Consider the following 43,268-nt stretch of genomic DNA (forward strand, 5'->3'; position numbering starts at 1 on the left):
AGGAGCAGCAGTGCTTGGTACTACAGCCCTTGTTGGTGCAACAGTTGCAGCTGGGTCTGCAGCAAGTTCTTCATCAGCTGCTAATCAAGCTGCCTATAGCGCAGAACAATCAGCTGATGCTGCAAACCGTGCTGCTGATAGCGCTCAACAATATAGAAATGCTAACAACAACCAAGGTGGAAACGGAATGGTTGGAAGTGACGATGAAAATGAAGAAGATGGTCAATATAATGAGTAAAAGCATTATATTGTAAGTATTAAAAGAGGCGCACCTGATTGGTGCGCCTCTTTTTTTAACCATTTGCCCAACCTCATAATCTTAAGTATGCTCAATAATAACAACCACTATAAAAGAAAGGAAACCTGCACATGCAGCCCCTGACATCAGATATTGAGTCAAAGAGAGAAAAGACTGATCATATATTTTCGGGAAACATACTTATTTTATGGGCGTATGACATTGGCGAAGATATTAACCTACAAAAAATTGAAGAATCACACAATATCATCAAAATGCCACTACAACTGCCAAAACACTTTAAGCAGTACAATGTTCCCCTTGCAATTGAACTTCCACATCCGCACAATCATTCATACTGTATTAGCAGTAAAATACACAGCTTTGGCGCAATTTCTTTAACATATAAAATTCCATTCACCGATACGCTGGAAAATCTTCGCGTCAATTGCAATGCACTTGCTAACAAATATCAACAGCAAAGTGCCCTTGATGCAAAAGCAATTTATAAAAAAATAGAGCCTTTTATTGTTCAACCAAAATTTTTCCAGACAAGTGCATCATACGTTATTATTCAAGTAGATCCACAACCAACAATTCTTGATTTAACGCAACTACAAAAAGAATACGGCAGCACTATCGCTTCAACACTCAGGTTCGAAACGGAAATACTTTCAGAGTTTCAAAAAAATGAAATCTTAGATTCTGCTATTGGTTATTTCCGTGGTAGTTTAATTGTTATCGATATTGATGCAGCATTTGTGTACGAAGAAGATTATGATGATATTATTGATTTGTTTGAATTTGCAAACATTCAACAACTTGAATTACGCTTTTTTGACCGCCTTCTTGATCAACAAATCAACACCATTTACGAACGCAAAGAAACCAACTTATCATGGGGTGCATATTTACCGTTCTTTGGTACATTCTTTAGTGATCCGGTTGGGCAACTACGAAAATTAAAAGCAGATATTTCCGTAATTACCGAACGCTTAGAAAGCAGCATAAAGATTGCAGGCGAACCGTACTATTCCGAAATACACAATCTTCTTGTAGAAAAGCTTGATTTGAAAAACTGGCATGATGGAATTGATAGAAAATTACGAATTGTAGAAGATGTGCAAACAGTGTTTCAACAAAAAATTGATACAACGCGAGAAGATCTTTTTTCTGTACTAATTATTATTTTAATTTTTGTTGAACTTATGTTTGGTATTCTAAGTTATTTAAAAGGGTAGGATTAAAGGGCGGATGTACATCTGCCCTTTTTTAAATCAATTTTTATTGTGTAAGCTTACTACACACAAAAAGCACCGCTGCTGCGATTGCTGCAGCAAAAATAGATTGACGATATTTATACATCTTTCGATAAATATGAGTCAGTAAAAGTTGATAATAAGATTTTTCAACTCCATCACTAATGAGTGCAGCAGATGGATTCAAGATTTCTTTAATTGCTGAAGGATATGGAAACTCATCTTTTATTCCATTACTCTTGAAGCGCTCATTCAAAGCAACCATTATCTCTAATAACGGTTTACTAGCCGGAGAAAAATCTTGGTGCGTTAATTCATACATTGCCCTATTCATAGTATCGTCAACAAGAGTAACCAAATACGGATCACAACGAAGCACATTACTTCTTATTTCTACACCTTTACAAGCACCCAAAGCTCTTATTGTTCCATTTGCCTTTTTCGTCCAACGGTCCAAAGAAAAAGTATCCACATACATATATAGATCTTCCCCCTGCTCTGTGGAACCAATAATTAAGCATACTTTGCTTGGCGCCTTCAACATTAGTGCGTATATCATGACGTATCAACATATAACGCATTACGTTAGAAAGATTACTTCTGTTATCAACTTGCAAAAGCACGGTTTTTGATTCTTTTTGTTCTTTTAACAATGGAATTGTAGCCGCCATTGCAGGCGAAATTTGGCTGTAATACTGGTTAGCTTGCGGAACATACTTGGTCATTACAGAAAACTTATTGCTGCCATATTTACCCTGACCTACTATTCGGATTTCAGGAATTTTTGGTGTGTAGATAGCGGCTGTATTCCCGCGTTCAGAACTGATAGCATTTGGTGCAAGCGCCAATAAACCTATCATCAAAATTATTTTTTTCATCTTGTTCCGCTTTCAAATTAACACCATATAAAAACAATTTACTTACTTTGCAACACTCACGGTAGCTGGACGGATAACTTTATCGTGCATAGTGTATCCTTTTTGCAAAACCTGAACAATTTCGCCAGATTTATGCGTATCGGATTCAACTTGCATCAACGCTTCATGATATTTAGGATTAAACGTAGAAAGATCAGTAATTGCTTGCACGCCAAATTTTACGAGTAGTTTTTCGAGCGACTGGTAAATCATCGTAAACCCAGCAAGTAATGCTTGAGCTTCTGCCGATTCACGCTTTTTTTCTTGTTCAAGTGCACGTTCAAAGTTATCTATAACCGTCAAAAGATCTAAAACGATACGTTTTTGGGCTTCATTTGCCCAATCTGCTCTTTCAGAGCTCACGCGTTTTTTATAATTCTCAAAATCCGCTGTCAGCGTTAGATATTTATCTGTCCATTCTGCGATTGTTGCGTTCGCCTTTTCTAGTGCTTCTTTTTCACTCAGCACAGGTTCGTGAGAACTTTCTGCTGCTTGCTCGTTACTATCGCCACCAAAACCGAAAAATTTCTTAAATTTATCATTGTCATTCATAATAACAAATCCCCCTTACTTACAATATTCCAAAAAATAACACATACGTTTAGTATAACAAATACTCAAAGTGGAGCAATCCATCTTAAAAAAGGATCCTTTTTGTGGTAAGTTTTTATAATATGATAAAAATCATTAAATTAAATTTTTTGCCCATTCCCGCGCTCACTTTAACCCAATCATCGCTTTGCTCGGTATTGGGTACCCGGCTGAAAAGTAACGGAAGCTGGGTTAAAAGGATCAGAGCGCGCTTGATCCTTCAACAAGTTCAGGATGAGCGCGCAAAAAAATGAAGCTGGATAACAGAAAGACATAATTGTATGAAATATAAAATTCACCTTACTGTCGCTATTGTAGCAACGACTCAGTTGCTGTTTGCGCTCGATAATCCTCATTTTTATCGCGCCACAAACATGTTCCTAGAACCACGTCTGGAACATGACTATCTTACTACATTCAATGCAACCCTTGGTGGAGGATCCTCAACAAAAGGCCGATCCGCGCACAATACGATTGTTCCCCTCTTTGATATCTATGGCACGCAATCATTTCAAGATTTAAATGTAAATACTCTTTTTCAGGATCCCAATAACCAGTACAATCAGCTTCTTGCGCAACTTAACATGCTGCCTGTACGAACAAATTTTGCAACGCTCTCAATAGATGGGCACTTTAAGATAATAGAATCCAACCTTTCTTGTGCACAAAACTTATCTAAAGGGTTATTTTTATTCTTCCATTTGCCTGTCAGAAGATTACAAATCAAAGATATCACTTTCACTGATCTTTCTCCCGATGATGACATAGTTCCCAATAAAAATACTCCCGTATGGCAACAAGTACTCCAGGAGCTCAGACCTCTTTTGGCAAACTATGGAATTAATGTATACCCAACAACAAGCGCTGGTGTTGGAGATTTAACTTCATGGCTTGGCTGGACCCATAATTATCAAGAAACCAACACATTGGATTTTATAGATTTCACCCTTATGGCCGGCTTTCTTGCTCCTACTGGCAAACAACGCAACGAAAATAAGCTGTTTTCACTACCAACTGGTTATAACGGTCATTGGGGATTTCCTCTCTGCACCACTGCATCAATAGGATTTTATGAATGGGTCACCATTGGCGGGTATCTTAATACACTCTTTTTTATTAATAAAAGCCGAGCAATGCGCATTAAAACAGATTGTGAACAAAGCGGTATCATAAAACTCGCATGCGCACGTGTTTCAGATCACCGGGGCCCACTCATCAATACAGGTTTTTATTGTAAAGCTGACCATGTTGGTCATGGCGTATCGGCGACTGCTGCATATTCGTTTGCATCGCAACAAAAAAGCCACCTGACGCCCTCAAACCCTGTCCTGTTTGATCGCAATACTATGAACTCAGATCCGATGCTTGCTGGATGGAATATGCACACGCTTAACTTTTTACTGGAATATGACTTTGCCAAAGAGGATTCTACCGTTGGTAATCGCATTGGTCTTTTTTATAATCTTCAAGTTGCAGGAGCGCGGGTGTTTAATACCAATGTTGTTGGTGGTACGTATGGTATTGATATTACATGGTCTTTGTAGCTCAACTTAAGATTTTAAATTAAGAATAATTAATCCCCAACTTAGCGTTGGGGATTATCTGAATCTTAAAAAGATCATACATTGAAAATTATAAACTAGATAACAACTTTTGAATTGACACAACCATCTCACCAGCACACACAACAAAATCTTGCGTTTTTGGTGTAATAACAACCATTGCAAGCAAACGCTGCAATGTATGCAACACAGTTATAAAATAAGCAATATCTTCTGAAACATGTGCATTCCCTTCGTAAATCATACGATTGACACAAAATTGTGCAAAAGCTAATTTTCCTAATAAAAGGTCACACGATATCAAAGTATCGTCACCATTTTTATTAAAAACATCTGCCAATTCGTGCCAAACTTGTAACGACGCTTCAAGTCCTTTTTGATACCATGTCATGGGAAACAGTGAATCGAACGAGAGATTAACTTGATAAGCCTTGAGAACAGACGAAGTGGAGCATAGAATGAAAAAATTCATTAGCATAATATTTACATAACCATTATCTCTATGTTTTTTCATCATCATCCCCCCTTATAAACCCACCTTTTCTACCCTCATTGTTACAAAAAGTAAATACCTGTGTCAATAGATATTCAGATAGAATTTAATCTTGTCAACATAAAACCCCGCTTTTTACAGCGGGGCAATAATTTTAACCCAATGGGTTATAGTTAGAAAGGAAGATTGTCTTCAAATGGAGGCTCATCTTGAAAATCAATCTCTCCTGTTGATGGAGCAGGTTCTTCTTTTTTAACATTCTTTGCCGCTTTAACTCGTGTTTGAGCTTTTTCTAATTGCGCAAGCAAATCACGTTCAACGGGATTGTTTGGATTAAGTTGTGGTGAAGAAGAGTCTTCTTCTAACGATGCACCGAATGAAGTTTCAGCAGAAGCACCGTTCGATAAAAACACAACGCGCTCTGCAACGATAGAATGTTTATTACGTTTTTGTCCTGCTTGATCATCCCATGAATCTAACTTTAAACGACCTTCAACAAGAACAGGACGACCTTTTTGTAAATACTGGCGACAACTTTCAGCTTGTGCACCCCACACATCAACATCAATGTAACACACTTCTTGTACCATGCTACCTGTTTGTTTATTTTTGAATTGGCGGTTTGTTGCCAATCCAAGACGACATACAGCTTGTCCAGAAGCAAGATTACGATATTCAGGATCTCTCGTTAAATTACCGATCAAGATAACACGATTAAATGCTGCCATTTTTCGCCCTTTCAGCTACGCTAAGATGTATAAAATTTTTTACATAAATCAAAATATGATGGCGCAAGACACAACGTTTTGCAATGCCATCATATTTTGATAATAACAGAAAAATATCTTTTGCTAAGCGCTATTTTTTCTGAATTATTCCTAAAAAGGAATATTTTTTAAACATATCTTCAACAATTGCACGTTTTGCTGCAACATTAAATTCTTTTGATTCAATTCTTTCAAGATCATGTATAAAATCTGCTCGTATATTATTTTTTTGTGTTAATTCTTTTTCTGCTCGTTTTTTTAAGTTATAAAGTAAATATATCATCTTACCATATTGTTCATCAGTAAGTTGCTTTGATTGATCAACAAAAAGAGAATTAACATCAACTAACGCTCTTCGTATTGGACCAAATACAGGTGCAGTAAGTTTCTGGTAACCACTATATGCAAGCCAACCAGTAAATATTGCTGGCGTAAGGAGAACAAGCTTGCCCACAGCAGCATATTGTTTTTGCTGAGCAGAAATAAAATTTAAAACAAATCTTTGAATATCATCAAGTGACTGTGCACCAAATAATTGTGCAAAAAGCACTATTCCCTTTCCGTACTCACCAAGACCGGAGAAATATGATAACACTCTGTGCGGATACAGTTGTTCTTTATTTTTTACTACTTCTAAAAACTTTAAATACCCCGAATAATCACCTTTATCCAAACCCATAGCAATTTCATTTGCTTGATCTTCACCAATGCCATATGTAGCACTATTATCACGTACAAAGTTTTTTGTTAACTCTAATACAGCGTCATGTGTCCCCGCTGCAGCTGGTACTATTGTTGTAGAATCAACTTTACTAATCTGCCCTGGATAAAAAATGTCTTCTCCAATAGCTTTTACTGGACTAATAAAATACTCATTAATGTTTGTTGTGGCAAAATTAAAAGAACTGCTCAATTGACCAATAAGACCCCTATTGTAACCGTAATTCAAAGCAAACATTAATGCCCCATATTTCAACCAATTGCGTGCATAATGCGATGGAATTACAGTTTCTGTGATATCTGCTAAAAGATCATTTTTGAATTGACCCACTTTTTCAAGTTTCGCCTTTAACGCATTAACTCGCGCAACAAATGGCGAACTACCACCTGCTGCTTTTACATCTGTTTTTATGCGCGGTAACACATCAAGCAGCTTATCTATCCACTCATAACCTTTTGTATAATCGGTCAAGAAAATATCTTTATATCCTTGAGTAAACAGATTTCCTAACTCCGAAAGTTGTCCCAAAAGAACATACAACTCCCCTTGATGACTTTTGAGTAGATCAAGATTATTTTCTATCTCTTCTTCCTGCTTTGGACCCATAACCCATTTAAAAGGGCTTTTACTCACAAAATATTTCCACTGATGATCTCTTTGGTATTGCCAATATGTTATGCGATTATCAATTTCTAACAACGCTTCTAATATCTGAGTACGCGCACTATCGTACAACACCTTAGCGCATTTGCTTAACAGATCACTTTGCTCTCTCTCATATGCTTGCAGAGCGGGAGTATCTTTTGGCACATTGGCAATAATTTTGCGTATATGCACAAGAGCTTCTTGTGATGTTTTAACCTGAACTTGCCTTGATACAACATTTCTTGTCGCTTGAGCAGCAAAAATATTTTTTGACACCTGAATGGCGGCTACAGAAAAAATTATTGTAGAAAATAGCAATAATCTTTTGGTAAGTACTTTCACAATTCCCCCTTTTACATAAAAATTAATCTGTCTGTGAAAGTATAATCAATCCGTTGTGCAACAAGCTAGATTATGGATTATAAAAAAAGACCTGATGTACATATAACACATACATCAAGCCTCTTTTTGTGATTTACAATTGTTTAAACTGCTACACGTCCTAAGAAAGCGTATTTATTAAACATATTCTCAACAATACCACGCTTAGTCTGAGCAGAATATTGCTTTGATTCAAGCTTTGCCACATCGAACAAAAAATCATTAGATAAAGGATCTTTCAAATACGTTGATTTATGTCGCAGCTTACAAATCAGATACACCAACTTACCATAATCGTGATCATCAAGATGAGTAGCTGATTCTATTAACAGCGAATTAACGTCAGCTAATGCAATCCGTATTGGCGAATAATTGCGCGCTGTTGCCCATTGATATGCCTTAGTAACACCAAAGCATGCCCCTGCTAATGGAGTAAACGCTGCCAACTTTACTGTCCAAAAATTATTTTTCAGTAGATCGTTCGCAATTTTTCCAACATCTGCAAACAAGAACCCAATCTGCTGCAACAAAGGTAGGATACCTTCATCGATCAGTTCCGGATATTTTTGTAATAATTTAAGCACCGTATCAAGCATCAAAAGAATATTAGCTATTCCTAAATCAACTTTTTCATCATAATAGTAGACACCTGTGTTCTCAATCAATGCACCCAGTTTATCAAACTTATCAAGCGCTATATCTTGCATTATTTCTTCTTTATTTACTTTAAAATTCTTAGCTTCCATTCTTGTGAGAACGCGCTCCAATAACTCTGTCGAATACGACTTCAAAGACTGAATTTTTGGATCTGTTAACTCTGCTACCCGTGCTTCTATAATGCCAGAAAATTTCTCTATCTTAGCAATCTTATCTTCAATATTAGCAGCTGAACTTTCTGAGTTAGTTTCAAAAAAAACCTTCCATAAATCAGTCATTGGATCTATTACTACGCTTTTTCCAATCCATTGAATCGAATTTTTCGTTTTTTCAAAAGCTGCAGGTAAAATTGTAGGATTGTGCACGTGATAATGTAATGTGTATCCTATAATTGTTGTTAATGTTGTATACAACATCCAATTACGAATAAAGTGATTTGGTTTTTTTGCTGCCGCAAGTGATGTCATGCAATCATGCTTTAATTTAGTTACCTGTTTAAATTTTAACTCTAATTTGCCTGCAATATCATCAAATCGTGTTCCGTCAGAACTATAATCTTGAGTTTTAATACACGATAAAATTTCAAACAGCCCTTCAATCCACGCATAACAATCATTGTACGTTGTTCCGCTTTCGGTAAACATATGAATATGCCCGGTCAAAGAACCCAATAATGTATACAACTCTCTTTGCTTGCGTTCCAGCCTGATTATATTATGAGCAATCTCTTTTTCTTGATCTTTACCCACTATCCATTTTACTGGTGATTTGCTGAAAAAATATTTTATCTGATGATTTTGTTGATACCGCCAATACACAATAAGATTATCAATCTCGTGCAGTGCGTTTAAAATCTGATTACGTGCATCATTAAAAAAAACCTGCACGCAGGTTAATAAAAGAGCGCTACACATTTGTTCGTACTTTTTATACGCTTCACCTTCAACATTGGTATCTTGTTTGACCATTGCTTGATGAGCAGAGCGAAGACGCGCAAGTAATGTAACAGCAGAGAATTTTCCATAATTTTTAAACAGGTAGCGCAATTCCTTTTTATACGAAGCATTTTCATCGGTATTTCGTTGCGCATTTTGAAAGCAGTGAACGTCCGTATGTTTTACGTACCGCGCTACCGCTTGTTTAAATTCAAGAGGAGATTTATGTACGGTTGGCTTTTTGATTATTTTGTTTGCCTGATCTTGCGCAACATTTAGAAAAATATTTCCCTGTATTGTTGTGGTGCACAAAGAAAAGCTGAACAGCGCAAAAACTGATAATTTCTGTAATAATATATTCACTATGATTTCCCTAACCATTACCGATATTACTTACCCCGCTCGCCCTGAGTGCCCCAAAGGGGTGTATCGAAGGGTGCGACATAAAAAAAATTATCTTTATCCTCTTTCCGCTTAACCCTTCGATACACCACTATCGTGGCACTCAGGGCGAGCGGACCAAGACAATCATTCAATCAAAGAAAGTTATTGGATAAAACTTGAACTTCACCTCTAATTATACCAGAAAAAGTGAATTGCTGAAACAGGGGGTGTTTATTCAAACTGAAAACTTATACAACCTATGACTGTAAGGCAGCCACAAGATCATTGATCCGCTGTAGTATTTTCAGTATCTCATCAATAGAACGCTCTATCTCTTCTTTTATTTTCATTTTTTTTTCATAACAATCTGTCCGCTCAACCTTACCCAAACAGTTCTTTTCACCACAGGCATACTCATTTACCCGCGTTATAGCACTTTGTATAATCAAAAAAACGGTTTTAGAAAGATCAAGTAAAACTCCAGACATATCGGTACCTCGAGCAACAAGATCACCATCGAGTTCTGCATCTTGCTGCTTGGAAACATAGACTCTTTTTGTCTTTGGCTTAATAAACTCTTGTCCCACCGAGCAAGCAGTGCACACGCCAATGACCACTGCCAATAAACCAACGTATTTATTTTTCATTGCTTACTATTTTTTCGTATTAATTATACGCCAACCAATGCGCACATATTGTCCAAATGATGCCCCAATAAAGAATATCATAACCCCAAGCATTACATAATATGTTTTGATGGGTAACCAACAGAAGAAATAGCACGCAAAAAGCCACATAATAAAAATCATCTGAATACAAGTAGTTGTTTTTCCCAAAAATGTTGGCTGCACGTCAAGATGACCGCGTAATCGATAAATAATAAGAGCGCCGCCAATCTGTATCACCTCTTTACTCACCACAAACAATACAAACCAATACGGTATCGAAAATAACGGTGTAGAAATAAATGCTAAGGTGAAAAAACAGGATATGAGTAATAATTTATCTGCTACAGGATCAAGACAGGCACCAAGAAATGTTTTTTCATTAAGTAGTCGCGCCAAAAGACCATCTATAACATCGGTCAAACAGGCAAATACAAAGAAGAAAAACGCCATTCCCCACCAGCCTGTAATCATAGCGCCAATAATAACCGGCACCACAACTATCCGTGCTAGGGTAAAAAGCGTTGGAATAGTTATACGTTTTTCAGCATTAGGCAAACGACTCAATATATTCAACGTAAATTTGCGAAGATTAATTTTTTTCATACAGACATCACACTACTACCAAGACACACATCACCATCGTAAAATACTGCGTACTGACCCGCAGCAATGCCCTGATCTCTTTCAGAAATCTGCACTACTACTTTACCTTCTTCATTGTAATTGACGGTACATTCATACCGTTGTGCACCATGACGTAATTTAACAAAAAGATTTTTCTTATCAGAAGGTACGCCAGATAACCAATGAATTCTTTCAACAATAAAGAAATCTCGCCGCTTTTCAGCATCATAATAATTGCGAGAAATGTAAATTATATTTTTATCAACATCCTTTGCAACAACATACCATGGCCCACCTCCAAGCCCAAGGCCCTGCCGCTGACCAATGGTATAAAACCAAAATCCATCATGGTTACCCATGACTTTTCCTGTTTCACTTTCAACCATCAGCCCTTTTTGTGTACCAAGGTGATGTTTAATAAAATCTGCAAACTTAAATTTACCTAAAAAGCAAATTCCCTGACTATCTTTGCGGTCTTTGTTTGGCAAGTTGAACTCATGCGCCAAGGCACGCAGCTCACTTTTTTGTAAATGACCAATCGGGAACATAGCGCGTTTGAGCTGTTCTTGGCTCAGGTGAGAAAGAAAATACGTTTGATCTTTGATAGGATCTGGTGACTGGAATAATTCAATCACATTGTCTTTTTCGCGGACCTGGGCATAATGCCCAGAAGCAACTTTTTCAAAGCTTGGATCTATTTTATCAAAAAAAAGGCCAAATTTAATTCGCTGGTTACACAAAATATCAGGATTTGGCGTACGTCCTTCTTTAACTTCTGCAACGGTATATGCTACCACTTCGTCTTTATACTCTTTTTGCAGAGAAACCACTTCTAGTGGAACATCGAGTTGTTCACATACCTGTTTGACGAATGCTAAATCTTGTTCCCACGGACAATCGCCCAAGTACGAAAGTTCGTCTTCCAACCAAATTTTAAGATAAAAAGCGGTTACATCGTGCCCTTGGTTTTTCAGCAATTGTAGCGCAACAGAACTGTCTACACCACCTGAAACAAGGACAGCAACCTTCATTTTCTTCATTTTTTTATACCCCATTTCTTATACCCCATACTACATTTCATTACGTATGGGGACCCCAATCAAGAACTTACACTTGGATCCCACGTTGTTTCATAAGGGCGTCCAATCGGAAGGCAGTGTAGATTGGACTATAAATAGCTAATGTAACACATGCTATATTTCAGATATTATCTCTTTTTAGAATACCATTTTTAGGAAAAAATTATAGAACATACCCATTTCGTGGTAAAAAATGCCATGATTTTACCCTAAGATAAAAGGATCAAAATGTTTTTACTCATTCTTTTCGCGTTTCTTGCAGGCTTTGTCACTATTCTTTCTCCATGCATACTGTCTATTGCTCCCATTCTTCTTACTGCAGGGGCAAATCATAACCACCACAAACCATTGGGAATTATCACTGGATTAATCATAAGCTTTTCATTTTTTACCCTTGCACTCAGCGCAATTGTACAAGCGACCGGTATATCGCCTGATATTTTTCGCTACATCGCATTGTGTGTCATTATTTTCTTCGGCCTGACCATGATTGTTCCATCTTTTGAAAATGCATTTATTGCTGTTACCGGACAGATAGCACGTCTAGGCAGCATTGTACAAACATTCTCAATTAACATAAAAAAAGAGTTTGTGAGCGGATTTGTTCTCGGCATTGCACTCGGTTTATTATGGACACCATGCGCAGGACCTATTTTAGCAACAATTACAGCTCTTGCAGCTACTGAAGGTATTACTCTCGCCACAATTTTTATAACACTTGCATATACCATTGGTGCCGCAATACCAATGTTACTTATCTGTTTTGGTGGCTCAAAAATTCTACGCTCAGCAAGTGCTATAGAACCCTATACCCATGCCGTACGAAAAATATTTGGCGTTATTGTTATTGCAAGCGCTTTGGCAATTGTCTTTCACGTCGACGTAATGGTACAGGAAAAAATTGCACGTTGGTTCCCAACAATTACCATTGAACAAAGCAAAATAATAGAAGAAGAACTAAACATGCTCAGACAATCCAAAGGAATTGCAACAATGTCAGATGCTCCCGAATTTGTAGGTATCACTGAATGGCTTAACTCAGAACCATTAACACTTGTACAACTACGTGGCAAAGTTGTCCTTATCGATTTTTGGACATACACCTGTATTAATTGCATTCGCACCTTGCCACACGTAACACAATGGTACAGATCTTACAAAGATTATGGTTTTGAAATTATTGGAGTCCACACACCAGAATTTGCATTCGAAAAAAGTACAAAAAATGTAGAAGATGCCATAAAAAGATTCAACATTACATACCCTGTTGCTCTTGATAATGATTACCAAACCTGGCGAGCTTATGATAACCACTACTGGCCAGCACATTATCTTATCAATCAAAACGGTATAATTGTAAAAAAACATTTTGGTGAAGGTGGTTATGTAGAAATGGAAGATGCAATACGTGCACTGCTCAATATGCCACCATGCAGAAAAACAAAAGAATGTCCTTCTGACAAACTACTTACTCCTGAAACGTATCTTGGGTTTGCACGCGGCGGTAGTTATCACCCATCTCTACGTATACAGCAAAACATTCCGACCACATATCAAACTCTAGGCATGCTTGGCGATGACCAAATCGGTCTGAGAGGAAACTGGACAGTTACGCCTGACTTACTACAAAGCAATGCCGATAACAATGTTTTAGAGTTGAATTTTATTGCAAATCACGTCTACCTTGTTATGAAGGCTGATAAACCAACACAACTTACGGTTTTGCTTGATGGAAAACCAATTCCGGAAAAATACCGTACACGCGATATGAATGATGTAGGGGAAATTGTGGTACATGAACCACGCATGTATGAGCTTGTTAATCTACAAGATGATTATGGACGCCATACACTCACACTCCAATGCCAAGAAGGTGTTACAGCATATGTGTTTACTTTTGGTGGAGAAAACGAAGAGCAAAAACATTAATCAATACTATAGCCTTAGTATTCAGATTTTGCTTCTTCTGTTCCTGGTTTATGTTCTACAGGAGCATACATGGTACATATCTTCATATCTCTAGGACCAGTATTTTTAAAATTGTGCTCAACTCCCGATGGAACAAATACCATGTGATACGGAAATACTTCAGAAGTAACATCATTAAGAATTGCAATTCCTTGACCATCCACAAAAAAAAGGATTTGATCTACACGATGTATTTCTTTTCCAATCTCTTGTCCAGGAGATACACTCATGAGTACTATTTGACTATGATTCCCGGTAAAAATTTCTTTTCTAAAAAACGTATTATTGAGTGTCAACTCAACAATGTCTTCATTAAAAAAATATTTTGGTGCTTTCATATATATTTTCCTCAATTTTGAATTACACAAAAACAATTCTCATTTACGATAAATTGAGCAACCTCAAAATAGCAATAAATCAATTCTTAATGATTTATTTTCAAAAAACCTTAACTTTTGCTAAGCTCGAATCACCTTTTAAATCGTAACAAGCTACTATTACACGAAAGATATTATTATGAATCTTTTTGCAGGTAATTCCCTCTGGCAACTTGTGGTGCAAGCGGACACCGTAAGTAAATGTGTTTTATTATTATTACTGTGCTTATCCGTCCTTTGTTGGGCAGTGTTTATTGGCAAACTTGCGCTACTCTACGCAAAAGAACGACAATTGAAAAACATAAATAACAAAGTACAAAAAGCAAAAACTCTTTCCGATCTTGCCGAAATTTCTACCGCTGCAAGCAAAACAGCGCCCGGTTATTTTATTGCTAAAAATCTTTCATTTGTAAAAGAATTAACACAACATACTTTTGCTCAAAAACTTGGTATTCATGAATGGGAACTTTTAGAGAGAAATATCGATAACACTATTGAAACACTGGTTCTCCATAATGAAGAATATATTCCAATTCTATCATCATGCGCAGCAGTTGGACCATTAGTAGGTCTTTTTGGTACCGTATGGGGATTGGTGCATTCTTTTATGCGCATTAGTGAAACACAAGTTGCCGATATCGCAACCATTGCACCTGGTATGGCAGAAGCATTAATTACTACCCTCGCAGGATTAATTGTTGCAATACCAGCACTTGTTATGTTCAACTATTTACACGTAAAAACACGCGCACTCGAACACAATCTTATCGTTCTGGCTGATCGAGTCACATTTATCTTGCAACAACTACGTGAAAGGTAATGATATGCGCCGCACTAACAGACGTTTGCGAAAGCAAAAAACTGGCCTCCATGATATCTCCATGACACCATTAATTGACGTAGTGCTCACGCTACTCATTATTTTTATGATGGCAACACCCATACTACAAAATGCAATCAAAGTAACATTGCCGCGTGGAAACGCAAAAGAAGATGCTGCACAACAATCAAATGAACTGATTGTTTCTATTGATAAACAAGGCGATTTTTATATTAACAATACAAAAGTTGCAAAAACAGAACTGATTGCGGAAATAAAAAAAGCCGTTGGTAATGATCACGAAAAAACAGTGTATGTAAAAGCAGATACAGCAATATCCTACGGAACAGTAATTGAATTGGTTGATGACATTAAATTTGTTGGCGGTATAAAATATGTGGCTCTTGCAACGCAAAAACATTCACAAAAAACATCTTCTGTGGCTTAAAATTGTTGGCTTTTGCCTTGCATTGCACCTTATTTTTTTGTTGTGGATATTTTGTGTGCATCAAGATAACACCTACATGCATACACTTTCTATAAACAAAAATGTAGATTATTCTGCGCCAATTATGTTTGTGCCTCTCGGCACACCTACGGTTACAAAAGTTGCAATAAAGCAACCTCCTATTACTCAACCCTACTCCGCTCCTCTTTCGTATAAAGCTTCCTCCTCCGCCAAGGCTTCGGCGGACAAGTCAGAGGACTCTCGTAAAGCGACGAAGGGCACACCCGCTGTAAAAGCGGATGTGAAAAAAACAGTAATCACAACAACCACTCCAATACCTAAAGCAATACCTGCGGTGAAACAACCAACTACAACAACTGTTGCAACAAACGTGAAAAAAATAGAAGAGAAAATAACGGTAGTACCAAAAACATCTCCCGTTATTGAGAAAAAAAATCTCGCTATCGCAAAACCAGAACCAAAGCAACCAGAAAAGATTGCAATAGCACAAGCAGATAAAAAAGATATATCCTTCGATATACCCCTACGGGGCACTCAGGACGAGCGGAAAGAAAAAGAAAGTGAAAAAAAAACAGAAGCAAAACCCCTTGCAAAAGCACTTGATATTCAGCAATCAGTTGTGCCAACACAACCAACAAAAGAAATATCCTTCGACAAGCTCAGGATGAACGGGCGAGGACATGCTGTGCATGTGCCAGAAAACGCACGTATTTCCAATAATTTTCGAGAAGTTGAAGCACTACGCCGCGGAGCACAACTTCAAAAAGAATTGGTACACAAATGGCAACCGCCAATAGGGGTATCGCCAGAATGTACGTGCGAAATATCTTTTTTTGTGAATAAAAAGGGAATAGTAGAAAACTTAAAAATGGTAAAAAGTTCAGGCGTCATTATGTTTGATATTTCGGCACGCCAAGCATTATTTTCAATGAAAATGCCGCAATGGACACACGGAAAACCACTCATAATTAGTTTTAAACAGTGAAGTTAATTTTAGGAAATTGTATTCTCCACCCGTTCGTCCTGACCCTTCGATACTTTTTGAAGACAAAACACTCAGGGCGAGCGGAAGAAATGAATCATCCACCGCTCGTCCTGAGTGTTCTTCGTAGCCTTGGCGAAGAAGAATGTATCGAAGGATGCGGAAAAAAACAAAACCACAAACCAGGAAAATCTCATGAAAAAATTATACTTCCTCACCTTCATCACAACATTTATCCACGCAGACAATATTGAATTATCTATTTCCGGCGCACAACAAGCACAAATGCCAATTGCCATCCTAGTCCTTGATGAAACAAACAATGAATTAAGCGCAATAGCCAACATTATAAAAAAAGATTTACAATTCACCGATCAATTTGCACCATGCATCAAAAAATATAATACTCATTTATCAAAAAAAGAGCTGAGTAAAAAAGTACAGCAATTAGCACACGCAGGCACTCCGCTTGCACTCTGCATTAACGCTCAATCTTCGCACGTGATTGAATGGAGATTATATGACACAATGCAATGCACCATGTTACAAGGCAAAAAATACAAAAAAAAGGGTACCGTTGCTCGCGGATGGGCACATGCGATTGCTGATGGAACATGGAAAACATTAACCGGAAATGATGGGTTTTTTTCTTCTAAATTAGCGTACTGCAAAGATTTACGCGGCCCTAACGGTCAGAAAACAAGCAAAATTTACATTGCAGATTTTGATGGAAGTAACGAAGAACTACTTGTTGACCTTCCAACAATTGCCATTGCTCCCCGCTGGCACACAAAAAAACCTCAACTTTCTTACTCCGAATATACAGACACCAATGTTTGTCTTATGTCTACCTCTCTCAAAAAAGAGAAAAAGATTATATCAGCGCTTGAGGGGATCAATATGCTTGCCTCATTTGCGCAAAACGGTAACGATTATGTCTATTGTGCGTCACGCGGAAATGGTAGCTGTCAAATCTACCTCAACAAAGATAATAATTTAAAACGATGTACCAGAAATACCGGTAACAACACATCACCCATTTTTATAGATGCAGAACGCATCGGCTTGTGCTCTGATTTTCAAAAAGGAAATCCTCAAATTTATATTGGCAACATTACAACCGGACACTTACAACGAATTACTAAAGGCGGCTATTGTACCTCACCTGCTTACTGCCCTATAACAAATAAAATGTCTTATCATAAGATGATTCAAGGTACCATGCAAATAATGATGTATGATTTCAGTTCCAAAAGCCATACACAATTGACTGATGATCCGGGTAACAAACATGAAGCAAGCTTGTCGCCTGATGGAACATATCTGCTTTTCAGCCATGAAGTTGCTTGTGATAAAAGTCGCTTGGCTACCCTTAATTTGTTAACGAACAAAAGAAAATATCTGACAAGCGCACACGATTACTGCAGTTATCCACACTGGTCCCCTTGTTATCAAACGTTTCCTGTGGTGACATAAACAAATTAATTTAAAATCGACAAGTTTTATGGTTATGCTACAATAAAAGTATCAAAAAGAGACCTTTTTATTGTGTAATGTGCTTATAAACCTCAAAAAGTAGATGATATTGTATGAAAAAACCTAAAAACAATAACTCGTGGATCCCTAGCCCAAAAAATATAAAGAATGGACTCATTGCAATTATTATGATTGCAGGAATCCTTCTTATTCTTCATAAGCTGACAGAACTGGGAAGAAACGTTCAAGTTATCTCCTATTCAGCATTCTTGGAAAAAGTAGATCAGGATCTTGTCAAAAAAGTATATGTTTCAGGACAAGATGTTGAAGGTATTCTTGCCGATGGCAGCCGCTTTGAAACCGTCATTGGTAATAATGCGAGCGATTGGGACCGTCTGCGCACACATGGCGTAGAATTTTCAGTCATCTCTCCAAGTAATCAACTGGGAATTTGGTATCTATTTCTTTTTTCATGCCTCTTTGTTGCAATATGGGCAATCTGGTACTTTGTTCGCTCTCGCAATGCTGGCAGCAATGGCGGTGGCGGCAATATTTTTACCATGGGGAAAAGTGGCGCTCGCATGTTTCTACCATCGAGTATCAAAGAAAATTTTAATTCCGTTGCAGGAGCAGATGAGGCAAAAGAAGAACTTGCCGATGTCATTGATTTCCTTAAAAACCCAGCAAAATACCAACGCCTTGGCGCTAAAATAACCCGTGGCGTACTGCTTATTGGTGAACCAGGCAACGGTAAAACATTATTAGCACGCGCTGTTGCGGGTGAAGCTAACTGTCCTTTTTTCAGCATAAGTGGTTCAAACTTTATTGAAGTTTTTGTGGGTGTGGGTGCCGCACGTGTTCGTGATCTTTTTGCACAAGCACGTAAACATGCACCAAGCATTATATTTATTGATGAAATTGACGCAGTTGGTCGCCATCGTGGGAGCGGTATGGGTGGTGGCAATGATGAACGCGAACAAACACTCAACCAGCTTCTTGCTGAAATGGATGGCTTTGAAGTTTCTCCCTCTCCTATCATTGTAATTGCTGCAACAAATAGAGTTGATGTTTTGGACAAAGCATTATTACGTCCAGGACGTTTTGATCGTCGCGTTATTGTACCATACCCAGATTTAAAAAGCCGCGAAGCCATTTTGGCGGTACACACAAAAAACATAGTTGCGGAAGAAGAACTTAATCTGAGAAAAATTGCGCAGGGAACACCAGGATTTTCTGGTGCAGACCTGGAAAACTTGGTCAACGAGGCAACAATCATTGCATCAAAAGAAGAAAAAGATATGGTAACAATGCACGATTTTGATCAAGCACGCGACAAAATTATGCTTGGTAAAGAAACAAAAACCATCATGCTTACGCCTGAAGATAAAAAGCTCATAGCGTATCACGAAGCAGGACACGCTCTTGTGCGTCTTTTATTACCAGAGACATCTGATCCATTGCACAAAGTTACTATTATTCCTCGTGGCTCTGCGTTAGGCGTGACGCACTTTTTGCCAGAACGTGAAAAATATATTACCACCAAAGAAGAAATGGAAGCTACAGTTATGTCGGCACTTGGTGGTAGAGTTGCAGAAGAGATCGTCTTCAATTCACTGACAACCGGCGCATATAGCGACTTCCAGAATGCAAATAGGGTTGTACGTAACATGGTGTGCCACTATGGCATGTCGCCAGAGCTTGGCACCATTATTTATAGCCAGCAACATGGGGAATTTGAATATTCTCAAAAAACGGCTGAAAAAATTGATGCGGAAGTTCAACGATTGACGGCATTGTATCACGACCAAACGCGCACATTGCTGGAAGCAAACCGTGACAAGCTTGAGCTGCTCGCCAATGCATTGATCGAAAAAGAGACCTTGCATGCAGAGGAAATTTATGAGTTACTGGCCATAACTCCCCGCCAAGCTCATAAATTTGTGTAAACGTTCTTGTAAATTTTTATCTTTTTGTTATGTTAAAAGTAAGTAAATAGGCTTTAAGGAAGGTACGCATCATGTCTAGAATCTGTTCAGTGTGCTCAAAGGGCCCACAGGTAGCAAATTTAGTAAGTAACGCAAACAACAGAGTAAAACGCTGGGTATACCCAAACGTTCATACCGTACGCTACACTTTAACTGGTGACGCGGACAATCATGTTCATCGTTCAAAAGTCTGCACAAAATGTGTAAAAGCAGGCAAAATTAAAAAAGTTCTCTAATATTAATCAGGGTTAATCGATTATGCCAAATATTAAATCAGCAAAAAAACGCGTTCTTCAAACAGAAAAACGCCAACTTCGCAACCAAGCAAGAAAATCTTCCCTCAAAACAGCAATCAAAAAAGTTGTTGTTGCACTTGAGCTGAATGATGTTGAAGCTTCAAAAGCATTATTAGTTGCAGCAGAAAGCAAAATTGCTCGCGCAAAAGGCAAAGGCCTTCTGCATCCAAATACCGCCGCTCGCAAAATCAGCAGATTAGCTAAAAAAGTTGCTGCGGCAACAAGAACAGCGTAAAAAGCTGACTTCTTTTTTAACCCCACGCTCTATTCGCGGCCTTCGTAGCTTTATGCGAAGTAGGCTCATTATGCATGGGGACCCCTTCAAAAGAAGTATTTTTTTGTTCACGATATGCAATACCCCATTTGTAGAAAAATTACAAATGGGGTATACTATTTAGTAGCATTCCTATTTTTATATAATTCCGGATAAATATGAACAAATTTTTCCTGAGCATAGCATTCCTCATCACAACTACACATGCACTGTCCAATGATGCAGTCAGCTCACCCACTACATTGACACCCGTTGAACGTGATCGTTTAAGAGCTCTTTATACCGTTGCAGCAATGATTCCTTTATTTGAAAAAGAAGGCGATATAGATTTTGACTATTTCTTGGATGTCTTGGAAAAGCATGTAAAAATCATAGAACATAAAATTCGTACAAAGAAAAGTGGGTGGTCTTCTAAGTCTTTGAAAATAAGCCTTGCTGTAACAGGAATATTAACTACTGGGTTGAGTTGTTTAACCTATCCCATTTGGCATAGCCTTTCAACAGGTAAGTTTTACAATGCAACCATTCCATATTCTATGATCGCACAATTACCATCACTAAAGTTCACGCGATCTGAAAAAAAGAAATTGGACCTTATTGATGTAAAAAAAATAACAATTTTATGTGAGAACATATATGAGCAATACTTTTGGAAATCTGAAATTAATGCATTATCTCCTTCTGCTGCAAAAAATCTAGAATATCTTGCCCGTAAAACAGCATTAAATCAGGCAAAGACTCTGATTGGTGCTGCAGCCGTTCTGCTCTTACTGGTGGTTGCTACCATCGCATACCCCCAAATTTATAAAGCTCTTTATTATACGGAACATCTTGCAAAACGCTTAGAAGGCGATAGACACCTCTCTAAGCTCCTACGAGAAGAACGAAACAATCGTCGTTTGCTAGCTATAAGAGCTCTGCGTAACCCATGAACTATATTGATATGAAGAAAATTTTATTATTCCTAGTCCTGATATCCGCTTCATATCTATTTTCCGGAAATGAAAATAAAAAGCTTCCTGTCGTGAGTGGTACTGATTACCAATTATTGAACAACCTACGCAAAGAATATGAACGAGATTCATCATTGTATAAAACATATAATAGCTTTTGGCTTGATCAATATTTAAGAGCTCTCGAAAAGCAGATACAAATACTAAATAATAAAATGCTTCCAGAAAACAGCTGGGAGGAAAAGAGAAATATTGTAATGGCTGGACTCATTCCAATTGCAATCAGCGCAGCTCTTATTTCTCATGCCATCTACAAATGTTATCAACGACATTCTAAGTTTATATTCAGAAAAATTTTTGATAGCCCAGCTATCCTATCCGTGGCATACATTCCACTTGGCTGCTATATTTTTCATATGGCATTCTGCTATGAAGAAACCACGAACGAAAAATTAAAAAAAGATAAACAAATCTACGATCTTCTTAAAGAAGAAGAAAAACGGCGATGCAAATGAAGAAAATTTTACTTTACCTCACCGTACTAACCTTTGTAATCTCTCTATCGTCTAATAATTTTGATTCTGCATCAATACAACGCAATATATCGTGGCAAGATGTTCAACGGTTACAAGAAGCAGCCCGCGCACGTGATATACTGACCTCGGAAGAACGTTTGTGCTTTAATTGTCTGTGTCAAAATTATAAAGATGATCCGTTATTCTATAAAACAAAAGATATCGATTTTATTAACTATGCTTTAGAAAATCTATCCAAGCATATTCGAATATTGGAAAACGACTCTCGCCCTGAAAATATCCACAAGGAAAAAATAGCTTTTACAATAGCGGGTCTTATTCCCGCCATGCTGTTAATGTACATGGGCGGTTTTGATGCTACATTTTACCTATGCAGAAAACACTGGGAACTGATATCAGGTAAGTTCGAGGATATTTATATTCCCTCCAAACTATTTGAAGGCCTCTCATCTGAAAAGTTTTCATTGAAAGAAAAACGATATTTAAAGCGTTTCAGTGTTGAAAAAATAGTATCATGGGACTATGGTATATGGCATTATAACAACTCAACAGATAAAGATAGAGAGAAGACCGCTACAAAATTGTCCCATCGCAATAAAGAAAAACTTAAATATTCTGCCTTACGCTATGAAGTCAACCAACACAAAACCCAGTTAAAATCAGACCTTCTTTGTCCTATCATCATATTGCTGGGGGCTATTGCATGCGGATTGCCAGCTTTTTACTCCACACTCTATTGTGCAGAAACTACGGCAGAAAAATTAAAACTGGCCAGAAAGCTCTATAAATTGTTCAAAGAAGAAAAAGAACACCGCTTTTCTTTTTCTCAAAAATCTATATAATTATTAATTGTAATAATATTGATTTTAAATACGAATCAACCAATGGTACTAAAAATGAAAAAATTACTCCTTTTTGTCGTCATATTGTTTTCTTACGTTGGATCAAATAACGCCTTTAGTGACCGGTGGAATATAGATCACAATAGCCTTAACCCCAAACCCAAAGATGGCGTAACTGTTTATTACAACCCTGATAAGATTAATATGACACAAACGACTATTTTGCCGGACCCAACACACCCTATGCCAATAAGCCTTCCTTATGGCTACTCTCTCCCGGTAACACTTGACCCAAAAAAACCAATTCCTGTAACATTTGATAAAGAAACCCCTATCCCTGTCACTCTTGACCTTGGAGAAGGCGTAGGAGAAATGATAGAAAAATTTAATGAAAATTTTGAAGAAAACATAGCTCCTCAGCTAAAACAAACCTTTCAAATGCTTATTGGATCGCTCCTTAATGCCGAAAATGCTATTAGATTTGGGACGCCCATTGCTTTATTTGGTATTGTGGGAATATCTGGATTTTATGGCGCACGCGTTTTTTGGAAAGTACTAGAAAAAAATTTCCTTTCTCCTCGTCCTCAAATTTTACAACCAGGATCAAAATACGGCTGGATAGATCGCTGGAAGCGTTCGCGAGCGGGTTATACAACACCATCAATGATTTTTGACGAGTTAGTTAAAGAACAACTAGAAGAAATTCAAGAAAAAACAAAGAACATCAAACAACATATTCTTAGCGGCAAAAAAATAACCTACGATAATCTCTTACTCTATGGTAAGCCAGGAACAGGTAAAACATTATTCGCGCACATCTTAGCCGATAACACCGATATGGACTTTTTATTGGTTACTGCAGCATCACTACTCCAATCAGGAGTTGAAGGTATTAAATACTTTGATGAAATAGTTGAAATGGCGAATAAGAGTAAATATGGCGTTATTTTGTTTATCGATGAAGCAGATGCCCTCTTTATTAACCGTAACATACTCAACCCTGAATCTGATCACTATAAAGTACTTAACCACATATTAGCTGCAACTGGTAGTGGTAGCAGCAAACTTATGGTAATTGCAGCAACAAACCATGCCTATGTTATGGACCCTGCTATGGGACGCCGATTCCAGGAACGTGTAAAAATGCCACTTCCAAGTGAAAAAACACGTAAAGACCTTCTTGACCTTTACATACATGAATACTTATTTGATGAAATAAATAATAGCTTTGAAGGGATCGAAGCCGCACACTCAATCCTTACAGAAGAACGCATCAATGCTATTGTTCAAGAAACTGCAGGCTTATCACATGCTGAAATTAAAGACATGGTCGTCATAATGAGCAAAAAGACGAATGCTATGAGAGATGGTATACTGAACGAACGCACTGTACAAAGTACAATCGACCAGGCAATTGAAAAAGCTGCCGCATTAAAACGCGATAAACTGAAGCTGAAAAAGAGAACAGTCAATCATAGCGAAGTTCAGCAATAACAGAAAAGCAAACAAGGCACCTTCAAAAGAGGTGCCTTGTTTCATTCCAAAATAGCTCGATGGGAATCAAGAATTACTGTTCGATACGCAATCCAAGTTTGTTAACCACCTCATCAAATGACTGCTTCTTAATCCATAAATAAAGCATATCACGGAATTCAAGTCTGTTGTTGTTATTTAGCCAATCACAATTACACTTGGCCACATAACGTACATCCACCACACTGAAAAAAATTCGCATGAGATGATCTTCTTTTATCAATTTTGCAGATTTAACAAACAAATACCACTCTTCTTCAGAATTTTTATAGAAAATACCAGGGTTTTCAACGAGTGTTGATTTCTTCCAGCCCGTAAGCAAATCTTTGACTACTTCATCACATGTGTTCTTAAAAAGACCTGATGCAAGAGCTGCTTCTATATCTGCATCATTATCTTTAAATGACTTATCATCATACAACCATTGCGTAATACCATCCCCCAAACAAATTTTGTTGCAATCATATAACAGATGAGTACCTCCCCCAAAAGAATGCACGGTGCAATGTTTGCCCAATTTCTTTGCAGTATTTTCGTATAGTATATCAATAACACGACTATCTATGCTACCCAACGGTAATACCTTACATTTCTTAGCACACGAACCTTTTCCATCAAATAGTGGTTGATTATATAATGTGGTAACCAAAGTGCTACACATTTCTGATGCTACAGCTGGTGAAGTAATATATTGCTGACGATCTTTGCGTATCTCTTGTAACGATGATGTACCACGATCCATTGCGCCTACAAAAGAAAAAGATGTCACTAAAAAAATTATAAAAAGGTACGTCATCAAAGTTCCTCAACAAAAAATTATAGTAATGATACGCTATGAATGTATATTTTTATACCATTTAGTCAATCTACAAAGGCAATTCAAGATAATATGCGCAAAGTTTTTTGGGATAACCCGTATCAACATACCTTGCAAACGCACGTAGTTTCAGTTGATGGCAACAAAGTTCTCTTTGCCGAAACTATCGCCTATTCCTTTGCCGGCGGGCAGGAAAGTGACAAAGCATTTGTTAATGATATTCCTATTCTAGATTCAAAAATAGAAGGTAATCTTATTTATTATACCCTTCCAGATAATCATGGTTTGCACATCGATGACAAAGTCACCACGACTATTGATTGGCCACGACGATTACAATTAATGCGTCTGCATTTTGCTGCTGAATTGATTCTAGAAATCGTAACGCAAAAATATCATCTTGAAAAAGTTGGCGCACACATTGCAGAACACAAAGCACGCATAGATTTTAAATCTGACACGAATATCTCCACCCTTTTCCCTGCAATATTGGCTGAATATAATGCAATCATTACAAGTAATCGCACTATTGAAAAAGGTTACTCAGATATTGCACATCAACGCCGTTTTTGGAAAATTGATGGTTTTGCGCAAGTTCCCTGCGGTGGTACACACGTCAATTCAACAGCAGAAGTTGGTTTTGTAACACTCAAAAGAGATCGACCGGGTAAATCCATAGAACGCATTGAAATTAAGCTTGTTAATAATTGATAAAAAGGAATACAATATAGCATTCCCTTTTATACCTAAAATTCATCATATACGTCTTTACGATGCTTTATAGTCACTATAATTACTGTGTTCTTATCCGGATCAATGCGATAAACTATTCGATAATCACTAACGCGTAAACGACGATGGCCTTTTAAACTATAACGTAACGGTTTGCCAAAACCTATAGGATCAATCGCCAATCTTTCTTCGATAGCTTTTTTGATCATCGCTCTCGCCGTTGACTGAAGATTTGGAATATCTTCCTTAATAACGGTATCCAAATATTCGATGGTATATCTATTTCCAGGCATCTTCATGACTTATCTTTTTTGCATTTTGCGTATCACGAGATTCAGCAATAGCCGATAAGACCATATCTTCACGACGACTGAGTGCTTCAAGAATAAGTTCTTTAACCAAATCAGAAACAGTTTTTTCTTCTTGTTTAGCCAAAGAACCTAATAAGTTGACGGTATCTTCTTCAAATGTGATATTAATTTGAGGATTTTTCATAATTCTATAGACCTCTTTATACACAACATATACTATAATCATGGCATTTCCGTACTGCCAAGTCAACCATAAAGAATCCTACCGTAATGGCATTCGCATCAATTCAACAGCAGAAGTTGATTTTGTAACACTCAAAAGAGAAAAGCATTGAAATCAATTTAATTGGCACAAAAGCTCCTCATTTTTCTTCCTCTGCTCTTCCAAACAATATCTAAACGCTTGCAAACTTTCTAACATTTCATACGTATTATCAAACTTTTTTGTGTAACAAAATTTTTCTGCCCAAGAAAGAGCTAGTGTATAATCTATCCAAGGATACTTTTCAATAAATTGTTCTACTGCATACCCTCTATCAGCAAGTAACGCGTTGCAAAAATGCAGCAGCATGTGCTGCTCTACCAAATTTTTCACCTGATGATTGCTTCCACGCGCAAGCTGACCAGGAGTTTCTCCTAGAGTATTGGAAGTATCAAAATCAGCCCCATTACACAACAAATAATCAACCAATTGTGCATGGTTTGCAGCCACTGCATAGTGTAAAAGCGTACTCGCTTGATTATCTCTGAGAGTAAGATTAGCTCTGCCTACTCTCAGCAAAAACAATGCTAAATCTTGTTTATTATTTTTAATGTACGTCATTACAGGAGTTAGACCTTCACTATTTTTTATATCATTCTGAGCCCCTCGGTCCCACAAATACTGGATATGTTCTTGTGTAGATACTTTATGCAAGGGAGTGTTACGATCGCAATCAAGTCCATTTGCATTTGCCCCAAACGTTAAAAGATACCGTATGCTGTCATCAATACACAACTGCAATTGCTCATTTTTGCCAACATAATACCACAAGGCATAGTGTAATGGGGCTGCAATTCCGCCATATTCTAGATACAATGCATACGCGTCAACTGCATATGGATTAGTTCTGCAAATTTTTAATATACCATCATATCGGCCCGCTTTTAGGGCTTCAATTAAGAATGCACGATCATTGTCTCTACGTGTTATCATTCTGATAGAACGAACAGCTTCAGGACTATATACACTCGCTACATTTTCCTCGTCAAAAACAGATTTTTTCTTCTGCAATACTGCTATCGCTCTGTGCAATTCAACGCAATAATTGCCAGCTCGTTCTTGTGCTACCAAACTCTTTAAAAAAATTGCGTTATTCGCAACTAAATGATCAAAGTTTTCACAGCTCAACACTGGCGCTCTCCAGACTGGTAACTCTCTTTTGCTCAAATCTAATTTTCTTACAATTTCTTTATCCATTGCAAAAATAATTCCAGCGTAAATCATTGCCACAAAAGCTACCCGTACTACGAAGCATTTCTTCTTTTGCATAATTATGCACAATCCTCAAAAATTTACGTACCAAATTCACCAAGACTTCTTCGACACAAAGGACACTTCTTACTATCTGTACATCGCTGATTATAACATTGTCCACACATAAAATGCTCCAAGTGTCTGTTGACACAAGGAATGTTCGCTAAACTTCTATCATGTGTTTTGCAGTCAATACAATACTGTTTTAGAAACAATGTAACCACAAATGGCCGCATACAATGTGTAACAGGAATTTTATTACCAATATTGTGGTTAAACACCGCACCGTAAGATAACAATTTTTCTATTTTATCATGATCACACAACGCTGCTGCATAATATAGCGCGGTATTACCATCTTTATCGTGCATGTTAACAGAAGCTCCACCTTTTAATACATCTACATACTTGTCATTATCGTACCGAACAACTCTACACAGTAAAGGGATCCCTGCTGTATCACGCACATCAAGACTAAATCCACTATGCATTAATTCCCTGATACAGGTATATGTTTGGGCAGATGCACTACTATCAATAATCTTCTGAGCAAACACTGCACTTAATAAATCAAACATAGAATCATCTTTATACGTATGCAGAATGTACGGATTTTTTCCAATAACGTTTTTTGCTTGATCAAACTCATTACTCTTCAAGAACACTAACAATCGCTGCCGATCGATAGATCTTTGTGCTACCAATTTCGCAAGTATTTCAGTTTCTGGGTCACATCTACCTGTTAGCAAACCATCATCTACTATTGTTTTTAGTGCAGCTTCTGCTATTTCTATACTTGCAGAACAATAACCAAGCGCATCAATCTCAAGAATTTTTTTTAACCATGCTGCATCATTATCCAAAAGCTGTGACCACATAGGCAACTCTACAATAACTCTCTGATATTTTTCTGGACGATCAACCGCAACACAAGAATTTTTTAGTGGGCGCTTCATTCCAAGAATAGTATTGATGCTCAATAATCCCCACAACAAAACGTATAAGACGATCTTCAACCTAATAAATCCTTTTTTTAGACAGCTCCCTTTTTACTACCTCAAAAGACTAATAAGATCTTCGTATCCGTTATGGTAATGTATTGCTAACTTTAATGGAGTTTCTCCATACGCATCAACCAATGTTCTATCTGCTTTATGACCCAATAAAAGTTTAACTCTATCACAAGGAGCACTTGAACTCGCTGCCTCATGCAATAAGGTGTTCTGAAAAGGACCTTCTATACGCTGGTTAACATCTGCACCATACCAAATTAAGCAATCTGCAACTTCTTTATTCAACCGACGCCATGGGTGAAACAATGCTGCATATAATGGCGTCCACCCATGCTCATTTCTTTTTTCTACCAATGCCCCATTTTCTATCAATAATTCTGCTATCTCTTTACTACACGCCAAATGGAGTGGTGTGTCTGCTTGCCCTCCTTTTGTTGCTGCATTACAATCAGCATTTGATACAAGTAAAAAGTGAACATTCGTTGTATAATTTACATGTACTGCAACATGCAGCGGCGTAACTTCACCAAATAATACGCGCTCAAAACAAGAAGATGAAGGACATGCATGATATGAATTTACAATGTCAGGATGTGCAGTAACAAGCTCCTTGACCTTATCGTTATCGCGATCTTTAATAGCCTTGAATAATGTTACTATGGGTTTTTCAACTGGTGCATCCATACACATAGTTTGTGCACAATGCATAACAATACATAACAACAGAATGGTGTACTTTTTCATGACGTTATTCCTATAAATGATATTGATGTAAATGGCTTATAGTATACGTATTCTCAGTAAAAAAAATAGGCGCTTTTTACACGCCTATTTTTGTATTCAAAAAACAACTTATTTTATGATTGAAGATACGCAAGCCACGAAGCAATCCATGCACTTTTAAACATCAAACCTTTTTTATGATCAACTTGATATGAATCCAACTCTTTTTGTAAACCAATAATAATATCATTACGAAATTCAGATTCAAAAGCCCAACCTAAAAGTAATAAAAGCAATGCAACCGGTGATGATTCAATATCCAGTCGTTTTTCCATGTATCGCACCAAACCACCTGTTGTAGCACCAACACAGCCGCTTAATATCAATGATGCCAAATATGATGAATATAGTTTTCTTACTTGTGCTTTACGCCAAACTATATCGTGTTTTTTTACACTCATCTGTTCTGAAACAGCACACACGTGCATAGTTGACAAAGAAAATGCAGCGATAAAAACGAGTAGTTGTTTGTTCATTTTTCGATCTCCTAAAAAATATTTTCAACACAGTGAATCCATATATTTTTTATATTCAATCAAAAAGTTTTTTGCAATGGTTGTTGCAACTTGCGCAGCACCAACGCGTTCGACAAGAATGACAATCACCAATGGATCGTATTCTTTGTACTGAAATTGTCCCACAAACCAACCGTGTTCCAAATATTTTTCATCTAATTTACGTTTACTAAAATCACTTGTTTGCGCCGTACTTGTCTTTGCGTATATTTTCATATCTTTTACATTACGAACACTTCTACCTGTACCACGCTTTACTACAGATTTCATCGATTTTTTTAAAAAGTTAATAGTGTCAGGCTTGATATCAAGAGGACTTGTTACAACCGGTTCATTTATCAAAAGACGCGGTGCAACAAGATTGCCGGTAAAAATACTCGCGATCATGCATGCAATTTGAATAGGCGTTGCGAGTAAAAAACTTTGTCCAATTGCAACAGATAGAGTTTCGCCCGGCCACCAACGCTCACCCTTATAATCAAGCTTCCACTCCCTACTTGGAATCAACCCAACTTTTTCTGGAAATACAATATTCGTTTTTTTACCAAGACCAAATTTATATGCATAGTCAGCAAGAACATCAATATCAATCTTTTTTCCAATTTCAAAAAACAGTGTATTACACGATTCTGCCACTGCTTTTTTTATCGATATTTCACCATGCCCAGAGCGGCGCGCACACCAATATTTACGCTTACCAAATAACGTATATCCTTTGCAGTTCCACAAAGAATCTTCTGGAACAATACCCGTCTCCAGCGCTGCACTGATGGTAACAAGTTTAAATATTGATCCTGCTGGATAGCTTGCATCAAATGCACGGTTAATAAATGGATTGTTTTCTTGCAGTCCTTGCCATGTTTCGTACGAAATAGGATCAAGAAAAATATTAGGATCAAAATCAGGACGTGAGACCAATGAAACAATTGCTCCATCGGCGGGATTGAGTAAAATAAAACTACCAGACCGCGTTTCGGGAAAAACTTTTTCGCACAACAACTGAACATCAATATTAATTGTCGTCTGAATATCATTACCAATCAAAGCTTTTTCAAGTTCAACGTACGATATACATTGCCCAACAGAATTGACCACATTTCGCACCGATCCATCTTTGCCACATAAATCTGCATCGAATAATTTCTCCAACCCAAATTGGCCATTAGCAAGCATACGCATATTACCTAAGTAACCAACAAGATGACTACAACACGTATTATAGGGATAAAAACGTTTAAAATGAGTATCTATAACAATATTTTCATGATTGGGAAATGCTTCTACCAATTTACTCAAAACAGCAAAATCAATATCGGTAACCAATACTATTTTTTTTCCCCTTTTTTCGCTCAACAGAACCGCATCAAACGTAGTTCCAGAAGTCAGATCCACACCGGTAATAGTTTCTATTGTTTGTAACAAAAGTAACTGCTCTTGTGAAAACGCACCCTTTCCTGTTCCTTGCCAATGTACCGTGGTTACAGGACGATTTGTTGCTAAAAGATTTTTATGTATATCAAGAATGTTTCCACGGGCAGATGCAACAGATGTGTAGCGAATAAAATTTTTCTGACTACGTGATGCAAAATATTCTCCACAATAAACTTGCAGATACGTAAGGCGTAAAAAAATGATTCCAAAGGAAATAAGTGTACCGATAAGAATGCACACAATTTTTTTATTAATTGTTACGTGGGATACGTGCATAGCTCTACTTTTTATTAATCATCGCATTAATCGGATGAACGCTTTCACACAATTTTGAAAGATTCTCAAGAGAAACATGCGTATACTTTTCTGTAGTTGCTAATGTTTTGTGCCCAAGAAGTTCCTGCACTGCACGCAAATCAGCACCTTGGTTAAGTAAATGTGTTGCAAAGGAATGGCGCAATTTGTGCGGCGTCAGTGGTCGTTCAATTGGTAAAAAAGATCTAAACATTTTTACAATTCGCTGTACTGAACGAGACGTCAATTTTTCGTAGCGATAGTTCATAAAAAGCGGTTCTTGCTGATCTTGTATTTCTGGTCGTTCTGTTGCGTAATATTCTAGAATTTTTTCTCGCGCCTTAACACCAAATAAAACAATCCGTTCTTTTTTACCTTTACCTAAAATACGAATTGTTTTAGCATCCATGTCAACATCAACAATACACATATTAACAAGCTCAGAGCAACGAACACCTGTGGCATACAACAATTCAAAAATAGTTTTATCACGCACGGGATAACGAGTTGGTAATGCTTCATTTTTTATCGAATCAAGTAAATGAAACAATTCATCAACGCTAAAATAAATAGGCAATTTTTTATCAATCCGCGGTCTTTTTAAATTGAGATTTAATTCAATACCACGAGGTTGCAGAAACCGTTCAAATGATGTAAAACAAGAGAACTTTCTTGCGATAGAACTTTTACTGATTTTTTTATAAAACAATGCAACCAAGTACCGTTCAATAATTTGGCGTAACTCAAGATTGTTTTTATCTTGATCAGCCATCTCATGCCAGAATGTGATAAATTGCTGCAAGTCTAAAAAATAGGCGCGCAACGTATGTTCTGAAAGATTACGTTCCGCTTTGAGATGTAATAAAAATGCTTCTTTGTGTTGTTCAAATTCTTCTTTTTTCATACAAGGCTCCATTAATTCATACCCTTCGATACACCCCTTTGGGGCACTCAGGGCGAACGGAAAAGGGAATATCTTTTTTGTAGATTATGCGAACTTGCTATTACTTTGCTAGAACTTCCCCCACTCCGCTCGCCCTGAGTGTTTTTTGCCTCAAAAAAAGTATCGAAGGGTATCCTAGCAGTATGTTACTAAAGTAAATTATACTCTTTGCAGCGACGATTAACAGAAGAACGATTAACACCTAAGAAAAATGCGATTTTATTTTGGTTTTTGAACTTATTCCACAGAAGGACCATAACGCGTGGTTCCTTGAGTGCTTTTTTACCAAGACGAGCTGCTTCAACAAGATCAGGATCAGTAATATCATATGCAGGATCGAATGAAACCTCTTGATAGATCTGACTTTTTTTAGACTTTTTAACAAGAATGTGCTGCACGCGTGCTTTTAATTCTTGCAAACTTACGGGACGATTATATGCAAACAAATCTTTTTCTTTATCGGTCAACGCCAAAACGTGTTGTAACGCATCGGACATCAATGCCTGTTGCGTAAAACCTTCAGTAAGTGCATGCAATTCATTTTCTGGCAATGTTAATAACGATGGCATAGCAACAACAGTAGATTTGAGTTCTTGGAACAGTGCTTTGCTAAATTTACCTTCTTGAACCAACAACGCCAAATTCTGATTACTTGAACAAATAATACGAACATTAGTGGAGATTTTCTGATCACTTTTGAACTGATTATAAAAACCAGTTTTGATAAACACAGCTAAATATTCCTGTGTTTCCAGGTCAAGGAAATGAATATTTTTGACGAAAAGAGTACCAACATTATCAAGTTTTTCTAACAGAGGTTGTGTATTTTTTGACTGTACTCCAAAAATAGGATTGATACCGAACAGTGCAATTGCTATATCAAAATTGTGCGACGGTCCTTGCAAAGCCATAATATGCAAATTATCTCGCATGCTGATGTGATGCAATATTTCCGCTGTAGGTTGCAAATCTTGTTCCGGCATTTCCAATAAAATTGCCTTTTTACTTAATGCAATTTTAAGCAACTGTACCTTAAAGTTAAGTAACACCGACCCCGAACTGGGAATAAGCTGATTGATCAATTTACCCGACTGCGTTGTTTGTAAATAAAGAAGATAATCCCATTCACTTGGATCTTTTAACAAATCAATATGATGCTTAATAGCATCAGAAATAGAAGGATACGAGACAGTGATAATGATAGTGTTTTTTTCTAAATGAGGAACTGCAGATATCACCAATGTATTATCGGTAGAATCTTTCACAAATATTGTCTTTGGCCCCTTAAACGATTCAACTTGCTGGGCCAATTGCCGCAAAGATTGTGCCAAAGGATGACCATGTTGTTGGTTAATATTAATATCGATCAACTCTTTTGCAGCCTGGTTGCCGTAAGAAAATTGTCTGCTCTTATAAAACAAAATGCCAATATGCTTTGTTTTACTTTTACGTAAAAAAGATCTAATACTCTCTTTATATTGTTCAATTTCTTGATGTTTCTGGTACAAATCTGCCCGCAAATGTTGTGCTTGTTCAATTAAAATATCCAAACTTTTGTTCTGAAGTAGATTGATAATGTTGCCCAAATAACTGCCAAAAACAATCAGCTCATCACGCTCAACATTACTATAAAATTTTTCTGCACGTGCATGCCGTTCAACAATAATATATGCAATTAATTTATCGTTTTCATGAATAGGTAAAAAGATATCCGCATTGATAGTGCTCAAAAATTTTAAAATTATCTCACTTTTTTCACATGCATGATAAAAATGAGTAAAATCAATTTCATCATAAATCAAAATCTTTTCTTCTTTAATCGCATGCTCAATAATATCAGCATGCGTCACCAAAAATGTCTCGATCAGTGAGACTGTCCGATCTTCTATCATATTAAATTGGGACTTATATTCTGGAGTATCGATTTGCCGTAAATATAAACGCGTCCTGGTAAAAGATATACTAAACGTATCTTTAAAAAAATTCTGTGTTATATGTCCAAGTTCACGGAAATTGGTAACACTACTCAGTCTCTCCAAAACACCTTTAAAATCATCAACAAAATTAATGTTCATTGGCTGCTGTACATGATCCTTGAGATTGAGGAATCGCAAGCCAAAAATCTTTTTCGCACAGAAATAAATAGCGAGGGTCAACAAAATAGTAGTAAAGCCAACTGCCGCATAATTGTGTGCTAGTATTTCTAGAGAACGAATTTTAAACGGACACATTTGCACAAAATCGGCTACTAACAATGGAATTATTAGCCCCTTAACAAATATAGATAGCTGTCTTCTTAAAATAAACGGCAAGGATCCAAATCTAATTTCCTTTAACACTACATAAACACTTGGTAGTATCAACGGAATAAGAACATATAATATGGAAAAATCCTGAAGCATAGGTTCTAAATAAAATCGTTGACTCTGATCAGGACAATCAAAATCTAAAACTGCAATAGCTGCAAAAAACATACAAAACGCCCCACTAATGGAGCAAAATAATTTTTGTCGCAACGGAAATGTATATTTTTGAATTACTAAATTCTCAATAAATAGCGCCAATGCCTGATATTGAATAATAAAGAAAATCCATGCAATACGAACGAAAAATAATACTAATTTGTAATCAAGTTGCGATAAAAATAGTATTTTAGAAAGTTTCATCATCCAAGCAAAATCGGAAAACATATTACCAACTATAATAGCCAGCAAAAAATAAAAATGTTTTCCAACTATCGCCGACCTCACAACTTGCTTTATCAAGACTATCAACAAATATGCTTTCAAAAGAAAAGAAAAGCTCGTAGCGATAAAAATAAACAAAAAATTGTTAAAAAATAATTCTAAAAATTCTAAAAAAAACATAATTCTATTGCAGTTTATACTGCGTTTTATTATACTTCTGTTGTTAACTTATAATATTTTAAACTATTTGGAGAATCCATGAAACGATACAACACAGATTTCATTGTATCCTTTTTCAAACAATACTTATTAATTGTTGGTGTACTTATTCTTAATTTACTTGGAGACGGGCCTCCGTTCTAACTATATTCCCATCCTAGCATAATTTTCATGCTATACCAAGCGCTGATAAAGAAACGAGGGTAGTAATGTGGCACAAAAGTCACAGAGCGAAAAGGAACGTGCACGTTCAATTATTTTGATATTGCAAACTGCAACAAAAGGCATGATTGTGCCTGCTGCAACGAGCATTATTAAACAATATGGTCGTGAACCGTTCCTTGTTCTTGTCAGTTGTATCTTGAGTTTGCGGACTAAGGATACTGTTTCTTTGCCCGCATCACAACGATTGTTTGCACGTGCGCAAACACCTGCTGAACTACTCAATTTGTCCGCAAAGGACATTGAAAAACTTATCTACCCTACCGGTTTCTACCGGCAAAAAACTAAACAGTTGCACGCACTGTGCGCTATTTTACTCGAAAAATATCATGGCAGAGTACCAAAAAGAGAAAAAGATCTTTTGGCATTACCTGGAGTAGGTCCAAAAACTACTGCTTTGGTGCTCAGTGAAGGTTTTGGTATTCCCGCAATCTGCGTTGATACCCATGTGCATCGGATCTCCAACCGCTTAGGCTTAGTCAAAACAAAAAATGTTACAGAAACAGAACAGCAGCTTAAAAAGCTGCTGCCAAAAGAATATTGGTCGGAATATAATAAATTGATGGTGAGATGGGGACAAAATATTTGTGTCCCCATCTCACCCAAATGCTCTATTTGTCCATTATTGCCACTATGTCCGCAGATTGGAGTCACTCGCCATCGCTGAATATTAAACTATCTCTTGTTTCGCCCTACTCAACACATCTTCAAGCGTCAATCCAAACTCCTGCTTGCCATCCAAATCACGCAATGTGATAGTCTTATTCTCCACTTCTTTCTTTCCAATCACCAACATCCACGGCACACGTTCAAGTTGCGCACGTTTAATTTGGCCAGAAATTGGATCAGAAGATGAATCAATTTCAACACGCACATCGGCGAACAGCAAAGCATTTGCAACCATGTGCGCATATTCTTTTTGATCATCAGTAATTGTTAAAATCTTAACCTGTACTGGTGATAACCAGAACGGTAATCTACCTTTAAAGTGTTCTAAAATGATTCCAAAGAAACGTTCAAATGAACCATAAATTGCGCGGTGCAACATCACAGGACGTTCTTTTACACCTTCGGATGAAATGTAACTTAAATCAAAGTTTTCCGGTTGGAAGAAATCGATTTGCATAGTACCGCATTGCCACACACGCTTTAATGAATCTTCAATGCCAAATTCTATTTTTGGACCATAGAATGCACCTTCGCCTTCATAAATTGTGTACAATTTGCCTGCTTTGTTGAGTGCACTTTCTAGCGCTTTTGTTGCAACATCCCATAATTCATCACTGCCCATTGATTTTGCCGGTTTTGTTGAAACACCAATAGTAATGTTACTAAATCCAAATGGTTTTAAAACTTCATCCACTAATGCAATAAAATCAGTAACTTCTTGTTCTATCTGTTCTTTTGTACAAAAGATATGTGCATCATCTTGTGTAAATGCTCGCACCCTAAACAATCCACTCAGAACACCAGAAAGTTCGTGTCGATGAACATGACCAAGCTCAGCCAAACGCAATGGTAATTCACGATATGAGTGCGGACTATTTTTATACACTAAAATTGCACCGGGACAATTCATCGGTTTAAGTGCATATGAATGATCATCAATAATAGAAAAATACATATTATCTTTGTAATGCTGATAGTGCCCTGATCTGCGCCATAATTCATCACTCAACATGGTTGGTGTAGAAATTTCTTGATACTTTGCTCTTCGCAAAAGTTTGCGCAAATGTGCAATCAATTCATTCAAAACAATCATTCCACGCGGATGGAAAAAGGGAAACCCAACACCTTCATCATGAAAAGAAAAGAGATCTAATTCTTTTCCTAATCTGCGATGATCAAATTGAATTGCATCCTCACGTTGTTTAATAAACGCATCGAGATCTTCTTGTGAAAAAAATGCTGTTCCAGTAATTCGTTGCAACGGAGTATTTTCTTTATCAGCACGCCAGTATGAACCAGAAATATGGAGCAATTTAAAATATTTAATGTCACCAGTAGTTGCAACATGGCCACCACGGCACAGATCATAAAATTCACCTTGCTCTGCAAGACCAACAGTATCACCAGGAATATCATTAATCAATTCAAGTTTAAATGGATTATCCTTGTACAATTCACGCGCAACATCTTTTGGAACCTGTTTATGAGTGAGTGGAATATTTTGACGTGAAAGTTCATGCATTCTTTCTTCAATAATCACTAAATCTTCATCTTTAAAATTCTTTTCTGGTAAAAAATCATAAAAAAAACCTTCTTTTGTTGCAGGACCAATAGTCAGTATTGTATTGGGAAATAACTGCTTTACAGCCTGTGCAAGCAAATGGGCAGCAGAGTGCCGCAATACGGATAAATCTTTTTCTTTCATGATAAAAGTTCCTTTAAAAAGGGATTACGAGTCTTAAATAAATCAACATAATTATAACGCATACCAATGAAAAATGTAGTTCTTAACAAGTGCTGTCTGGAACCACATAATGCAGTACGCTACGAAGTAACAAAAAAAACGAGGGAATTTTTGATCGCGGATAAACAAAAAAAAACTATTTGTTTACCCGCACATAGTGCATGGTAAACAGGTGAAAGGAAAGGTAGAACAGACAGTGAAAATTAAAAGCAACGGATACATTTATTATCCTATAGATGTATTAAAACCGCAAAGATCCTGATTATCACTATAAATATATTTCTAAAAAAAACAAGACTGTTATAGAATTGCCATCCCATTATCATCGTTCGTTGCTTCAGCTATACCACTATGTTACGCTGCTGATGAATAGGAGTAGTCTTAAACCCCATGTTACATTTTTTTCACATGGGGGGTCCCAACAAAGAGGGTGGAACTGAAGTTTATGTGGGGGTCCCCGATCGGAACGTAGCCTACTTCGCGTACAAGCTGGCAAGGCCATGGTGTAGATTGGGGTTAAAGTAGTAGTAGGAATTATAATAATAAATCCCTATATCTATGGGGGTCCCCAATTGAAACGCAGTGTAGGTTGGGGTTAAAAGCATAGGAACGATAAGATGCCTACAAACAAAAAAATCTTTATCCTCGACACTAACGTTTTAATACATGACCCAAAATCCCTATTTAGCTTTACGGGTGCTCATGTTGGAATACCAGCCGTTGTCTTGGAAGAGCTTGATCAGTTCAAAGGTGAAGGAACTGAACGTGGGCGCAACACGCGAGAAGTAATCAGAAATCTTGATCAACTAAGGTCAGAAGGGTCACTACGCGATGGGGTTCCCCTTGATGATGGTGGCACACTACAAATTCTTTTTTATGACGACACTATATTAAAAAAAACTCCCATCATTATGAGCGCAGGTGATAATGAAATTTTACTCACCGCTCTCAGTATGCAGCAACAAGGCTATGATGTAACATTCATATCTAAAGATCTTAACGCACGCGTTAAATCAGATGCTCTTGGACTTACAACAGAAGATTACACAAAAGAGCACGTCAGTGAAGAAGAATTTTATCAAGGATGGGTGAAAGTTTCTGTCCCTGCTGTAGAATTAAAACGCGAATTTCCTACACAGTTAACACATCTTGTTAAAGATGGCCTTATTCTACAAAATGAGTTTGTGTTGGCAGAAAGCAATAATAACCCCCACAATTCCCGTGTTTTTCGCTATATTGGTAACGAAAAATTTAGACCTGTATTTAATCCATCTTTCAATTGGCCAATACAACCACGCAATCCACAACAATTGATGGCTCTTGAACTTTTGCTTGATACCAACATTCAATTTGTTTGTTTATTTGGTCCTGCAGGTACCGGTAAAACATTTTTAGCACTCCTTGCAGGATTACATCAATTATTCATTAATAAAAACTACGATCGCATGATCATCTCTCGTCCAGTAGTTCCGTTGGGACGCGATATCGGTTTTTTACCAGGAACAGTAGAAGAAAAATTACATAGTTGGATGATGCCTATTTACGACAACATGCAATACATAATGCACACTATCAACAAGTCAAACAGCCTTAGTCAAAGAGATGAAAATGAAGAAAATGGTGGTGGTCGTAAGCAAAAACAGAAAAAAGGTCCTCATAAACACAAAAAACCAAACCACGGCATTACATTCGATGACCTACTCCATCAAGGAAAAATTGCCTTGGAAGCAATCACGTACATGCGCGGTCGTACTATTCCATATCAATTAATTTTGATTGATGAAGCACAAAATTTAACACCGCATGAAATTAAAACATTAGTCACGCGTGTTGGTGAAGGCAGTAAAATTATTTTGACCGGTGATCCATACCAAATCGATTCACCATATCTTGATTTCAGTAGTAATGGTTTGGTTGTAGCAAGTGAACGGTTTAAAGGACAGTCTATGTTTGGTTCTGTGTATCTGCCAACCAGTGAGCGTAGTGAATTAAGTAGATTAGCAGGTGAGTTACTTTAAAAAAATTCACTTTTAAAATAGAAAAACCTGCACTTATTAAAAGCGCAGGTTTTTTTTAATTAGCTTACATTTACACTTGATGCACATCAGCATCAACAACCGTATCTTTTTTTTGTAAATCACCCAAATACGACGGCAAATTAACACCAGACATAGCAGCAATTTCATGCAATGGCGGTAATGCTCGTATCATACTACTGACAAAGTTTGATGTAGAACTGCTACCTTTTTCAAATGAACCGCTATCCCACACTGTGATTTTATCAATTTTAAGATTTCTAATGGCTTCTGCTTGCAGCTTTGCAATCTCTTCAAGCTTTTCAATCATCAGCATTGTTGCTGCATCTTGACTATTATTAGCACATGCTTCAACCAAAAGTTTATACCCTTCTGCTTTTGCTGTTAACACTTTACGCATACCTTCAGCTTCAGCTTCTTTAATTTGCAAAATAGCAGATGCTTTACCTTCAGCTTCAATGCGCTGTCGTGCTGCATCAGCTGCGGCAGCGATTTCTATTTTTTTACGTTCAATTTCTTTGGGTACAATTTCTTCTGCTTGAAGGCGTTGTAATTCAGCAATACTTTTTGCTCTATTAATTTCAGCATATGCATTTTGCTGAGCAATTTGTCCACGTTGAGCTGCTTCAGCTTCTTGTTCTAAAAGTTGCGCATTCACGCCAGCAATTTTTGCTTTTGCTTCATTTTCACCCTGAACAGCATCAGCATTGTAGGTAGCAACTTGAATACGGCGTTCTTTTTCCGCTTCCGCCTTACCAATGTCACCACTTTTTTCTTGGTTAGCAACATCTACCTTCGCCTGATTGAGGGCAGTAGACACAGACTTTCTACCAATACTTTCGATGTAACCAGATTCGTCAGTAATATCGGTAATATTAACGTTCAACAACATAAGCCCGATTTTTTTCAATTCTGATTCAATGTGCTTTCTAATTTCTAGTAAAAATCGCTCTCTATCTTGATTGATTTCTTCAATCATCAATGATGCAACTGTCAAACGCAGCTGACCAATAATAATTTCAATCGCCATCATCTCGATATCTTTACGCGTCAAGGTAAGCAAACGCACTGCTGCATTATTCATTGCTTCTTGCGTCGTATCAATAGCAACAGTAAAAGTACTTGGCACATTAATACGAATGTTTTGTTGAGATAACGCAGATTTAAGTGGAATATGTAACGTCATGGGTGTTAAATCAAGAAACGCATAATCTTGGATAAGTGGCCAAATAAATGCACCACCACCATGGTAACACTTAACTGATTGTTCGCCAGAAATCTTTCCATATACCGCTAAAATTTTGTTAGAAGGACATCGTTTATAACAACTTGCAAGAAAGCACAATGTAAAAAAAATAAATAACGCAAAAGCCGCTGAAGCAATAACAATAAAATCAACCATATCAATTCCTCACAATAGAGTAATTCTTTTAACCAAAACTGTTTCATAATCCAGCACACCAACCACTTCAACAGAGCAAAATGATTCTATGCTGTGATTATCATGCGATTGAGCAAGGAGCTCTCGTGTTACACCATCAACAACGAGTTGAATTTTCCCTTGTCCCTTGTGGGATATACGCTGATACACCGTCCCCACCATACCTACTGTTTTTTCTATATCAAAACGCGTACCAGAACTAACTAATAATTGTGACCATTTAAAAATAAGCGCCGTGAGAAGCATTGTTACAAAACCAGCAATAAAAGAAAATAATATTGCTATATGCTGGCTACAGTGCAGCTGCTTAGCACATGCAAGACCAACCCATCCAAACATCATAAAAAAGCCTGAAATAGAATGCAGCGTAAATAATTTAAATGAACCAGTGTGATGATGATACTTATCTGCATCTTCAATCATCATGTCATCGCTCTCATGCAATTCTTCACTAAAACCATCAATTATTGTTGCGCATAAACGCAAAATAAAAAGCACTGTCCCAAAAAGAGCACTTGCCCAAAAAACAAGACCAGGCGCTTCTTTTAAAAAAGAGATTACAGAAATAAACATAATGCCTCCCTTAAAACCATGGTCCACACGAACACAAACGCTTTATGATTGCCCACAGAGCTGGCAACAACCTATTCTCTTGCAACGCAATAGCCGCAAATTTTGTACAACTAACAGCATACTTGCAATGAGCAGTGCCAAATAATGGACGAATTCCGATAATTAAAAAAATAACTATTTTATTGAGAATACGCATTAAGAACCTACCCCTACACTGCAGAGAATGTCTTAACCCACAATAAAAACTATCCCCCTCCGCTCGCCCTGAGTGTTTTTGTCTTCAAAAGGGAAAAAATTACTTAAGTTTAGGGGTATATGCATCAAGGATAAGAGTTTTCAGTTGATCAAAGGACAGTTCTGTAAGTTTTTTCTGTGCTATAACAACACAATCAAAGTTACGATCAAACAATTTTTCTTCATAGAAGATTGCTTTTATGCGCCGACGAATCAAGTTACGCTCGGGAGCATTCCCTACTTTTCGGGATGTAATGATAAGAACTCTGCCAAATTCGCACTGTCGCGGTGCAAGCAAAATGGTGCAAACACCATTTCTAATAACACGCCGAGCATGTTGAAAAAGATAATCAATTTCACGCTTGGTAAACTTTGAGATCTTTTTTGCTATGCTCGGCATATAATTACCCAAAAACAATATTTTTAGTACTTGCTTGGCGCTAAACGTTTGCGACCTGAAGAACGGCGACGATTGATGATTTTTCTACCATCTTTTGTGCTCATTCTTTTAAGAAAGCCATGTTTTCTGCGACGTTTTAGATTACTTTTTTTAAAAACCGTTAATGACATAAACTTCTCCGTAATAATTTCATATATCTTATATTCTAAAGCAAAAACAGTATTATTTCAAATTATTGCTCAAATCCAAATAAATT

Annotated in this window: 44 protein-coding genes; 17 read left to right on the top strand and 27 right to left on the bottom strand. The window is 37.2% G+C overall.

Features of this window, described 5'->3' with window-relative positions; genetic code table 11:
* A partial coding sequence (locus VJJ26_02010; GenBank protein HLC06940.1) for a hypothetical protein occupies positions 1-238 on the top strand: 238 nt, incomplete at its 5' end.
* Between the two features lie 131 nt (positions 239-369).
* The gene (locus VJJ26_02015; protein ID HLC06941.1) at positions 370-1,479 is read left to right on the top strand and encodes a hypothetical protein; all 1,110 of its coding nucleotides are present in this window, start codon (positions 370-372) and stop codon (positions 1,477-1,479) included.
* A 43-nt stretch (positions 1,480-1,522) separates the two neighbouring features.
* Here VJJ26_02015 and VJJ26_02020 read toward each other — a convergent pair whose 3' ends face one another.
* The 3 genes from VJJ26_02020 to grpE are packed head-to-tail and all read right to left on the bottom strand — an operon-like array spanning position 1,523 to position 2,966.
* A complete protein-coding gene (locus VJJ26_02020; protein ID HLC06942.1) occupies positions 1,523-1,876 on the bottom strand; it encodes a hypothetical protein in 354 nt (117 codons plus the stop codon).
* 22 nt (positions 1,877-1,898) lie between these two features.
* Positions 1,899-2,375, bottom strand: a complete 477-nt coding sequence (locus tag VJJ26_02025) for a hypothetical protein (GenBank protein ID HLC06943.1) — start codon at positions 2,373-2,375, stop codon at positions 1,899-1,901.
* Between the two features lie 42 nt (positions 2,376-2,417).
* Positions 2,418-2,966 carry a nucleotide exchange factor GrpE gene (grpE, locus tag VJJ26_02030; protein HLC06944.1) on the bottom strand — a complete coding sequence of 183 codons (549 nt, stop codon included), beginning with the start codon at positions 2,964-2,966 and terminating at the stop codon, positions 2,418-2,420.
* Between the two features lie 320 nt (positions 2,967-3,286).
* Between grpE and VJJ26_02035 the strand changes: the two genes are divergently transcribed.
* Positions 3,287-4,549, top strand: a complete 1,263-nt coding sequence (locus VJJ26_02035; protein HLC06945.1) for a hypothetical protein — start codon at positions 3,287-3,289, stop codon at positions 4,547-4,549.
* 88 nt (positions 4,550-4,637) lie between these two features.
* Here the strand turns inward: VJJ26_02035 and VJJ26_02040 are convergent, their stop codons facing one another.
* From VJJ26_02040 to mnmA, 7 genes are all read right to left on the bottom strand, one after another.
* Complete coding sequence (locus tag VJJ26_02040) at positions 4,638-5,081, bottom strand: hypothetical protein (GenBank protein ID HLC06946.1); 444 nt, start codon at positions 5,079-5,081, stop codon at positions 4,638-4,640.
* A 152-nt stretch (positions 5,082-5,233) separates the two neighbouring features.
* The gene (gene ssb, locus VJJ26_02045; GenBank protein ID HLC06947.1) at positions 5,234-5,788 is read right to left on the bottom strand and encodes a single-stranded DNA-binding protein; all 555 of its coding nucleotides are present in this window, start codon (positions 5,786-5,788) and stop codon (positions 5,234-5,236) included.
* Between the two features lie 130 nt (positions 5,789-5,918).
* The gene (locus VJJ26_02050; protein HLC06948.1) at positions 5,919-7,535 is read right to left on the bottom strand and encodes a hypothetical protein; all 1,617 of its coding nucleotides are present in this window, start codon (positions 7,533-7,535) and stop codon (positions 5,919-5,921) included.
* Positions 7,536-7,678: 143 nt separating this feature from the next.
* Positions 7,679-9,529, bottom strand: coding sequence for a hypothetical protein (locus tag VJJ26_02055; GenBank protein ID HLC06949.1), 1,851 nt, complete (start codon positions 9,527-9,529; stop codon positions 7,679-7,681).
* A gap of 278 nt (positions 9,530-9,807) precedes the next feature.
* Positions 9,808-10,197, bottom strand: a complete 390-nt coding sequence (locus tag VJJ26_02060; protein HLC06950.1) for a hypothetical protein — start codon at positions 10,195-10,197, stop codon at positions 9,808-9,810.
* Positions 10,198-10,203: 6 nt separating this feature from the next.
* Entirely contained in the window at positions 10,204-10,821 is a 618-nt protein-coding gene (locus VJJ26_02065) for a CDP-alcohol phosphatidyltransferase family protein (GenBank protein HLC06951.1), read from the bottom strand.
* Positions 10,818-11,882, bottom strand: coding sequence for a tRNA 2-thiouridine(34) synthase MnmA (gene mnmA, locus VJJ26_02070; GenBank protein HLC06952.1), 1,065 nt, complete (start codon positions 11,880-11,882; stop codon positions 10,818-10,820). Before mnmA ends, VJJ26_02065 begins: the two co-directional genes overlap by 4 nt.
* Before the next feature lie 267 nt (positions 11,883-12,149).
* On the opposite strand from mnmA, the gene VJJ26_02075 reads away from it, so the two are divergent.
* Positions 12,150-13,850 carry a cytochrome c biogenesis protein DipZ gene (locus VJJ26_02075; protein HLC06953.1) on the top strand — a complete coding sequence of 567 codons (1,701 nt, stop codon included), beginning with the start codon at positions 12,150-12,152 and terminating at the stop codon, positions 13,848-13,850.
* Between the two features lie 14 nt (positions 13,851-13,864).
* On the opposite strand, the gene VJJ26_02080 is transcribed toward VJJ26_02075, so the two are convergent.
* Positions 13,865-14,227 carry a cupin domain-containing protein gene (locus VJJ26_02080; GenBank protein ID HLC06954.1) on the bottom strand — a complete coding sequence of 121 codons (363 nt, stop codon included), beginning with the start codon at positions 14,225-14,227 and terminating at the stop codon, positions 13,865-13,867.
* Positions 14,228-14,405: 178 nt separating this feature from the next.
* Here VJJ26_02080 and VJJ26_02085 point away from each other — a divergent pair, with 178 nt between their 5' ends.
* The 10 genes from VJJ26_02085 (at position 14,406) to VJJ26_02130 (ending at position 24,393) form a co-directional block, all read left to right on the top strand.
* Complete coding sequence (locus VJJ26_02085) at positions 14,406-15,086, top strand: MotA/TolQ/ExbB proton channel family protein (protein HLC06955.1); 681 nt, start codon at positions 14,406-14,408, stop codon at positions 15,084-15,086.
* Between the two features lie 4 nt (positions 15,087-15,090).
* Positions 15,091-15,534 (top strand): biopolymer transporter ExbD, encoded by a 444-nt coding sequence (locus VJJ26_02090; GenBank protein ID HLC06956.1) that lies wholly within the window; start codon positions 15,091-15,093, stop codon positions 15,532-15,534.
* Complete coding sequence (locus VJJ26_02095) at positions 15,482-16,540, top strand: TonB C-terminal domain-containing protein (protein HLC06957.1); 1,059 nt, start codon at positions 15,482-15,484, stop codon at positions 16,538-16,540. The genes VJJ26_02090 and VJJ26_02095 overlap by 53 nt, the downstream gene beginning before the upstream one ends.
* Positions 16,541-16,732: 192 nt before the next feature.
* Complete coding sequence (locus tag VJJ26_02100; GenBank protein ID HLC06958.1) at positions 16,733-18,013, top strand: hypothetical protein; 1,281 nt, start codon at positions 16,733-16,735, stop codon at positions 18,011-18,013.
* A 113-nt stretch (positions 18,014-18,126) separates the two neighbouring features.
* Positions 18,127-19,959: an ATP-dependent zinc metalloprotease FtsH gene (gene ftsH / locus VJJ26_02105; protein HLC06959.1), complete on the top strand. Its 1,833-nt coding sequence runs from the start codon at positions 18,127-18,129 to the stop codon at positions 19,957-19,959.
* Positions 19,960-20,256: 297 nt separating this feature from the next.
* Positions 20,257-20,529, top strand: coding sequence for a 30S ribosomal protein S20 (rpsT, locus tag VJJ26_02110; protein HLC06960.1), 273 nt, complete (start codon positions 20,257-20,259; stop codon positions 20,527-20,529).
* Positions 20,530-20,726: 197 nt separating this feature from the next.
* A complete protein-coding gene (locus VJJ26_02115; GenBank protein HLC06961.1) occupies positions 20,727-21,500 on the top strand; it encodes a hypothetical protein in 774 nt (257 codons plus the stop codon).
* 11 nt (positions 21,501-21,511) lie between these two features.
* Positions 21,512-22,036: a hypothetical protein gene (locus tag VJJ26_02120; GenBank protein HLC06962.1), complete on the top strand. Its 525-nt coding sequence runs from the start codon at positions 21,512-21,514 to the stop codon at positions 22,034-22,036.
* On the top strand, positions 22,033-22,899 hold the full coding sequence (locus VJJ26_02125) for a hypothetical protein (protein ID HLC06963.1): 867 nt from the start codon (positions 22,033-22,035) through the stop codon (positions 22,897-22,899). Before VJJ26_02120 ends, VJJ26_02125 begins: the two co-directional genes overlap by 4 nt.
* Positions 22,900-22,953: 54 nt before the next feature.
* Positions 22,954-24,393 (top strand): ATP-binding protein, encoded by a 1,440-nt coding sequence (locus VJJ26_02130; protein HLC06964.1) that lies wholly within the window; start codon positions 22,954-22,956, stop codon positions 24,391-24,393.
* A 73-nt stretch (positions 24,394-24,466) separates the two neighbouring features.
* Here VJJ26_02130 and VJJ26_02135 read toward each other — a convergent pair whose 3' ends face one another.
* Positions 24,467-25,228 carry a hypothetical protein gene (locus VJJ26_02135; GenBank protein HLC06965.1) on the bottom strand — a complete coding sequence of 254 codons (762 nt, stop codon included), beginning with the start codon at positions 25,226-25,228 and terminating at the stop codon, positions 24,467-24,469.
* Between the two features lie 93 nt (positions 25,229-25,321).
* On the opposite strand from VJJ26_02135, the gene VJJ26_02140 reads away from it, so the two are divergent.
* Positions 25,322-25,960 carry an alanyl-tRNA editing protein gene (locus VJJ26_02140; GenBank protein ID HLC06966.1) on the top strand — a complete coding sequence of 213 codons (639 nt, stop codon included), beginning with the start codon at positions 25,322-25,324 and terminating at the stop codon, positions 25,958-25,960.
* 35 nt (positions 25,961-25,995) lie between these two features.
* Here the strand turns inward: VJJ26_02140 and VJJ26_02145 are convergent, their stop codons facing one another.
* From VJJ26_02145 to VJJ26_02185, 9 genes are all read right to left on the bottom strand, one after another.
* Positions 25,996-26,280 carry a type II toxin-antitoxin system RelE/ParE family toxin gene (locus VJJ26_02145; protein ID HLC06967.1) on the bottom strand — a complete coding sequence of 95 codons (285 nt, stop codon included), beginning with the start codon at positions 26,278-26,280 and terminating at the stop codon, positions 25,996-25,998.
* The gene (locus tag VJJ26_02150) at positions 26,261-26,518 is read right to left on the bottom strand and encodes a DUF6290 family protein (GenBank protein ID HLC06968.1); all 258 of its coding nucleotides are present in this window, start codon (positions 26,516-26,518) and stop codon (positions 26,261-26,263) included. Before VJJ26_02150 ends, VJJ26_02145 begins: the two co-directional genes overlap by 20 nt.
* 111 nt (positions 26,519-26,629) lie before the next feature.
* The gene (locus VJJ26_02155; GenBank protein ID HLC06969.1) at positions 26,630-27,778 is read right to left on the bottom strand and encodes an ankyrin repeat domain-containing protein; all 1,149 of its coding nucleotides are present in this window, start codon (positions 27,776-27,778) and stop codon (positions 26,630-26,632) included.
* 68 nt (positions 27,779-27,846) lie between these two features.
* Complete coding sequence (locus VJJ26_02160; GenBank protein ID HLC06970.1) at positions 27,847-28,824, bottom strand: ankyrin repeat domain-containing protein; 978 nt, start codon at positions 28,822-28,824, stop codon at positions 27,847-27,849.
* A gap of 36 nt (positions 28,825-28,860) precedes the next feature.
* Complete coding sequence (locus tag VJJ26_02165; protein ID HLC06971.1) at positions 28,861-29,565, bottom strand: ankyrin repeat domain-containing protein; 705 nt, start codon at positions 29,563-29,565, stop codon at positions 28,861-28,863.
* A gap of 113 nt (positions 29,566-29,678) precedes the next feature.
* Entirely contained in the window at positions 29,679-30,080 is a 402-nt protein-coding gene (locus tag VJJ26_02170) for a hypothetical protein (protein HLC06972.1), read from the bottom strand.
* A 24-nt stretch (positions 30,081-30,104) separates the two neighbouring features.
* The gene (locus tag VJJ26_02175) at positions 30,105-31,826 is read right to left on the bottom strand and encodes a penicillin-binding transpeptidase domain-containing protein (protein HLC06973.1); all 1,722 of its coding nucleotides are present in this window, start codon (positions 31,824-31,826) and stop codon (positions 30,105-30,107) included.
* Between the two features lie 4 nt (positions 31,827-31,830).
* Entirely contained in the window at positions 31,831-32,748 is a 918-nt protein-coding gene (xerA, locus tag VJJ26_02180) for a site-specific tyrosine recombinase/integron integrase (protein HLC06974.1), read from the bottom strand.
* 188 nt (positions 32,749-32,936) lie between these two features.
* Positions 32,937-35,537, bottom strand: coding sequence for a sigma 54-interacting transcriptional regulator (locus tag VJJ26_02185; protein HLC06975.1), 2,601 nt, complete (start codon positions 35,535-35,537; stop codon positions 32,937-32,939).
* 367 nt (positions 35,538-35,904) lie between these two features.
* Between VJJ26_02185 and nth the strand changes: the two genes are divergently transcribed.
* Positions 35,905-36,582 (top strand): endonuclease III, encoded by a 678-nt coding sequence (nth, locus tag VJJ26_02190; GenBank protein HLC06976.1) that lies wholly within the window; start codon positions 35,905-35,907, stop codon positions 36,580-36,582.
* A 3-nt stretch (positions 36,583-36,585) separates the two neighbouring features.
* Here the strand turns inward: nth and thrS are convergent, their stop codons facing one another.
* A complete protein-coding gene (thrS, locus tag VJJ26_02195; protein HLC06977.1) occupies positions 36,586-38,289 on the bottom strand; it encodes a threonine--tRNA ligase in 1,704 nt (567 codons plus the stop codon).
* Between the two features lie 656 nt (positions 38,290-38,945).
* Here thrS and VJJ26_02200 point away from each other — a divergent pair.
* Positions 38,946-40,346, top strand: coding sequence for a PhoH family protein (locus tag VJJ26_02200; protein HLC06978.1), 1,401 nt, complete (start codon positions 38,946-38,948; stop codon positions 40,344-40,346).
* A gap of 70 nt (positions 40,347-40,416) precedes the next feature.
* On the opposite strand, the gene VJJ26_02205 is transcribed toward VJJ26_02200, so the two are convergent.
* The 5 genes from VJJ26_02205 to rpmH all read right to left on the bottom strand — a co-directional run bounded on the left by VJJ26_02205 (position 40,417) and on the right by rpmH (position 43,182).
* A complete protein-coding gene (locus VJJ26_02205; GenBank protein HLC06979.1) occupies positions 40,417-41,766 on the bottom strand; it encodes an SPFH domain-containing protein in 1,350 nt (449 codons plus the stop codon).
* A 9-nt stretch (positions 41,767-41,775) separates the two neighbouring features.
* Positions 41,776-42,378, bottom strand: coding sequence for a hypothetical protein (locus tag VJJ26_02210; GenBank protein HLC06980.1), 603 nt, complete (start codon positions 42,376-42,378; stop codon positions 41,776-41,778).
* A 10-nt stretch (positions 42,379-42,388) separates the two neighbouring features.
* Positions 42,389-42,574: a membrane protein insertion efficiency factor YidD gene (gene yidD / locus VJJ26_02215; GenBank protein HLC06981.1), complete on the bottom strand. Its 186-nt coding sequence runs from the start codon at positions 42,572-42,574 to the stop codon at positions 42,389-42,391.
* A gap of 99 nt (positions 42,575-42,673) precedes the next feature.
* Positions 42,674-43,012, bottom strand: a complete 339-nt coding sequence (rnpA, locus tag VJJ26_02220) for a ribonuclease P protein component (protein HLC06982.1) — start codon at positions 43,010-43,012, stop codon at positions 42,674-42,676.
* Positions 43,013-43,035: 23 nt separating this feature from the next.
* Positions 43,036-43,182 carry a 50S ribosomal protein L34 gene (gene rpmH, locus VJJ26_02225; GenBank protein HLC06983.1) on the bottom strand — a complete coding sequence of 49 codons (147 nt, stop codon included), beginning with the start codon at positions 43,180-43,182 and terminating at the stop codon, positions 43,036-43,038.
* Positions 43,183-43,268 lie beyond the last annotated feature (86 nt).

Source organism: Candidatus Babeliales bacterium (assembly GCA_035288105.1).
Lineage (GTDB): Bacteria > Babelota > Babeliae > Babelales > Vermiphilaceae > SOIL31.

Bases quoted from the DNA above. Each gene is read 5' to 3' on its own strand.
- VJJ26_02060 (HLC06950.1), bottom strand. From the start codon at position 10,197: ATGAAAAATAAATACGTTGGTTTATTGGCAGTGGTCATTGGCGTGTGC.
- VJJ26_02090 (HLC06956.1), top strand. From the start codon at position 15,091: ATGCGCCGCACTAACAGACGTTTGCGAAAGCAAAAAACTGGCCTCCAT.
- VJJ26_02115 (HLC06961.1), top strand. From the start codon at position 20,727: ATGAACAAATTTTTCCTGAGCATAGCATTCCTCATCACAACTACACAT.
- thrS (HLC06977.1), bottom strand. From the start codon at position 38,289: ATGAAAGAAAAAGATTTATCCGTATTGCGGCACTCTGCTGCCCATTTG.
- rpmH (HLC06983.1), bottom strand. From the start codon at position 43,182: ATGTCATTAACGGTTTTTAAAAAAAGTAATCTAAAACGTCGCAGAAAA.
- VJJ26_02085 (HLC06955.1), top strand. From the start codon at position 14,406: ATGAATCTTTTTGCAGGTAATTCCCTCTGGCAACTTGTGGTGCAAGCG.
- VJJ26_02145 (HLC06967.1), bottom strand. From the start codon at position 26,280: ATGAAGATGCCTGGAAATAGATATACCATCGAATATTTGGATACCGTT.
- VJJ26_02075 (HLC06953.1), top strand. From the start codon at position 12,150: ATGTTTTTACTCATTCTTTTCGCGTTTCTTGCAGGCTTTGTCACTATT.
- VJJ26_02170 (HLC06972.1), bottom strand. From the start codon at position 30,080: ATGAACAAACAACTACTCGTTTTTATCGCTGCATTTTCTTTGTCAACT.
- VJJ26_02140 (HLC06966.1), top strand. From the start codon at position 25,322: ATGCGCAAAGTTTTTTGGGATAACCCGTATCAACATACCTTGCAAACG.
- VJJ26_02165 (HLC06971.1), bottom strand. From the start codon at position 29,565: ATGAAAAAGTACACCATTCTGTTGTTATGTATTGTTATGCATTGTGCA.
- VJJ26_02200 (HLC06978.1), top strand. From the start codon at position 38,946: ATGCCTACAAACAAAAAAATCTTTATCCTCGACACTAACGTTTTAATA.
- yidD (HLC06981.1), bottom strand. From the start codon at position 42,574: ATGCGTATTCTCAATAAAATAGTTATTTTTTTAATTATCGGAATTCGT.
- VJJ26_02015 (HLC06941.1), top strand. From the start codon at position 370: ATGCAGCCCCTGACATCAGATATTGAGTCAAAGAGAGAAAAGACTGAT.
- VJJ26_02040 (HLC06946.1), bottom strand. From the start codon at position 5,081: ATGAAAAAACATAGAGATAATGGTTATGTAAATATTATGCTAATGAAT.
- grpE (HLC06944.1), bottom strand. From the start codon at position 2,966: ATGAATGACAATGATAAATTTAAGAAATTTTTCGGTTTTGGTGGCGAT.
- VJJ26_02130 (HLC06964.1), top strand. From the start codon at position 22,954: ATGAAAAAATTACTCCTTTTTGTCGTCATATTGTTTTCTTACGTTGGA.
- VJJ26_02080 (HLC06954.1), bottom strand. From the start codon at position 14,227: ATGAAAGCACCAAAATATTTTTTTAATGAAGACATTGTTGAGTTGACA.
- VJJ26_02210 (HLC06980.1), bottom strand. From the start codon at position 42,378: ATGTTTATTTCTGTAATCTCTTTTTTAAAAGAAGCGCCTGGTCTTGTT.
- VJJ26_02125 (HLC06963.1), top strand. From the start codon at position 22,033: ATGAAGAAAATTTTACTTTACCTCACCGTACTAACCTTTGTAATCTCT.
- VJJ26_02175 (HLC06973.1), bottom strand. From the start codon at position 31,826: ATGCACGTATCCCACGTAACAATTAATAAAAAAATTGTGTGCATTCTT.
- VJJ26_02100 (HLC06958.1), top strand. From the start codon at position 16,733: ATGAAAAAATTATACTTCCTCACCTTCATCACAACATTTATCCACGCA.
- VJJ26_02095 (HLC06957.1), top strand. From the start codon at position 15,482: ATGTGGCTCTTGCAACGCAAAAACATTCACAAAAAACATCTTCTGTGG.
- rnpA (HLC06982.1), bottom strand. From the start codon at position 43,012: ATGCCGAGCATAGCAAAAAAGATCTCAAAGTTTACCAAGCGTGAAATT.
- rpsT (HLC06960.1), top strand. From the start codon at position 20,257: ATGCCAAATATTAAATCAGCAAAAAAACGCGTTCTTCAAACAGAAAAA.
- mnmA (HLC06952.1), bottom strand. From the start codon at position 11,882: ATGAAGAAAATGAAGGTTGCTGTCCTTGTTTCAGGTGGTGTAGACAGT.
- ssb (HLC06947.1), bottom strand. From the start codon at position 5,788: ATGGCAGCATTTAATCGTGTTATCTTGATCGGTAATTTAACGAGAGAT.
- VJJ26_02120 (HLC06962.1), top strand. From the start codon at position 21,512: ATGAAGAAAATTTTATTATTCCTAGTCCTGATATCCGCTTCATATCTA.
- VJJ26_02135 (HLC06965.1), bottom strand. From the start codon at position 25,228: ATGACGTACCTTTTTATAATTTTTTTAGTGACATCTTTTTCTTTTGTA.
- VJJ26_02065 (HLC06951.1), bottom strand. From the start codon at position 10,821: ATGAAAAAAATTAATCTTCGCAAATTTACGTTGAATATATTGAGTCGT.
- VJJ26_02205 (HLC06979.1), bottom strand. From the start codon at position 41,766: ATGGTTGATTTTATTGTTATTGCTTCAGCGGCTTTTGCGTTATTTATT.
- VJJ26_02150 (HLC06968.1), bottom strand. From the start codon at position 26,518: ATGATTATAGTATATGTTGTGTATAAAGAGGTCTATAGAATTATGAAA.
- VJJ26_02025 (HLC06943.1), bottom strand. From the start codon at position 2,375: ATGAAAAAAATAATTTTGATGATAGGTTTATTGGCGCTTGCACCAAAT.
- VJJ26_02155 (HLC06969.1), bottom strand. From the start codon at position 27,778: ATGATTTACGCTGGAATTATTTTTGCAATGGATAAAGAAATTGTAAGA.
- xerA (HLC06974.1), bottom strand. From the start codon at position 32,748: ATGAAAAAAGAAGAATTTGAACAACACAAAGAAGCATTTTTATTACAT.
- ftsH (HLC06959.1), top strand. From the start codon at position 18,127: ATGAAAAAACCTAAAAACAATAACTCGTGGATCCCTAGCCCAAAAAAT.
- VJJ26_02035 (HLC06945.1), top strand. From the start codon at position 3,287: ATGAAATATAAAATTCACCTTACTGTCGCTATTGTAGCAACGACTCAG.